This window comes from Micromonospora sp. LOL_021 (genome assembly GCF_048060215.1).
In the GTDB taxonomy this organism is placed as follows: Bacteria; Actinomycetota; Actinomycetes; order Mycobacteriales; family Micromonosporaceae; genus Micromonospora_E.
Genome location: NZ_JBHMIN010000042.1, coordinates 1 through 55,769, shown reverse-complemented (window position 1 = coordinate 55,769; position 55,769 = coordinate 1). Strand labels below are relative to the sequence as shown.

The 55,769-nt window shown below is 70.6% G+C and carries 56 protein-coding genes and 1 pseudogene; 19 read left to right on the top strand and 38 right to left on the bottom strand.

Going from position 1 to position 55,769, the window contains the following annotated elements; translation table 11 throughout:
* A pseudogene (locus ACFHWT_RS23420) lies at nucleotides 1-206 on the top strand (hypothetical protein); the annotation flags it as partial.
* Here the strand turns inward: ACFHWT_RS23420 and ACFHWT_RS23415 are convergent.
* From ACFHWT_RS23415 to ACFHWT_RS23405, 3 genes are read right to left on the bottom strand one after another with little or no spacing between them, the layout of a single operon-like run.
* Nucleotides 191-2,578: an ATP-binding cassette domain-containing protein gene (locus ACFHWT_RS23415; RefSeq protein ID WP_416596802.1), complete on the bottom strand. Its 2,388-nt coding sequence runs from the start codon at nucleotides 2,576-2,578 to the stop codon at nucleotides 191-193. The pseudogene ACFHWT_RS23420 and the gene ACFHWT_RS23415 overlap by 16 nt on opposite strands.
* A gap of 13 nt (nucleotides 2,579-2,591) precedes the next feature.
* Nucleotides 2,592-3,002: a VOC family protein gene (locus tag ACFHWT_RS23410; RefSeq protein WP_416596801.1), complete on the bottom strand. Its 411-nt coding sequence runs from the start codon at nucleotides 3,000-3,002 to the stop codon at nucleotides 2,592-2,594.
* A 5-nt stretch (nucleotides 3,003-3,007) separates the two neighbouring features.
* A complete protein-coding gene (locus ACFHWT_RS23405; RefSeq protein ID WP_416596800.1) occupies nucleotides 3,008-3,445 on the bottom strand; it encodes a helix-turn-helix transcriptional regulator in 438 nt (145 codons plus the stop codon).
* A gap of 129 nt (nucleotides 3,446-3,574) precedes the next feature.
* Here ACFHWT_RS23405 and ACFHWT_RS23400 point away from each other — a divergent pair, with 129 nt between their 5' ends.
* Complete coding sequence (locus ACFHWT_RS23400; RefSeq protein ID WP_416596799.1) at nucleotides 3,575-4,615, top strand: phosphotransferase family protein; 1,041 nt, start codon at nucleotides 3,575-3,577, stop codon at nucleotides 4,613-4,615.
* A 5-nt stretch (nucleotides 4,616-4,620) separates the two neighbouring features.
* Here the strand turns inward: ACFHWT_RS23400 and ACFHWT_RS23395 are convergent, their stop codons facing one another.
* Complete coding sequence (locus ACFHWT_RS23395) at nucleotides 4,621-5,502, bottom strand: oxidoreductase (RefSeq protein WP_416596798.1); 882 nt, start codon at nucleotides 5,500-5,502, stop codon at nucleotides 4,621-4,623.
* A 96-nt stretch (nucleotides 5,503-5,598) separates the two neighbouring features.
* Here ACFHWT_RS23395 and ACFHWT_RS23390 point away from each other — a divergent pair, with 96 nt between their 5' ends.
* The 5 genes from ACFHWT_RS23390 to ACFHWT_RS23370 all read left to right on the top strand — a co-directional run bounded on the left by ACFHWT_RS23390 (nucleotide 5,599) and on the right by ACFHWT_RS23370 (nucleotide 11,645).
* Nucleotides 5,599-6,153 (top strand): TetR/AcrR family transcriptional regulator, encoded by a 555-nt coding sequence (locus tag ACFHWT_RS23390; RefSeq protein WP_416596796.1) that lies wholly within the window; start codon nucleotides 5,599-5,601, stop codon nucleotides 6,151-6,153.
* A gap of 169 nt (nucleotides 6,154-6,322) precedes the next feature.
* On the top strand, nucleotides 6,323-7,879 hold the full coding sequence (locus tag ACFHWT_RS23385; protein ID WP_416596795.1) for an ABC transporter substrate-binding protein: 1,557 nt from the start codon (nucleotides 6,323-6,325) through the stop codon (nucleotides 7,877-7,879).
* 2 nt (nucleotides 7,880-7,881) lie between these two features.
* The gene (locus ACFHWT_RS23380) at nucleotides 7,882-8,841 is read left to right on the top strand and encodes an ABC transporter permease (protein ID WP_416596794.1); all 960 of its coding nucleotides are present in this window, start codon (nucleotides 7,882-7,884) and stop codon (nucleotides 8,839-8,841) included.
* Nucleotides 8,838-10,823 (top strand): dipeptide/oligopeptide/nickel ABC transporter permease/ATP-binding protein, encoded by a 1,986-nt coding sequence (locus ACFHWT_RS23375; protein WP_416596792.1) that lies wholly within the window; start codon nucleotides 8,838-8,840, stop codon nucleotides 10,821-10,823. Before ACFHWT_RS23380 ends, ACFHWT_RS23375 begins: the two co-directional genes overlap by 4 nt.
* A gap of 3 nt (nucleotides 10,824-10,826) precedes the next feature.
* A complete protein-coding gene (locus ACFHWT_RS23370; RefSeq protein WP_416596791.1) occupies nucleotides 10,827-11,645 on the top strand; it encodes an ABC transporter ATP-binding protein in 819 nt (272 codons plus the stop codon).
* Here the strand turns inward: ACFHWT_RS23370 and ACFHWT_RS23365 are convergent.
* From ACFHWT_RS23365 to ACFHWT_RS23355, 3 genes are read right to left on the bottom strand one after another with little or no spacing between them, the layout of a single operon-like run.
* On the bottom strand, nucleotides 11,615-12,373 hold the full coding sequence (locus ACFHWT_RS23365; RefSeq protein WP_416596790.1) for a class I SAM-dependent DNA methyltransferase: 759 nt from the start codon (nucleotides 12,371-12,373) through the stop codon (nucleotides 11,615-11,617). The genes ACFHWT_RS23370 and ACFHWT_RS23365 overlap by 31 nt on opposite strands.
* Before the next feature lie 19 nt (nucleotides 12,374-12,392).
* Entirely contained in the window at nucleotides 12,393-13,616 is a 1,224-nt protein-coding gene (locus ACFHWT_RS23360) for an ATP-grasp domain-containing protein (protein ID WP_289212714.1), read from the bottom strand.
* Nucleotides 13,613-14,392: a class I SAM-dependent methyltransferase gene (locus tag ACFHWT_RS23355; protein ID WP_416596789.1), complete on the bottom strand. Its 780-nt coding sequence runs from the start codon at nucleotides 14,390-14,392 to the stop codon at nucleotides 13,613-13,615. Before ACFHWT_RS23355 ends, ACFHWT_RS23360 begins: the two co-directional genes overlap by 4 nt.
* A gap of 297 nt (nucleotides 14,393-14,689) precedes the next feature.
* Between ACFHWT_RS23355 and ACFHWT_RS23350 the strand changes: the two genes are divergently transcribed.
* Complete coding sequence (locus tag ACFHWT_RS23350; RefSeq protein ID WP_416596788.1) at nucleotides 14,690-15,811, top strand: pyridoxal-phosphate dependent enzyme; 1,122 nt, start codon at nucleotides 14,690-14,692, stop codon at nucleotides 15,809-15,811.
* Nucleotides 15,812-15,817: 6 nt separating this feature from the next.
* On the opposite strand, the gene ACFHWT_RS23345 is transcribed toward ACFHWT_RS23350, so the two are convergent.
* The 4 genes from ACFHWT_RS23345 to ACFHWT_RS23330 form a co-directional block, all read right to left on the bottom strand.
* Nucleotides 15,818-17,047 (bottom strand): MFS transporter, encoded by a 1,230-nt coding sequence (locus tag ACFHWT_RS23345; protein WP_416596787.1) that lies wholly within the window; start codon nucleotides 17,045-17,047, stop codon nucleotides 15,818-15,820.
* A complete protein-coding gene (locus ACFHWT_RS23340) occupies nucleotides 17,047-18,153 on the bottom strand; it encodes a mandelate racemase/muconate lactonizing enzyme family protein (protein ID WP_416596786.1) in 1,107 nt (368 codons plus the stop codon). The genes ACFHWT_RS23345 and ACFHWT_RS23340 overlap by 1 nt, the downstream gene beginning before the upstream one ends.
* Before the next feature lie 38 nt (nucleotides 18,154-18,191).
* Nucleotides 18,192-18,992 (bottom strand): class I SAM-dependent methyltransferase, encoded by an 801-nt coding sequence (locus ACFHWT_RS23335; RefSeq protein ID WP_416596785.1) that lies wholly within the window; start codon nucleotides 18,990-18,992, stop codon nucleotides 18,192-18,194.
* An 83-nt stretch (nucleotides 18,993-19,075) separates the two neighbouring features.
* Complete coding sequence (locus ACFHWT_RS23330; protein WP_416596784.1) at nucleotides 19,076-19,273, bottom strand: hypothetical protein; 198 nt, start codon at nucleotides 19,271-19,273, stop codon at nucleotides 19,076-19,078.
* A 275-nt stretch (nucleotides 19,274-19,548) separates the two neighbouring features.
* Between ACFHWT_RS23330 and ACFHWT_RS23325 the strand changes: the two genes are divergently transcribed.
* From ACFHWT_RS23325 to ACFHWT_RS23300, 6 genes are all read left to right on the top strand, one after another.
* Entirely contained in the window at nucleotides 19,549-20,496 is a 948-nt protein-coding gene (locus tag ACFHWT_RS23325; RefSeq protein WP_416596783.1) for a helix-turn-helix domain-containing protein, read from the top strand.
* A 229-nt stretch (nucleotides 20,497-20,725) separates the two neighbouring features.
* Nucleotides 20,726-21,904, top strand: coding sequence for an agmatinase family protein (locus tag ACFHWT_RS23320; protein WP_416596782.1), 1,179 nt, complete (start codon nucleotides 20,726-20,728; stop codon nucleotides 21,902-21,904).
* Between the two features lie 51 nt (nucleotides 21,905-21,955).
* Nucleotides 21,956-22,993: an aliphatic sulfonate ABC transporter substrate-binding protein gene (locus ACFHWT_RS23315; protein ID WP_416596781.1), complete on the top strand. Its 1,038-nt coding sequence runs from the start codon at nucleotides 21,956-21,958 to the stop codon at nucleotides 22,991-22,993.
* On the top strand, nucleotides 22,990-23,862 hold the full coding sequence (locus tag ACFHWT_RS23310; RefSeq protein WP_416596780.1) for an ABC transporter permease: 873 nt from the start codon (nucleotides 22,990-22,992) through the stop codon (nucleotides 23,860-23,862). The genes ACFHWT_RS23315 and ACFHWT_RS23310 overlap by 4 nt, the downstream gene beginning before the upstream one ends.
* Entirely contained in the window at nucleotides 23,859-24,707 is an 849-nt protein-coding gene (locus tag ACFHWT_RS23305; protein ID WP_416596779.1) for an ABC transporter ATP-binding protein, read from the top strand. The genes ACFHWT_RS23310 and ACFHWT_RS23305 overlap by 4 nt, the downstream gene beginning before the upstream one ends.
* 453 nt (nucleotides 24,708-25,160) lie before the next feature.
* Nucleotides 25,161-25,628 carry a hypothetical protein gene (locus ACFHWT_RS23300; RefSeq protein ID WP_416596778.1) on the top strand — a complete coding sequence of 156 codons (468 nt, stop codon included), beginning with the start codon at nucleotides 25,161-25,163 and terminating at the stop codon, nucleotides 25,626-25,628.
* A 261-nt stretch (nucleotides 25,629-25,889) separates the two neighbouring features.
* Here ACFHWT_RS23300 and ACFHWT_RS23295 read toward each other — a convergent pair whose 3' ends face one another.
* Nucleotides 25,890-26,372 (bottom strand): winged helix-turn-helix transcriptional regulator, encoded by a 483-nt coding sequence (locus ACFHWT_RS23295; RefSeq protein ID WP_282230394.1) that lies wholly within the window; start codon nucleotides 26,370-26,372, stop codon nucleotides 25,890-25,892.
* Nucleotides 26,373-26,428: 56 nt separating this feature from the next.
* Here ACFHWT_RS23295 and ACFHWT_RS23290 point away from each other — a divergent pair, with 56 nt between their 5' ends.
* Nucleotides 26,429-26,962 (top strand): PaaI family thioesterase, encoded by a 534-nt coding sequence (locus tag ACFHWT_RS23290; protein WP_416596777.1) that lies wholly within the window; start codon nucleotides 26,429-26,431, stop codon nucleotides 26,960-26,962.
* A 31-nt stretch (nucleotides 26,963-26,993) separates the two neighbouring features.
* On the opposite strand, the gene urtE is transcribed toward ACFHWT_RS23290, so the two are convergent.
* From urtE to ACFHWT_RS23250, 8 genes are all read right to left on the bottom strand, one after another.
* Nucleotides 26,994-27,686, bottom strand: coding sequence for an urea ABC transporter ATP-binding subunit UrtE (gene urtE, locus ACFHWT_RS23285; RefSeq protein WP_416596807.1), 693 nt, complete (start codon nucleotides 27,684-27,686; stop codon nucleotides 26,994-26,996).
* Between the two features lie 5 nt (nucleotides 27,687-27,691).
* Nucleotides 27,692-28,513 (bottom strand): urea ABC transporter ATP-binding protein UrtD, encoded by an 822-nt coding sequence (gene urtD, locus ACFHWT_RS23280; RefSeq protein WP_416596776.1) that lies wholly within the window; start codon nucleotides 28,511-28,513, stop codon nucleotides 27,692-27,694.
* Entirely contained in the window at nucleotides 28,510-29,709 is a 1,200-nt protein-coding gene (gene urtC / locus ACFHWT_RS23275; RefSeq protein WP_416596775.1) for an urea ABC transporter permease subunit UrtC, read from the bottom strand. The genes urtD and urtC overlap by 4 nt, the downstream gene beginning before the upstream one ends.
* On the bottom strand, nucleotides 29,706-30,581 hold the full coding sequence (urtB, locus tag ACFHWT_RS23270; protein ID WP_416567708.1) for an urea ABC transporter permease subunit UrtB: 876 nt from the start codon (nucleotides 30,579-30,581) through the stop codon (nucleotides 29,706-29,708). Before urtB ends, urtC begins: the two co-directional genes overlap by 4 nt.
* A 33-nt stretch (nucleotides 30,582-30,614) precedes the next feature.
* Nucleotides 30,615-31,841 carry an urea ABC transporter substrate-binding protein gene (gene urtA / locus ACFHWT_RS23265; RefSeq protein ID WP_416596774.1) on the bottom strand — a complete coding sequence of 409 codons (1,227 nt, stop codon included), beginning with the start codon at nucleotides 31,839-31,841 and terminating at the stop codon, nucleotides 30,615-30,617.
* Nucleotides 31,842-32,072: 231 nt separating this feature from the next.
* Nucleotides 32,073-32,990, bottom strand: coding sequence for an acyl-ACP desaturase (locus ACFHWT_RS23260; protein ID WP_416596805.1), 918 nt, complete (start codon nucleotides 32,988-32,990; stop codon nucleotides 32,073-32,075).
* 141 nt (nucleotides 32,991-33,131) lie between these two features.
* Nucleotides 33,132-34,472: a histidine--tRNA ligase gene (hisS, locus tag ACFHWT_RS23255; RefSeq protein ID WP_416596773.1), complete on the bottom strand. Its 1,341-nt coding sequence runs from the start codon at nucleotides 34,470-34,472 to the stop codon at nucleotides 33,132-33,134.
* Nucleotides 34,473-34,484: 12 nt separating this feature from the next.
* A complete protein-coding gene (locus ACFHWT_RS23250) occupies nucleotides 34,485-35,201 on the bottom strand; it encodes an MBL fold metallo-hydrolase (RefSeq protein ID WP_416596772.1) in 717 nt (238 codons plus the stop codon).
* Between the two features lie 304 nt (nucleotides 35,202-35,505).
* Between ACFHWT_RS23250 and ACFHWT_RS23245 the strand changes: the two genes are divergently transcribed.
* Nucleotides 35,506-36,456: a peptidylprolyl isomerase gene (locus tag ACFHWT_RS23245; RefSeq protein ID WP_416596771.1), complete on the top strand. Its 951-nt coding sequence runs from the start codon at nucleotides 35,506-35,508 to the stop codon at nucleotides 36,454-36,456.
* 35 nt (nucleotides 36,457-36,491) lie between these two features.
* Nucleotides 36,492-37,322 (top strand): peptidylprolyl isomerase, encoded by an 831-nt coding sequence (locus ACFHWT_RS23240; protein ID WP_416596770.1) that lies wholly within the window; start codon nucleotides 36,492-36,494, stop codon nucleotides 37,320-37,322.
* 93 nt (nucleotides 37,323-37,415) lie between these two features.
* On the opposite strand, the gene ACFHWT_RS23235 is transcribed toward ACFHWT_RS23240, so the two are convergent.
* The 12 genes from ACFHWT_RS23235 to ACFHWT_RS23180 form a co-directional block, all read right to left on the bottom strand.
* Nucleotides 37,416-39,899: a RelA/SpoT family protein gene (locus ACFHWT_RS23235; protein ID WP_416596804.1), complete on the bottom strand. Its 2,484-nt coding sequence runs from the start codon at nucleotides 39,897-39,899 to the stop codon at nucleotides 37,416-37,418.
* A gap of 180 nt (nucleotides 39,900-40,079) precedes the next feature.
* Entirely contained in the window at nucleotides 40,080-40,643 is a 564-nt protein-coding gene (locus ACFHWT_RS23230; protein ID WP_416596769.1) for an adenine phosphoribosyltransferase, read from the bottom strand.
* A 79-nt stretch (nucleotides 40,644-40,722) separates the two neighbouring features.
* Entirely contained in the window at nucleotides 40,723-41,928 is a 1,206-nt protein-coding gene (gene secF / locus ACFHWT_RS23225; RefSeq protein ID WP_416596768.1) for a protein translocase subunit SecF, read from the bottom strand.
* 1 nt (nucleotide 41,929) lies between these two features.
* Nucleotides 41,930-43,861 carry a protein translocase subunit SecD gene (gene secD, locus ACFHWT_RS23220; protein WP_416596767.1) on the bottom strand — a complete coding sequence of 644 codons (1,932 nt, stop codon included), beginning with the start codon at nucleotides 43,859-43,861 and terminating at the stop codon, nucleotides 41,930-41,932.
* A gap of 185 nt (nucleotides 43,862-44,046) precedes the next feature.
* Nucleotides 44,047-44,391, bottom strand: coding sequence for a preprotein translocase subunit YajC (yajC, locus tag ACFHWT_RS23215; protein WP_416596766.1), 345 nt, complete (start codon nucleotides 44,389-44,391; stop codon nucleotides 44,047-44,049).
* A gap of 144 nt (nucleotides 44,392-44,535) precedes the next feature.
* Nucleotides 44,536-45,642 carry a Holliday junction branch migration DNA helicase RuvB gene (ruvB, locus tag ACFHWT_RS23210; protein WP_416596765.1) on the bottom strand — a complete coding sequence of 369 codons (1,107 nt, stop codon included), beginning with the start codon at nucleotides 45,640-45,642 and terminating at the stop codon, nucleotides 44,536-44,538.
* Nucleotides 45,639-46,241 (bottom strand): Holliday junction branch migration protein RuvA, encoded by a 603-nt coding sequence (gene ruvA, locus ACFHWT_RS23205; protein WP_416596764.1) that lies wholly within the window; start codon nucleotides 46,239-46,241, stop codon nucleotides 45,639-45,641. Before ruvA ends, ruvB begins: the two co-directional genes overlap by 4 nt.
* Entirely contained in the window at nucleotides 46,238-46,765 is a 528-nt protein-coding gene (gene ruvC / locus ACFHWT_RS23200) for a crossover junction endodeoxyribonuclease RuvC (protein ID WP_416596763.1), read from the bottom strand. Before ruvC ends, ruvA begins: the two co-directional genes overlap by 4 nt.
* Before the next feature lie 115 nt (nucleotides 46,766-46,880).
* Nucleotides 46,881-47,453 (bottom strand): DUF4352 domain-containing protein, encoded by a 573-nt coding sequence (locus ACFHWT_RS23195; protein ID WP_416596762.1) that lies wholly within the window; start codon nucleotides 47,451-47,453, stop codon nucleotides 46,881-46,883.
* Nucleotides 47,454-47,667: 214 nt separating this feature from the next.
* The gene (locus tag ACFHWT_RS23190; RefSeq protein ID WP_416596761.1) at nucleotides 47,668-47,880 is read right to left on the bottom strand and encodes a type II toxin-antitoxin system VapB family antitoxin; all 213 of its coding nucleotides are present in this window, start codon (nucleotides 47,878-47,880) and stop codon (nucleotides 47,668-47,670) included.
* A 333-nt stretch (nucleotides 47,881-48,213) separates the two neighbouring features.
* A complete protein-coding gene (locus ACFHWT_RS23185) occupies nucleotides 48,214-48,558 on the bottom strand; it encodes a hypothetical protein (RefSeq protein ID WP_416596760.1) in 345 nt (114 codons plus the stop codon).
* Complete coding sequence (locus ACFHWT_RS23180; protein ID WP_416596808.1) at nucleotides 48,551-48,835, bottom strand: hypothetical protein; 285 nt, start codon at nucleotides 48,833-48,835, stop codon at nucleotides 48,551-48,553. The genes ACFHWT_RS23185 and ACFHWT_RS23180 overlap by 8 nt, the downstream gene beginning before the upstream one ends.
* Here ACFHWT_RS23180 and ACFHWT_RS23175 point away from each other — a divergent pair.
* On the top strand, nucleotides 48,740-49,900 hold the full coding sequence (locus ACFHWT_RS23175) for a helix-turn-helix domain-containing protein (RefSeq protein ID WP_416596759.1): 1,161 nt from the start codon (nucleotides 48,740-48,742) through the stop codon (nucleotides 49,898-49,900). The genes ACFHWT_RS23180 and ACFHWT_RS23175 overlap by 96 nt on opposite strands.
* The gene (locus ACFHWT_RS23170; RefSeq protein ID WP_416596758.1) at nucleotides 49,887-50,075 is read left to right on the top strand and encodes a DUF397 domain-containing protein; all 189 of its coding nucleotides are present in this window, start codon (nucleotides 49,887-49,889) and stop codon (nucleotides 50,073-50,075) included. The genes ACFHWT_RS23175 and ACFHWT_RS23170 overlap by 14 nt, the downstream gene beginning before the upstream one ends.
* A 640-nt stretch (nucleotides 50,076-50,715) precedes the next feature.
* Here the strand turns inward: ACFHWT_RS23170 and ACFHWT_RS23165 are convergent.
* From ACFHWT_RS23165 to ACFHWT_RS23140, 6 genes are all read right to left on the bottom strand, one after another.
* Complete coding sequence (locus tag ACFHWT_RS23165) at nucleotides 50,716-51,465, bottom strand: YebC/PmpR family DNA-binding transcriptional regulator (RefSeq protein ID WP_416596757.1); 750 nt, start codon at nucleotides 51,463-51,465, stop codon at nucleotides 50,716-50,718.
* Between the two features lie 30 nt (nucleotides 51,466-51,495).
* Complete coding sequence (gene pdxT, locus ACFHWT_RS23160) at nucleotides 51,496-52,092, bottom strand: pyridoxal 5'-phosphate synthase glutaminase subunit PdxT (protein WP_416596803.1); 597 nt, start codon at nucleotides 52,090-52,092, stop codon at nucleotides 51,496-51,498.
* A gap of 32 nt (nucleotides 52,093-52,124) precedes the next feature.
* Nucleotides 52,125-53,060 carry a pyridoxal 5'-phosphate synthase lyase subunit PdxS gene (gene pdxS / locus ACFHWT_RS23155; RefSeq protein WP_416596756.1) on the bottom strand — a complete coding sequence of 312 codons (936 nt, stop codon included), beginning with the start codon at nucleotides 53,058-53,060 and terminating at the stop codon, nucleotides 52,125-52,127.
* Nucleotides 53,061-53,175: 115 nt separating this feature from the next.
* On the bottom strand, nucleotides 53,176-53,679 hold the full coding sequence (locus tag ACFHWT_RS23150) for a hypothetical protein (protein WP_123601101.1): 504 nt from the start codon (nucleotides 53,677-53,679) through the stop codon (nucleotides 53,176-53,178).
* 34 nt (nucleotides 53,680-53,713) lie between these two features.
* On the bottom strand, nucleotides 53,714-54,874 hold the full coding sequence (locus ACFHWT_RS23145) for a glycosyltransferase family 4 protein (protein WP_416596755.1): 1,161 nt from the start codon (nucleotides 54,872-54,874) through the stop codon (nucleotides 53,714-53,716).
* A 12-nt stretch (nucleotides 54,875-54,886) separates the two neighbouring features.
* Nucleotides 54,887-55,769, bottom strand: an 883-nt coding sequence (locus ACFHWT_RS23140) for a phosphatidylinositol mannoside acyltransferase (protein WP_416596754.1), incomplete at its 5' end; no start/stop codon positions are given.

The following is a 55,769-nucleotide window of genomic DNA, read 5'->3' as shown; positions in this document are numbered from 1 at the left end:
AGTGGGCGGCCGGCGGACCGGCGTCGGCCGCCCCGCTCGGCCCCGGCGCGGCCCGGCTGCCGCTGGCCGGCGGGCCGGCGGTGCTGGTCACCGCGACCGGCCCGACCGCCCGCGGCGTCCGTGCCGAACTCGACCGTGCCGAAGCGGACCGGGTTGAACCGGACCGGGTTGAACCGGACCACGCCGGGGTTCAGCCGCCGACGTAGGCCGCGAGGTGCTCGCCGGTCAGCGTAGAGCGGGCCGCGACCAGGTCGGCCGGGGTGCCTTCGAAGACGATCCGGCCACCGTCGTGGCCGGCGCCCGGCCCCAGGTCGATGATCCAGTCGGCGTGTGCCATGACCGCCTGGTGGTGCTCGATGACGATCACCGACTTGCCGGCGTCGACCAGCCGGTCGAGCAGGCCAAGCAGCTGCTCGACGTCGGCCAGGTGCAGGCCGGTGGTCGGCTCGTCGAGGACGTAGACGCCGCCCTTTTCCGCCATGTGGGTAGCCAGCTTGAGCCGCTGCCGCTCGCCGCCGGACAGGGTGGTGAGCGGCTGGCCGAGGGTGAGATAGCCGAGCCCGACGTCGGCGAGCCGACGCAGGATGGCGTGCGCGGCCGGGGTACGGGCCTCACCGGCCGCGAAGAACTCCTCAGCCTCGGCCACCGACATCGCCAGCACCTCGCTGATGTCCCGGCCGCCGAGGTGGTACTCCAGCACCGCCGACTGGAACCGCCGGCCCTCGCAGTCCTCGCACACGGTGGCGACGCCGGCCATCATCGCCAGGTCGGTGTAGATGACCCCGGCACCGTTGCAGGTCGGGCAGGCACCCTCGGAGTTGGCGCTGAACAGCGCCGGCTTGACCCCGTTGGCCTTCGCGAACGCCTTACGGATCGGGTCGAGCAGCCCGGTGTACGTCGCCGGGTTGCTGCGCCGAGAGCCACGGATGCCGGTCTGGTCGATCGACACCACCCCCGCGTCAGCCGGGATCGACCCGTGCAGCAGCGAACTCTTGCCGGAGCCGGCGACCCCGGTCACCACGACCAGCACACCGAGCGGGATGTCGACGTCGACGTCGCGCAGGTTGTTGGCGTTCGCGCCACGGATCTCCAGCGTGCCGGTGGGCTCGCGGACCGTCTTCTTCAGGCTGGCCCGGTCGTCGAGGTGCCGGCCGGTGACGGTGACGCTGGCCCGCAGCCCGTCCACGGTGCCCTCGAACATCACCTCGCCGCCGGCGGTGCCGGCACCGGGGCCCAGGTCGACGACGTGGTCGGCGATCGCGATCGTCTCCGGCTTGTGCTCGACCACCAGCACCGTGTTGCCCTTGTCCCGCAGCCGCAGCAACAGGTCGTTCATCCGGGCGATGTCGTGCGGGTGCAGCCCGATGGTCGGCTCGTCGAAGACGTAGGTGACGTCGGTCAGTGACGACCCGAGGTGCCGGATCATCTTGGTGCGCTGCGCCTCGCCGCCGGACAGGGTGCCCGCCGGGCGGTCCAGGGAGAGGTAGCCGAGGCCGATCTCGACGAACGAGTCGAGGGTGTGCCGCAGCGCGGTCAGCAGCGGGGCGACCGACGGCTCGGCCAGATCCTGGACCCACTCGGCGAGGTCGCTGATCTGCATCGCGCACGCGTCGGCGATGTTGGTCCCGTTGATCTTCGACGACCGGGCCGCCTCGTTCAGCCGGGTGCCGGCGCAGTCTGGGCAGGTGGTGAAGGTGATCGCCCGTTGTACGAACGCCCGGATGTGCGGCTGCATCGCGTCGACGTCCTTGGCCAGGAACGACTTCTGGATTCGCGGGATCAGGCCCTCGTACGTCACGTTGACGTTGTCGACCTTGATCCGGGTCGGCTCCTTGTAGAGCAGGTCGTGCAGCTGCGACTTGGTGAACTTGCGGATTGGTTTGTCCGGGTCGAAGAAGCCGCAGCCGCTGAAGATGCGCCCGTACCAGCCGTCGACACTGTAGCCGGGGATGGTCAGCGCCCCCTCGTTGAGCGACTTGCTGTCGTCGTACAGTGCGGTCAGGTCGAAGTCGGTGACCGACCCTCGGCCCTCGCAGCGCGGGCACATGCCGCCCAGCCGGGTGAAGGTCTGCTTCGTGGTCTTGCTGGCGCCGCGTTCGACGGTGATCGCCCCGCTGGCCCGCACCGAGGCGAGGTTGAAGGAGAACGCGTTGGGCGGGCCGACGTACGGCTGTCCGAGCCGGCTGAACAGGATCCGCAGCATCGCGTTGGCGTCGGTGGCGGTGCCGACCGTGGACCGCGGATCACCGCCCATCCGCTCCTGGTCGACGATGATCGCCGTGGTCAGCCCGTCGAGCACGTCGACCTCAGGCCGGGCCAGCGTCGGCATGAACCCCTGCACGAATGCGCTGTACGTCTCGTTGATCAGACGCTGCGACTCGGCGGCGACCGTGCCGAACACCAGCGAGCTCTTGCCCGAGCCGGAGACCCCGGTGAACACCGTCAACCGGCGTTTCGGGATCTCGACGCTGACGTCCTTGAGGTTGTTCACCCGCGCGCCGTGCACCCGGATCAGGTCGTGACTGTCGGCGGGGTGCGGGGTGGACGGCCGCTCCCCCGACGCGGTGGCCCTGCTCATCGAATATCCCTACCTATCGAGTCTGCTGGATGCGAATCAGGTTGCCGGCGGGGTCCCGCACGGCGCAGTCGCGGACCCCGTACGGCTGCTCGGTCGGCTCCTGGACGATGTCCGCGTCGCCGGCCTGCAGCCGCTCGAAGACCCCGTCGAGGTCGCTGGTGGCCAACAGGATGCCGGCGTAGGTGCCCTTGGCCATCATCTCGGTGATGGTACGGCGCTCGTCGTCGGTGATGCCCGGGTCGACACCCGGCGGGTGCAGCACGATCGCGGTATTGGGCTGGTCGACCGGGCCGACGGTGAGCCAGCGCATCCCGTCGTAGCCGACGTCCAGACGCAGCTCGAAGCCGAGCAGGTCGCGCCAGAAGGCCAACGCGGCGTCGGCGGCGTCGTGCGGCAGGAAGCTGGAGTGAATCGTGATGTCCATGGCGGTCACGCTAGTTGCGCCGCCGGGACCCGTGCTTCTCGATTCCTGATCGGTCTGGTGACCTGTTTTGCCAGGCAGGCGGGCATCTCCGGGCGCGCGAAGCCGGCCCGGCGCCGGTAGACGCTGGGCGGGACGCCGACCAGCTCGGTGAACCGGGTGCTGAACGTGCCCAACGACGAGCAGCCGACCGCGAAACAGACGTCGGTGACGCTCAGGTCGCCTCGGCGCAGCAGCGCCATCGCGCGTTCGATGCGCCGGGTCATCAGGTACGCGTACGGCGACTCGCCGTACGCGCGCCGGAACTCGCGACTGAGGTGCCCGGCCGACATGTGCACGCCACGGGCCAGGGCCTCGACGTCGAGTGGCCGGGCGTACTCCCGGTCGATCCGGTCGCGCACCCGGCGCAGCCGCGCCAGGTCGCCCAGGTGCTGCTCCTGCCTCACACTTCCTGCCTCACACTTCCTGCCTCACACTTCCTGCCTCACACTTCCTGCCTCACACTGAGGGTCACCCGCGCGATGCTGCCACAGCCCACCGACATCGCCCAGCCCACCGACATTGAGAATTGGTTCATGGCCAACGGAGCGAGCCCGACGCGCCGGGCGTTGACCGTCGACGACGTCGAGCGCTACCTCGCGGCGTCGTTCGACCCGCCGCCACGGGTGGTCGACTGCGCGCCGCTGGACGGCGGCTGGTTCGCCGCCGTCTGGTCTGCTGAGCTGGCCGACGGGCGCAGCGTCGTGTTGAAGGTCGGACCACCCCCGCAGGTGCCGGTGCTGCGCTACGAACGCGGCATGATCGCCGCCGAGGCGCGGTACCTGCGGCTGGTGGCGGCACACGCGCCGCAGGTGCCGGTGCCGGTCGTACTGCACCACGGGGTCGACCCGTACGCCGGTGACTGGCTGGTCACCGTCCGACTACCGGGCCGCAACCTGCCGGCTCTCGCCGAAAGCGCGGACCCGCCCGAGGACAGTGCGGTGCGGCACGACCTCGGGGTGGCGTACGCGGCGTTGCACCGGATCACCGGCGGGCGGTTCGGCTACGACGGCGGCCGGGCCGGAGCGGCGACCTGGGCGGCGGCGTTCACGGCGATGGTCGAGGAGCTGCTCGCCGACGCCGCCGACTGGTCCGTGCGGCTGCCGGCGTCACCCGACCGGTTCCGGTCGCTGCTCGCCCGGCAGGCCGGACTGCTCGACACGGTACGCCGGCCGGCCCTGCTGCACTGGGACGGCTGGGACGGCAACGTCCTGGCCGCGTCGGACCCCGACGGCGTACTGCGGATGACCGGCCTGGTCGACGGCGAACGCTACCTCTTCGGCGATCCGCTGATGGATCTGGTCGCCCCGCTGCTGTTCCGTCGGGCCGAGCAGGAACCGGAGCATCCGTTCCTGCGCGGCTACCGGGCCGCCGCCGGCGAGACGGCGGTCGACCTCGACGACGATCGAGTACGCCACCGGCTGGCTCTCTACCGGATGCACCTGTATCTGGTGATGCTGGTAGAGATGCCGAGCCGGCACCTGACCGGCCCGGAGCATCAGGGGCAGGTCGAGCTGTTGACCGGGCTGCTGAACGAGCAGCTCGCCGCACTGTCCTCGACCGAAACCACGCCCTGACCGGTTCAGGCGCCGTCGCGGGCAAGCTGGGGCTGGCGGGCGTCGTACCTGTTGGCGACGCGGACGAGGGTGCGCAGCATGATGCGGACGAACCGGTCGAAGCCTCGGTCGGGCAGCAGCCGCCGGGCAGCCAGGATCGCCTTCGCGCCGCGGCCTACGAGGTAGCGGGTCCGTGGCCGGCGGGCCCGCACCGCTCCGGCGACGGCGTCGGCGACCACCGAGGGCGGCGACGCCGGGCCGCCGTCCTCGACGGCGAAGATGGCCGCGCTGCGGGCCGCCTGGTCGGCGTACGGGCCGTGCCCCGAGGTGGCGAGGAGATGCTGGCCGGCGATGGCGGGCCATTCGGTGGCGATCGCACCGGGCTGGATGACGACCACGTCGATGCCGAGCGGAGCGAGCTCCATCCGCATCGAGTCGCTGAGCCCTTCGACCGCGAACTTGGTGGCGTGGTACCAGCCGCCGAGCGGTTCGTGGATCTTCCCACCGATTGACGAGATGTTGACGATGCGTCCACTGCCCTGCCGGCGCATCTGCGGCAGCACCAGTTGCGCCAGCCGGGCCAGGCCGAACACATTGACGTCGAACTGGCGGCGGGCCTCGTCCAAGGGCACGTCCTCGACGGCGCCGAACGAACCGTACCCGGCGTTGTTGACCAGCACGTCGACCCGCCCGGATTCGGCCAGTACCTGTTTGACGAGGTCGACCAGCGCGGCGTCGTCGGTGATGTCGGCCCGGACGGGCCGGATGCCGACGTCGGCCAGCGGGGTGATCCGGTCGAGCCGGCGGGCGACGGCGTAGACCCGGTAGCCCATGGCGTTCAGTTTGCGGGCGGTGGCCTCGCCGATGCCGGAGGAGGCGCCGGTGACGATGGCGACCTTGTCGCTCATGATCTCTCCCTGCAAGTAACCAACTAGATGGTTACATCATCCGCGCCATACCTCACATCTGTCAACCAACTAGTTGGTCTTCGATAGGCTGGCAGCATGGTCCGCGACTCCACCGCCACCAAGCAGCGGATCCTCGACGCCGCCACCATCGAGTTCGCCGCCCACGGCCTGGCCGGCGCTAGGGTCGACCGGGTGGCCGAGCGCGCCGGCGCCAACAAGCAGCTGATCTACGCGTACTTCGGCAGCAAGGAACAGCTCTTCGACACCACACTCGCCACCCACCTGGAGCGGTTCATCGAGGCGGTGCCGTTCGACGCAGACGACCTACCCGGCTACGCCACCGCGATGTTCGACTTCGGCGTCACGCACCCGGACCTGCTCCGACTGCTGCAGTGGCACACCCTCGAACGTCCCGGCGAGCTCGCCCGGATGGAGCAGAACCACCACTCGACCCGACGCAAACTGGCCGCCCTGGCCGAGGCCCAGGCCGCCGGCCTGGTCGACGACACGCTCCCGCCCGCCGAACTGCTCGCCGTCATTCTCGCCGTCGCCCGAGCCTACGACGATCCGGCACCGACGTCGGTGGCCGCGCGCCGGGCCAGCGTAACCACCGCCGTACGGAGGCTCGTCACCCCCGGCCCGCGCCCGTAGAGCCAGCTCGTCACTCCGCCCGCGACCGTAGAACCCGGCGACCCGGGTCCGGCGCGCCGCCGATCCGCGACATCGAACGGTTGTGCCGGGAACCAGCGATGCCGTTGCACCGACTACTCCTATCGGACCCCGGGACATATTATTGACTGACGTCTATCTGGAGTGCTCCGTGCCACGACCCCGCATGCTAGCCGCCGTCCTCGCCGCGTCGATCGGACTCACCACAGCCTGCAGCGCTGACTCCGGTGGTGGCGCCACCTCGACGACGTTGCGGATCGGGTTGGGCACCGAGTCGGGCGCACTGGACCCGCACGCGTTCACCGGCAACTTCCTGCTCCTCGACGCCATCTACGAGCCGCTGGTCAGCTACGGCGAGGACGGGCAGCTGGAGCCGGGCCTGGCCGAGTCCTGGACGGTGGCACCGGACGGACGGCAGGTGAGTTTCGACCTACGCGACAACGTGCACTTCACCGACGGAACGCCGGTCGACGCCATGGCCGTCAAGTGGAACTTCGACCGGTGGGTGGGCAACGAACGCTTCTCGTTCTTCCGGGCCTCGCAGGTCGTCTCTGCTGTGGACGCCCCGGATCCGGACACGGTCGTGCTCACCCTGTCCGAACCGTACGAGCCGCTGCTGCAGGAGTTGTCGATCGTCCGTCCTGTCCGGCTGCTCAGCCCGGAGTCCGCCAGCGCCGACGGCACCTTCCAGGACCCGGTGGGCACCGGGGCGTGGAAGCTGGTGTCCAACGGCGCCACCGGCACCGTGCTGGAGCGCAACGACGACTACTGGGGGCCGAAGCCCAGTCTGGAACGGCTCGAGTTCAAGGTGATCCCGGATTCGCAGGCCCGCGTCGACGCGCTCACCAACGGCGAGATCGATCTGATCGGCGGCGCCTACCTGGCCCCGATCACGCCGGTGGAGGCGCAGTCCTTGCGCGAGCGCACCGGCGTACGGCTGATCACCGGCGCGGCGGACGTCTCGATCCTGCTCGGGTTCAACCCCGACGGCCCCGCCGGCGACCGGGCGGTCCGAGAGGCCGTCGGCCGGGCGATCGACACCGAGGCGCTAGCGACGGCGTTGTTCCTGGGCCAAGCGGAACCGGCCCGTCGGGTGTTCCCGCCGAGCGTGCCGGACTCCGGTACCGATCTGCCGGTCGGCTTCGACCGGGCCGCCGCAGAGCGGGTGCTAGACACCGCAGGCTACCTCCGCGAAGGGGAGATCCGGACCCGCGACGGCGAGCCGCTGTCGTTGCGGCTGCTCATCCCGGCCGCACCGGCCGAGGGGCAGCTCGATCCGCGCACCATGGCCGCCGCGATCGCCGCCGCTCTGCAGGAGGTGGGGATCGGCGTGGAACTGGTCCCGGTCGACGCCGCCGCCTACTACGACGAACGGGCCGAGGGCAGGTACGACCTGACCTTCTTCGAAACCCTCGGCGCCCCGTACGACCCGTCCAGCTCGATCGTGTCCCTGTTCACCGACGGGGCCCGGGCGCCGCTGTGGGTGACCCCGACCACCGAGGACCTGGTCGACAAGGCGTTGTTCGCCACCGACCCCGCCGACCGCGACAAGGCCTATCAGGACCTCTACGAGGCGGTGGCCGCCGACGACGGGTTCGTCCCGTTGGTGTACCGGCCCCGACTGTGGGCGGTGCGCGACGGGGTGAACGGCTTCGCCGTGCCGCCCACCGACGTGGATCTGGAACTGACCGGGGTCACCGTCGGGTGAGCGTGTCCGGGCGGCCACGGACCGTCGGCGGCCACCTCGTACGGTGGACCGTCGACACCGTCGGCGTGCTGCTCGCGCTGTCGGCCGGAACGTTCGCGCTGGTGCTGCTGGCCCGCGGCGATCCCGCCACGGTGCTGGCGGCTACCCGGGCCGGCCGGCCGGCGACGCCGGAACAGGTCGAGGCCGTCCGCTCCGAACTGGGGCTGGACGCTCCCGCCCCGGTGCGGTACCTACGGTGGCTGGCCGACGCGAGCACCGGCGACTTCGGACTGTCACTGCGGACGAACCTGCCGATCGGCCCCGAGATCGCCGACCGGCTGGCCGTGACGGCGGGGCTGGTGGCGGGCTCGGTCGTGGTGGCCGTGGTGGTGGGGATGACCGCCGGCGTCGCCGGGGCGGTGGCCGGGCGGGGACCACTGCGTGGGATCCTGCGGATCGGGGCGCTGCTGGCGACGTCGGTGCCGGCGTTCTGGCTGAGCTACCTCATGGTTCTGCTGCTGGCTCTACGGTGGCAACTGGTGCCGACGTCAGGCATGGCCGGTCCCGCCACCTGGGTGATGCCGATGGCGGTGCTCGGGCTGCCGGCGGCAGGAGTACTCAGCCGGGTGGTGGCTGTCACGCTACGGGAAGCGATCGATCGGTCCTACGTCCTGGCGGCGCTGGCCCGGGGCAGCGGGCCGATGTCGGTCGTGCTCCGCGACGGTCTGCCGAACGCGGCCGGGCCGATCCTGTCCGTAACCGGAGTGATCATCGGCGGTCTGCTGGTTGGCACGGTCGTGGTGGAACAGATCTTCGGCTGGCCCGGTCTCGGGGCGTACTTCGTCCACGCCGCCGCCGCCCGTGACGTGCCGGCCCTGCAGGCCAGCGCGCTCGTGCTCGGCGGAGGCTTCATCCTGGCCAACCGGCTCGCCGACGTCGTGCAGGTCCTCGTCGATCCCCGGGCCCGGTCGGGGGTCGGATGACGGCCGGACGTGGAAAGTGGACGATGCCCGCCCCGGTACGGACGGCGCTGGTCGGCCTGCCGTTGGCCGGGTTCGCGATCGTGGGGCTGCTCGCACCGGTGCTGGCGCCGGCCGACCCGGCGGCCAACGATCTGTCGGCCAGTCTGCTGCCGCCGTCGGCGGACCATCCGCTCGGCACCGACCAGCTGGGCCGTGACCAGCTCAGCCGGCTCCTGCACGGTGCGCGAATCTCACTCGCCGTCACGGCGGCGGTCCTGCTGGTCTCGGTGACCATCGGGGTGCTCGCCGGCGCTGTCGCCGGATACCTGGGTGGCTGGGTCGACCGAATCGTCGCCCGGGTCATCGACATGGCGGTCTCGCTACCGGGAATGCTAGTGGCGCTGGCGGTCATCGGCATACGTGGCCCCGGTGTGGAGAATCTCGTCGTCGCGATGTCGCTGTGGACGTGGGCCCCGTACGCGCGGATCGCCCGCGCCCGCGTCGCGGGTCTGCGGGCCAGTCCGCACCTGGACGCGCTGCGGCTGCTCGGCGCCGGCCCGGTGCGCGTCATCGGCCGTCATCTGCTGCCGCGCGCCCTCGCCCCGTGCCTGGTCTATGCCAGCACCGACGTCGGCTCCATCGTGCTCGGCGTCGCCACGCTGAGCTTTCTCGGCCTCGGCATCCCACCACCGCAGGCGGAGTGGGGACAGATGCTCATCGAAGGGCGCCCCTACCTTGCCTCCGCCTGGTGGCTGGCCTACCCGCCCGGCATCGCGATCACCGCCGTCGTGTTCTCGAGCAACCTGCTCGGCGAACGGCTGGCGGTCGGCGACGAGCGCCCGTCGGTGCTGCGTTGGATACTTCCGGCCCGGCTGCGGGTGCCGCGACCCAGGCGGCCGGGGCCCGGGGTGCCCGCAACCGGCAGCACGGAGGCCACGGCCACCGTCACGTCGAGGGCCGATGCCGACGACGACGTACTGCTGCGGGTGCGGAACCTGTCCGTAGCCTATCCACGTGCCGGCGGCTTCCGGCGCGCCGTCGCCGACGTCTCCTACGCGGTACGCCGTGGCGAGACGCTGGCGATCGTCGGCGAGTCCGGCAGCGGCAAGACCACCTCCGCGTTGGCGCCCTTCGGGCTGCTGGACCCGAGCGCGCTAGTCTCCGGTTCTGCGCAGCTGCGGACCGGGCCAACGGCACGTGAGCTCGTCGGACTCGCCCTCCTGCAACGCCGCCAGGTCAACGGCCGCCGGGTCGGGGTGGTCTTCCAGGACAGTCTCGCCGTGTTCGATCCGCTGCGCAGCATCGGCGCGCACGTCGACGAGGCGGTCCGCAACGCGGGCGGCCGGGGCCGGCGGGCGGCGGTCCGCCGGACCAGCGAGGACCTGCTGCGCCTGGCCGGTCTGCCCGACCCGACGGCGGTCGCCGGCCAGTATCCCCACCAGCTCTCCGGCGGGATGCGGCAACGGGTCCAGATCGCCGTCGCGATCGCAGGTGAGCCGGAGCTGCTCGTCGCCGACGAACCGACCTCCGCGCTCGACGTCACCGTCCAGGCGCGGCTGCTCGACCTGCTCGGGCAGCTCCGCGACGAGCTGCGTATGGCCATGGTCGTCGTCAGCCACGACCTGGCGGTGGTCACCCGGCTGGCCGACGCCGTGGCCGTGATGTACGCCGGCCGAATCGTGGAGTACGGGCCGCTCGACTCCGTGGTCCGTCACCCCGACCACCCGTACACCCGGGGTCTGCTCGACGCCGTGCCGCGTCCCGGTGCGGCACCGGGCACCCGGTTCCGCACCATGGCGGGACGCTCCGGTGCCGGGCCGGACGACACGTCAGGTTGCGCGTTCGCTCCCCGGTGCCCGATCGCCGTAGCCGGATGCGGGCATGAGCAGCCGACTCTGCTGCCGGTGGGAGCGGACCCGGCGCACCGGTCGGCGTGCCCGCCGACCCGGACGGCCGACGCGTCGCTGCGGCGCGTGGCAATCGGTGACCTGGACGGAGACTGACCGATGTTGGAGATCGAACAGCTCACCGCCGACCACCCCCGGCGGCACGGCCGGGGCCGGCTCAGTGTAGTCGAGGACGTCACGCTCCAGGTCGCCGCCGGCGAGATCGTCGGGCTCGTCGGCGAATCGGGCTGCGGCAAGACGACTCTCGCCCGCGTGGTCACCGGACTGCACCGGCCCCGGGCCGGCTCGGTGCGGTTCGACGGTGCCGACATCCACGCCCTGCGCGGTCGTGCGCTGCGGGCACACCGACGACAGGTCCAGATGGTGTTCCAGGACCCGTACCTCACCCTCAGCCCCGTTCAGACGGTGCGCCAGGCCCTCGCCGAGCCGCTGCGCATCCACCGGATCGGCGACGGCCGGTCCCGCGCCGCGCGGGTGGAGGAGGTGCTCGACCTCGTCGGGCTCGGCCCCGGGGTCGGCGGACGCCGACCCCGGCAGCTGTCCGGCGGCCAGCAGCAGCGGGTGGCGATCGCCCGCGCGCTGGCGCTGGGACCACGCCTGCTGGTGTGCGACGAACCCGTCACCGCACTCGACGTCTCGGTGCAGGCGAAGATCCTCAACCTGCTGTGCGATCTGCGCGACCGGCTCGGCCTGGCCTGCCTGTTCATCTCCCACGACCTCGCCGTCGTTCGGCAACTCGCCAACCGCGTCGCGGTCATGCGGCACGGCCGCATCGTCGAGCAGGGACCGACCGGGCAGGTCACCGGCGGCCCGCGCCATCCGTACACCCGGGCGCTGCTCGCGGCGACCCCCACCATCGACCTCGGCGCCACCGACCGGCCACGACGTCACGCGTCCGAGCCGGCCGGGTTGTCGTAGACGGTGACGTGGGTGCCGGTGCCGAGGTAGGGCTCCCGGCGCCAGCCACCCCAGCGGTGCCGACGGCGCAGACCGGCGAGGCGGGCCATCAGGTCGAGCTCGGACGGCCAGGCGTAGCGCATCGACACCGGGGCCAGCCGCATCCCGTCGTTGCCGATCAGGATGTGCTGGCCGTCGAAACGCTGGTCTACGGGGTCGTGGCGGACCGCGACCAGGCGGACGTGGTCGTGGTCGACGCGGTGGGCGTCGACGCTCTGCTGCCGCTGGTAGCGGGCGAGGTCGGGCACCAGGCACTCCAGCACGAACAGCCCGCCCGGCAGCAGCCGTCGGGCGACGTTCGCGAAGCACCGCACCTGCTCCTCCTGGGTCATCAGGAAGAAGAAGGTGGTGAAGACGACGAAGACCATGGCGAACCGGTCGTCGGTGCCGGGATCGACGTCGGCCATGTCGCCGATGGTGACGGGAATCCGGTCGCCGCCTGGCTTGGCCCGCATCCGGGCCACCATCGCCTCGGAGGCGTCGATGCCCCGCAGATCGATCCCGCGAGCCGCCAACGGAATGGTGACCCGGCCGGTGCCGACCGCCAGTTCGAGGACCGGCCCGGCCGGCCCGTGCCCGATCAGGTCGGCCAGGCAGTCGACGGCATCGGTCGGGTCGAGGTCGGCGTGCCACTCGTCGTAGACGTCGGCGTTGCGCTCACCGTAGGTCTCCGGTCCGTACGTAGTCATGAGGCTCCTGTCCGAGGCTTCAGTGCAGCGGTCGCATGTCGTGGGTGACGGTGCCGGCGGCGGCCAGCGAGTGGTAGAGCCCGATCTCGGCGGTGGGCCCTTCGGCCATCACCAGGGCGGTGCAGCCGCGTTGGTCGGCGAGGTGGACGATCCGGTCACCGGGCTGGGCGGTCGGGAAGAACTCCGGGCCGCCGGGGAACATCGGTAGCCGTTCGGGTCCGCGCCAGCCGGCGAGTCGGCCGGCCGCCGGTGGATGCAGGAACGTCATGCCGTAGCCACGGTCGGCACTCAGTGGTGCGTCGAGCAGCCGGGGCCGTCGGCCGAGCGCGGTGTCGGTTACCGCCGCGTACACGTTCACCCCGAGCGACCGGCACATCATCTCCCCGATGACCGCCCCGGCGATCCGGCCGTTGATCTCCACGACCTCTGGGCCGGCCGGGGTGTGGGCGAACTCGGTGTGTGCCACGCCGTCGGTGAACCCGACGGCGGCGAGGACCTCCCCGATCCAGGTCGCCAGTCGCTCCGACTCGGCTGGCGGGAGCGCGACTGGAAAAGCGACGGCCTCCTCCCGACGGACCGGCTCGGGGGTGTGAATGTGCACGGCGATCCCGAGCAGTCTGGTGTGCCCACGCCAGCTGACGGTCTCGGCGCTGTACACCGGGCCCGGGAAGTACGGTTCGACCACCAGGTGTCGACCCAGCAGGGTGGCTTCGGCGACCTCGCGGGCGGTCCGGTCGCGTTCGGCGTCGTCGCGGATCAGCCACACCGACCGGGACGATGTGCCCGCCGAGTCCTTCACTATCACCGGGTAGCCGATCGCCGCGACCGCTCCGGCAACCGCCTCGCCGGTGGGCTCCACGCGGAGCGCGTCGGCGCGGCTGAGTCCGGCCCGGTGCAGCAGGGTACGGACCTGTGCCTTGTCCCGCAGAGTGTGGGCTACCTGCGGGCCGAGCGTGGCCAGGCCGTACCGGGCCGCCAGCGTCGCACCGGGCAGCATCCACGTGTCGGTGGAGTTGACCAGCCCGGCGAGGTCGGGCAGCCGGTCGAGCACGGCGGCGCAGGCGGCCACGTCGGTGGTGTCGACGTCGATCACCGTCACGTCGTCGGGTCCGAGCCGGTCGAGTTCGTACGCGTAGATCGACCGGTCCCCGGTGAGCAGGCACAGCCGGTGCCCGGACTCGGCGGCGGCGTCGCGCAGCCGGGCGAGGCCGAACGTCAACGCCTCCAGCGACACGATGGTCACGCCCCCGCCTCCTCGGCCTGCCGGGGACGGCTCGCCTGCGCAGGACGGCTCGCCTGCACGATCAGCCGCTGCGCGTGATTGTCGTACGGTTCACCGGCGAAGCCGCCGAAGCAGGTGATCCCGGTGAATCCGGCGGTGTCCAGCATTGTGCGGATCTCGGCGGCGCTGTACACGAACTGTTCGAAGTACGCGTGCCGGGCGGTGTCGCCCCGGATCAGGGTCCAGTCGCTACGAAACCGGGTCCAGTCGTCCAGGATGGTGTCCCGCATGACCAGATGTCCGCCGCTCACCTCGACGACCTTCGGAGTGCCCGCCCACCGGGCGAAGATCTCCTTGCTGAACAGATCCAGCAACAGTCGCCCGCCTGGCACCAGGCTCTGCCAGGCGTTGCGCAGCACGAGCTGGTTCTGGGCCGGGTCGCTGAAATACCCGAACGAGGTGTACATGCTGATGATCAGGTCGTAGCTGTCCCGCTCGACGAACTCCCGCATGTCGGCGCGGACCAGACGTAGCGTCACTCCGGCCTGCTCGCCGGCGAGGTCGGCTCGGTCCAGCATGGTCGCGCTCAGGTCCACCCCGGTGACCCGGGCACCGCGTGCGGCGAGCGGCACGGCGTAGGTACCTGGACCGCAGCCGAGGTCCAGCACTCTGGTCCCGGCTGCGACCTCCAGCAGCGGCGAGGCCGCCACCCAGCTCCGGGCCTCCTGCTGACGGTGCGGGGCGAACAACGCGCCGGCGAAGTCCACCCAGAACCCGTCGTCTGCAAACCACTCCATCGGCAGCTCCGAACTCATGCGACGACTGACGCCTTACAGGTCGCTCAACGACGTGCGGAAGTTCCCCGCCGACCGAAGAATACTGATCACCTCCACATTAGGGTAAAGCAAGTGAATCCCGGATCATTATATCGATGTCGGACATTGTACAGCACTCGACTACCAGCGTCCTGATTCGCGCGACAACAGGAACCAATCCACCACTCGGAGCGACCAACATGTCAACGGAACGCCTCGACACCGAGAAGATGCATTCTCCGACGACAATGTGATGAACATCAGAGGAGCGATCAGCCCATGCCGTCCACGGGCCCGTCGACGCCCCCGCCGCCGGTACACCTGCACGTCACAGACGCCATCAAGACACCGAGCCTCATCCGCCTGTCGGACACCATGATCCTGGCCCGGTTCGAGACCCTGAAGGTCTACGCCGCCCTCGGCGCGGTACGGGCCCTGCTGGCGGCGGGGACCGTCCGCCCCGGCGACACCCTCGTCGACAGCTCCAGCGGAATTTACGCCCTCGCGCTGGCCATGGCCTGTCACCGGTACGGACTGCGCTGCCACATCGTCGCCTCAACCACGGTGACCCCGACCATCCGGTCGCAGCTGGAGATCCTCGGCGCCACCGTGCACCAGATGCCCATCGAGAGCGATCTGCGACTGGACCAGCACCGACGCGTGGCGCGGGTACAGGAGCTCCTGCGCGCCAACCCCGGCATGCACTGGATGCGCCAGTACCACGACCCGGTGCACCGACTCGGCTACGCCGAACTGGCGACACTCGTCCGGGCCGCCGTACCGCAGGTCCCGCTGACCGTCGTCGCCAGCGTCGGCACCGGTGCGTCCAGCGCCGGACTGATTCTGCCGATCCGCGCCCACGACCCGTCGACCCGGCTCGTAGGTGTCCAACCGTTCGGCAGCGTCAGCTTCGGCAGTGAACGGTTTCCGGATCCGGACGCGATCATCGCCGGGATCGGCAGCGCCATCCCTTTCGACAACGTCCACCACGAACTGTACGACCAGGTGCACTGGATCGGCTTCCGGCATGCCATGGCCGGCACCATCGCGCTGATGCGGTCTCATGCGGTCTTCGCCGGTCTCTCCACCGGTGCGGCGTACCTCGCAGCGCGGTGGGAGGCCCGCCGCCACCCGGAACGGGTGCATCTGCTGATCGGAGCCGACACCGGCCATCGGTACGTCGACAAGGTCTTCGCCCGCCACCGCGAAGCCCTCGACATGGAGACGTTGGAGCCGGTGGAGATTGCCTCTCTCGACGAGTTGGCCCCGCCCTGGTCGACCTTGCCGTGGGCGCGACGCGCCCATCCGCCGTCAGCCGGCCAGGACCTGCACCCCGCCGCCGTCACCGGCGGCCCAGGAACAGACCGGCCCGCAACAGACCGGCCCGCGACGGCCGGATGAGCGCGGCTAGGAACCCTGCTGCGGTACGCGGCGTCCCAGCCATCGCCCGACAGTGAGCACCAGCACCGGAAGGACGACACACTGGGCGGCGACGACCAGCCAGAAGCCGGGTAGGAACCCGACTTGTTCGAACGCCCCGTACACGCTGCCCCCGGCGACGCCACTGAGGAACGAACCGACCCCCACCGCGAGCCGTTGCTGGCCGAAGGCCACCGTCGCCGACCTTCTCGACCCCGCCAACGCTTCGAGGTCGTTCTTGAGGAACAACACGGCGCTGCCGGCGCTGATCGCGGCGACCCCGCAGACCACCGCCGGACCGTTGCCAACCGCGAACGCGGCCATCCCGGTCGCCAGGGCACCGAATCCGATGGCCATCGCCGCCGGGTAGCTCATCCTCCCCACCCGCTCGGCGACCAGGGGCTGCACCACCACCAGGCCGAGCGAATAGCCCATCATCGCCGCCCCGAACAACAGGGTCGCCATCCGGCCCTGGGCGTAACTGGAGAGGTACTGGTAGAACTGCATGTGCGCGTAGAACGACACGGCGGTGACGACGAACGGCAGCACCGCCACCCCGTGCAGCATCCGCCGGAACGGCTCCACCGGTGGCGCGTCGGCGACCTGCCGCTCCCGGCGGAGAAAGACGTGACCGAGCGCCACACCGGCGTACACCGTCGTCACGGCCGCGAACATCACGGTCGGCCGGTGCACGAACAACGCCCCCACCACCGGCCCCACCGCTATACCGAGGTTGCCTGCGGCGTTGCCTGCCGACACCAGCCGGGGCCGCTGCTCGTCGCCCACCTCGTGCACCAGATAGCTGCGGTACGCCGGCGAGTACAGTGATCCGCCGCCGGAGATGAGCAACAGGCCGGCGACGGTCAGCACCGGGACCCGCTGTCCCGCGAGGAACGCCGCCCCGCCGAAGCTGTACAGCGTGAGGGCCGCCACCAGGGCCCGCTTGAGACCGACCCGCTCGGCCACCGCAGCGGTCGCCGGGGCGCTGGCGAACTGCACCAGGGTCGCCGCCCCGAGCACCACCCCGACCTGCGCCATGCCCACGCCCATGCGTTCCCGCAGCAGCACGGCCAGGTACGGATAGATCGAGAACGAGCCGACGTTGACCAGGAATCCGCCGATCAGCACGGCCCACTGGGCGCGGGTGAAGGAACCCCTGCGCAACGCCGACCAGGGGCGGTTGCCCGCAGCCGCGCGGGGGGTGGCCGGTGCGGCCATCAGTCGGCCGGCCCGCCGTCGGATCGGACACCGACCCCGGTCGACGGGTCGACGCCGCCGAAGGCATGCTGGTCGGACGGCAGCACGCCCAGCCCTGGGGCGTCGCCGAGAACGATCCGCCCCTGGTCGAGGCCCAGCCCCCGGAACGGGGGGTCGCGCAGGAGGAACTGGCTGTCGATGTCGATGCGCTCGGCCAGCGGGGCCAGTAGGGCGGCCTGGCTCAGCGCTAGCTCCGACTCGCAGTTGCAGCTGAGCATCACCGACAGGCCCGCCTGGCGGGCGGCCTCCATCACCCGTCGGGTGGCCCGGACCCCGCCGGACTTGGCCAACTTGACCACCACCCCGTCGGCCAGGCCGGCGGCCGCCCGGACACTGTCCACGTCGGTGCAGCCCTCGTCCAGGAAGACCGGCAGCCGGTCGGGCAGCTCACGGTAGCGGCGGTACACCTCGACCGCGTCTCTCGGGAACGGCTGCTCGACGAGCTGGATGTCGAGGGCACGCAGGGCCGGGGTCAGTTCCTGCGCGGTCCGCAGGTCCCACGCCTCGTTGGGGTCGATCCGCACCGGCAGGTCGGTGACCGCGCGGACGGCGGCCAGCCGGTCGAGGTCCTCGGCGCCGCGCACCTTGATCTTGAACGCGCCGACCGCAGGGGCGTTCGCGACCAGCTCCAGGGTCTGCGCGACGCTGCCGAGCCCGATCGTGTACCCGGTCGGCTCGGGCATGGTGCGCGGTACGCCGTACAACTGCCATGTCGGCACGCCGGCGGACCGGCCCACCCAGTCGTGCACCGCGCCGTCGAGTGCCATCCGCGCGCCGACCGGTCCGTCCCAGTCGGCCACCCGGTCCAGGACCCGGTCCGGATCGGACAGGTCCGGGCCGAGGACGTCTCTGCCGTGTTCGGCGACCGCCGCGACGACCTGCTCGACGGTTTCGCCGTGCGCCCAGGCCGGTGTGCCCTCACCCAGGCCGGTGACGCCGTCGTGGACGACGGCGACGAGGCAGGTGTCCGTCGAGTCGTAGGAGTGCTGTGAACTCCGGAACACCGTCAACAGGCGCAGGGTCATCCGACCGACGTCGAGCTCCATGCGGATCAGCTTGTCACGCACCACGCCGATAATCCACGGTGATCGATCTTGCGTCCGGGTCAGGGACGGCAGAGGATCTCGCCGTGCAGGATGGCGAACCAGCCGTCGGGCGCGTCGGCCCAGCGGAGCCAGCCGGTGGAGAGCCGTCGCAGGTCGGCGGGGGTGGCGGTGCCGGCGGCGAGGATCTGCCGGGCCATCTCGGAGGCGACGATGCGCTCCGACCACATGGTCCCCCACCAGCGGCGGTCCTCGTCGGTGGCGTAGCACCAGGCGGAGGCGCCGGGCGTGACGTCACCGAACCCGGCGGCCCGCGCCCAGGAGAGCAGGCGGCGACCGGCGTCCGGTTCGCCGCCGTTGGCGCGGGCGGTCGCCTGGTAGAGCGCGAGCCATTCGTCGAGCTCGGGTACGGCGGGGTGCCAGGCGAAGCGGTCGTAGTCACTGTCGCGGGCCGCTACCACTCCCCCGGGCCGGCAGACGCGGCGCATCTCGGCGAGCGCGCGGACCGGGTCGCCGACGTGCTGGAGGACCTGGTGGGCGTGGACCACGTCGAACGCGTCGTCGGGGAAGGGCAGATCGTGTACGTCGGCCGTGGTGAAGTCGACAGTCGTGACGCCCCGGGCCCGCGCCTCGGCGCGGGACAGCGACAGCGCTCCGTCGGTGACCTCGGTGGCGGTGACCCGGCCGGGGGCGACGAGCGCGGCGAGGTCCATGGTGATGGTGCCGGGACCGGCGCCGATGTCGAGCAACGCCTGGCCGGGCCGCAGGTGCGGCAGCAGGTACGCGGCCGAGTTCTCGGCGGTACGCCAGCGGTGGGAGCGCAGCACCGACTCGTGATGACCGTGCGTGTATACAGCTGACATGCTCCGACGATAGACCGGCCGTCTCGCAATTCGGGAGCAGCTTCCCACATTATGGCCACTGCGGGATCGCAGCAGGACGCGGCTCAGCTGGCCCGGGGCGGCCGGTTCTCCTGGATCCACCGCTCGACGTCGGCCTTCAACCACACCGGGCCTTGCGCCAGCCGCGCTACCGGATCGGGGAATCCCTTGGACCGGCTGACCACGTACGCCCGCTGCTTGCTCACCGGCTTCTCCGGCGTACCCAGCAACGCGCGCAGCTCCGATGTACCGACCAGGCCCAACGGTTAGCTCACCCGGGGAGGTCGGTTCTCCCGGATCCACCGCTCGACGTCGACTCGAAGCCAGACCTCACCCTGTTTGAGCTTCGCAACCGGCAGCGGGAAGGTTCGAGACCTGGTGATGGTGTACGTGCGCTGACGGGACAGCGGACTGCCTGGTTGACCCAGCATCTCGGCTATCTCAGCGCTGCCGACCAGGTCGATGTCCACACTCTCGCAAGATAGGTCGCAGGCAACCGAACTTGACGGTTGCCCGTATATGTTTCACCCTGCTGGGTATGACTGGCAGGGGTGACGGCCGACGGGCGAGGACGTACAACGGGAGAGCTGCCCGGACGGCGGGCATCAACGCGCAGGCCGGCGGGACGGCCCTGCTGCGGCGGCAGGTGGGACGGTGCCTGGCGGCGTTGCGGTACGAGGCCGGGCTGTCCCAGGACGTCGCCGCCGACAAGCTGCGACGCGGCAACAGCACGCTCTGGCGAATCGAGGCCGGCGACCCGCGGGTCCGCTGGACCGAAGCGGACATGTCAGCGATGTGCCGGCTGTACCGGGCCGACGACGAGACCCGGGAACGGCTGCTCGCCCTCGCAGCGGAGATCGACCGCCCCAGCGGCGGGCGCTGGTGGCACGACGGGCTGGCCGGACTGCCGATCGACGCCGACCCGTACCCGGTGTTCGAACAGTCCGCGACGCTCATCCGCTGCTACGGCCAGGCGACGCTGCCGGACCTGCTGCAGACCCCGGGGTACGCCGAGGCGCTGCTGCGCTGCCCGGCCGGTCCGCGCAGCGACGACGACATCGCCGCCCGCCTCGACCAGCTGGCGGCGCGGCAGCGGCACCTGCTGACCCACCCGCATCCGCCGGCGGTGCAGATGATCGTCGGCGAGGGGGCGCTGCGGCGTACCGTCGGCAACGACGCGACCGCGCGGGCGCAACTCGACCACCTGCGGGCACTCGCGATCAGGCCGGGGATCTCGGTACGGGTGCTGCCGCTGGCCGGCGGCGCGCACGCCGGCATGACCAACCCGTTCACCCTGCTGCGCTTCGCCGCCGCCACGACGGTCCCCGGACGGCGGCCGGCCGGGTCGGGGCTGGTCCGGCTCGACACCCTGACCGGGACGATGTACCTCGACCAGCCGGCGCACGTCGCCGCTTACGAGCGGGTCTGGTCCGACCTGGCCGCCCGCGCGCAGCCGATACCCGACGGCAACGGGTCGGCAAAGTGACCGAAACCACAGCGGCGTCTACTCCGGGGTGACTCACCAACGGTGAGGCGCACCTAGGGTTCCGCCGCCGCCGGGCAGCCAGGCACGGGCAGCCGGGGACGGGACAGGTCCGAGAGGTGCAGGCGTCGGGCCGCCAGCGTGGCGGGTGGCGTTCCACGGCGGGACAAAAGCCCGGGAGGCAGCCGGATGTCTGGCTGTGCCTCAGCCAGGCCCTCATTCGGAGGTGCCCGTGGGCTTCCACCACCATCACCACAATCACCAGCACCGCGACCAGCAGCCCGCCGACCAACCCGAGCTGCACGGCAACTACGGCCCGGAGGCGGCGTACGCGGTCGCCCGCGAGGCCCAACTGCCCACCACCAAGTGGGAAGAGGAGATCGCCCGGGGCCTGGAGTACGGCCTGCCCGGTGCCGATTCGATCGTCGACAAGCGGATCCCGACGTTCTCCCGTGGCGAGCTGCCGCACTTCGCCGGGATCAACACCTTCCTGAAGGCACCGTACGTCGAGGACGTGCGCCGCTGCGGCGAGTACGACGTGGCGGTGCTCGGCGCACCGTTCGACGGTGGCACGACGTACCGCTCGGGAACCCGGTTCGGGCCGCAGGGCATCCGCAAGATCTCCGCGCTGTACGGGCCGTACTCGTTCGAACTCGGCGTCGACCTGCGCGAGTCGATCACGATCGCCGACCTCGGTGACGTCTTCACCATCCCGGCGAACATCGAGAAGACCTTCGACCAGATCTCCAAGGCGGTCAGCCACGTCTACTCCTCCGGGGCCTTCCCGGTGGTGCTCGGCGGGGACCACTCGATCGGCTACCCGACGGTGCGCGGGGTCGCCGAACACCTCGACGGCAACCTGGGCATCATCCACTTCGACCGGCACGTCGACACCCAGGAGACCGACCTCGACGAGCGGATGCACACCACCCCGTGGTTCCACGCCACCGACATCCCGAACGTGCCGCCGAAGAACCTGGTGCAGATCGGCATCGGCGGCTGGCAGGCGCCCCGCCCCGGGGTCAAGGTCGGCCGGGAACGCGGCACCACGATCATGACGGTCACCGACTGCGTCGAGATGGGCATCGAGGCCGCCGCCGAGAAGGCCCTCGAAGTCGCCTGGGACGGCGCCGAGGCGGTCTGGCTGTCGTTCGACGTGGACTGCCTGGACGCCGCGTTCGTGCCCGGCACCGGCTGGCCCGAACCGGGCGGCTTCCTGCCCCGCGAAGTCCTCAAGTTCATCCAGCTGATCGCCGAACGGCCGTTGGCGGGCATCGAGGTGGTGGAGTGCTCGCCGCCGTACGACAACGCCGAGATCACCTCGCTGATCGCCACCCGGGTCATCTGCGACACCCTCGGCTGTCTGGTCCGCGCCGGGCACCTGCCGCGCCATCGAGCCACTGAGCGCTGAGCCGACGCGGCGCCGATCCCCCGTAATTCCCTTCCACAGGAGGACATAGAGATGCGACGTACCCCCAGGTTTTCCCGCCGTTCCACCACCCGGAGGCTGATCGCCGCCGTCTGTGCGACGACACTGCTGGTCACCGCCGCCGGCTGCGGCGACGACGACGGTTCCACCACCGGCGGCGACGGCTCGACCACCGTACGGCTGGGGTTCAGTGCCTGGCCGGGCTGGTTCCCCTGGCAGGTCGCGCAGGAGCAGGGGCTGTTCGAAGCCAACGGCGTCGACGTCGAGCTGACCTACTTCGACAGCTACACCGACAGCCTGACCGCGCTGGCCACCGGCAACCTGGACGCCAACAGCCAGACCCTCAACGACACCCTGTCGTCGGTCAGCGGCGGCGCGACGCAGACCGTGGTGCTGGTCAACGACAACTCGACCGGCAACGACCAGATCATCGCCGCGCCGGGGATCGACTCGGTGGCCGACCTGGCCGGTAAGCGGGTGGCGATCGAGGAGGGCACGGTCGACCACTACCTGCTGCTGTTGGCGCTGGCCGAGGCCGGGCTGAGCGCCGACGACGTCGAGATCAGCCCGCTGCTGACCGACGCGGCCGCCGCCGCGTTCCTGGCCGGGCAGGTCGACGCGGTCGGCGCGTTCGCCCCGTTCACCACCACCGCTCTGGGCCGCGAGGGCAGCAAGGCGATCGCCACCTCGGCCGAGCACCCCGGCGCGATCCCGGACCACCTGGTGTTCGACTCGGCGTTCGTGGCCGCGCATCCGGAGCAGGTCCAGGCGGTGGTGGACACCTGGTTCGACACCCTGGACTGGATCGCCGCCAACCCGGACGAGGCGGTCGAGATCATGGCGGCGCAGGCCGGGGTCAGCGTCGAGGACTACCGCACGTACGACGCCGGGACGACGATCTTCGACCTGGCCGACAACCAGGCGGCGTTCGAGCCGGGCGACACCCCGGCCAACCTGGACTTCCAGGCCCGCTCGATCGCCGAGTTCCTGGTGGCGACCGGTCTGGTCGACGAGGCACCGCCGCTGGACGGGTTGCTCGACGGGCAGTTCGTGGCGACGGTCTCGCCGTGACCGTCACCCGGGAACCGGCGGCGACCGCTGACAGTGTGGACCGGGCGTCGTGGGGGCCGCTGCCCCGGCGGCGTCCGGCCCGCCGGGTGCCGGCGCTGCTGGCCATCCGGACGCCGATCCCGGCGGCCGGTCGCTGGACGCTGACGGTCGCCTCGATCGTGGTGCCACTGGCCGCCTGGCAGATCGGCAGCATGCTGGTCGACGGGCAGCCGGACTTCCTGCCGTCGCCGCTGGAGTCGGTGGCGGCCGGGGTGGAGATGGCCCGGACGGGTCAGCTGTGGACCGACACCGCCGCGACCGTCGGCCGGGTGCTGCGCGGCTTCGGCCTGGCGGTGGCGGTGTCGGTGCCGCTCGGCCTGCTGATGGGCAGTTTCCAGGCCGGTCGGGCGGCGCTGGAGCCGATGATCGGTCTGCTGCGGTACCTGCCGGCCAGCGCGTTCATCCCGCTGCTGATCATCTGGCTGGGGCTCGGCGAGCCGTCCAAGGTGGCGTTGATCTTCATCGCGACGGTCTTCTTCAACACCCTGATGACCGCAAACGTGGTCCGCACCGTGCCGGCCGGACTGATCGACGTGTCGTACACCCTCGGTGCCCGTCGGTTCGAGGTGCTGCGCAAGGTGATCGTGCCGCACTCGCTGCCCGGCATGATCGACGCGATCCGGGTCAACGCGGCGGCGGCGTGGAACTTCGTGGTGGTCGCCGAGCTGATCAACGCCCAGTCCGGGCTGGGCTACCGGATCGTCCGGTCGCAGCGGTTCAACCAGCTCGACAACATCTTCGCCGTACTGATCGTGATCGCCCTGATCGGGGTGGCGATCGACCTGGCGCTGCGGACGACCCGCGACCGGGTCGGGAGGTGGGCAGCGTGAAAGCAGCGGAAGCCGGGTCAGTAGCCCCGACCACCGACGCGCCGCTGGTGCGCCTCGACGGCGTCGGCAAGGACTTCCGGACCATCGCCGGCGGTTCGCTGCACGCGCTCGACGGCGTGGATCTGGCGGTACGCCGGGGCGAGTTCGTCTGCCTGGTCGGCGCATCCGGGTCGGGCAAGTCCACCCTGCTGTCGCTGATCGCCGGGCTGTCCACGCCGAGCCGGGGCACCGTGCTGCTCGACGGTGCGCCGGTCACCGGGCCGGGTCCGGACCGGGGGCTGGTGCTGCAGAGCGGTGCCGTGTATCCGTGGCGGACGGTGGAACGCAACGTCGCGTTCGGGCTGGAGCTGCTGCCGGTCAGTCGGGCCGAACGGGCCCGGCGGGTCGCCTGGTACCTGACTGAGACCGGGTTGACCGGGCTGCGACACGCGCTGCCGAAGCAGCTCTCCGGCGGGCAGCGCCAGCGGGTGGCGATCGCCCGGGCGCTGGCCTGCGAACCGCGAGTGCTGCTGCTCGACGAGCCGTTCGGTGCCCTCGATGTGCAGACCAAGGAGGACATGCAGTTGTTCGTCCGCCGGGTGTGGGCCGACACCGGCACCACCGTGGTGATGGTGACCCACGACGTCGAGGAGGCGGTCTTCCTCGGCCAGCGGGTGGTGGTGCTGGCCGGCGACCCGGGCCGGGTCGCCGCCGACCTGCCGGTGCAGCTGCCGCCGGACCGCGATGGCACACCCCGGGATCTGGCCGTCAAACGGCTGCCGGAGTTCCTGACGCTACGCGCCGAGGTGGAGGACCGGGTCCGCGCCTACCACCAGCGGCACGCCGCCGCCGGATCCGGGGCCTAGGGCTGTGTCTCATAAGGATCGCCGTGCGAGCCGAGGCCAAGGTGGCGGTCCGGGCAAGGCCCACGTCACATGATCTTCGAGGCCGGTGACAGAGTTGCAGTTGCGGCGGACCCGTTGGCTTGTACATGATGGAGCTTTACCGAGTCGGCGATCTCGTTGGCAGCCAACCTGATGATCTCCATCAGAGGTCTTTCGTGGATACTCCGGCCGTTCAGCCCGGGGAGGAACAGGACATCCGGCATGCGAACAGGTGTGCTAGCGTGGCGTTGCCCTTCCGGTGATGACCAAGCCGGTCGGGTCTACCGCCGGGCTGGTGGGAAGTGACGTCTGCGGAGACTGCGTAGGACCGATGGGCGGTATCCCGTCCCTTGCCGTTGATTCGGGTCGGCTGTGGTCGGCGAAGCAGGAACCTCAACCCGTGAGGGTCGAATCTCCCTGCTTCAGCAGGGGGCGATGTCAATCTATGGCTTGACGGCGCGAAAACCGCACCGCGAAAGCTATGGACATGATGCCGACGTTGGAACCGACCGACAGACAGAGAGGGCCAAAAAGGTGCGAGAAAGAGAAAACGGGGCGGGGCACAGGCTCAGCACCGCGAAACGGGTAGCGGTCTCCCTGACCCTTGCGCTCATTTCGACCTTCGGTGTTGTCACGGTCACCGCCGCGCCGGCGCTCGCGCTGCCGACGAACTGCAACGCTACCCCCGGGACCGCCACCTACGGGGTCATGTGTCGGGGTGGCACAGGCTTCTACCGTGCCTGGACCAAGTGCATCCACGTGAACTCGGGCACGACGAAGACCGCCTACGGCAACGGCGTGGGCATCGGCGGGTACTCCAAGGCGAACTGCGGGTCCAACTACCGCATCAGCAAAACCAACCGCGGGGTGACCAAGACCAACTACCTCCCCCCGAACTGGTAGTCACGACCGTACACATGCGCCCCGACCGACAGTCTCCAGCGAGATGCTGGTCGTAACCCTGGATGCCGCCAGTGGCTCTGCCCGAGGAAGTCGGGCAGAGCCACTGGCAGGCCCGGGTGGATCAACCCTCGACGAGAAGCTGCGCGACGCCCGCCGCAGCTGGCTGGCGCTGCCGTACCACTGCCGGACGCGGTGGTGTGCCGCGCGGCCGGCGTCCAGGACCGAGCAGGCGCGTTATGTGCACGCCCGCAGCGTAGGGCTTCAGCCGGTCGGTTCGCGGCGGCGGGCACCGGGGCCGGGGCGGGGAAGTACGTCGCGGGGGTCGGCGACGTCGTGGCCGGCGGCGCAGCGCATCGTGACGCCGACCTCGGCCCCGCAGTCGCGGTGCGCGACGGCGAGCGGGGAGCCGTCCGGGTCGACGCAGTACCGGTCGCCCCACTGCAGCAGGGCGACCAGCACCGGCCACAGGTCGAGGCCCTTGCCGGTGAGCCGGTACTCGTAGCGTTGCCGCTCCCCCGGTTCCTGGTACGGGTGCCGGCGCAGCAGGCCCTGGTCGACCAGCATGGTGAGCCGGTTGGTCAGCACCTGGCGGGGCACGCCGGTGCGCTCGCGCATCTGGTCGAACCGGCGTACGCCGTTGAAGACCTCGCGGAGCACGACGACGGTCCACCGCTCGCCGATGATCTCCATGGTGCGGGCGATGGTGCAGTTGTCGATGGACCAGTCGAGTGCGGTAGGTCTCACCCCGACCAGGCTAGGTCTTGTTGACAGACCTAGCAACCGGCTGCCAGGCTGCGTCTATGACACAGACTCAGCAGCCGGCGCCGGACGCGGCGCAGCGCAGCCGCACCTTCTCGTGGACCGACCCCGCCACGGTGCGGCTGGCGGCGTTGAACGGCCTCGACGGGCTGGGCCAGTTGCAGGCGATGGCGTCCGGTGAGATCCCCGCCCCACCGGTGATGGTGATGCTGGGCCTCGAAGGGTTGGAGCCCGAGCATGGCCGGGTGGTCACCGTGCTGACCCCGCAGGAGTTCCACTACAACGCCCTGGGCACGGTGCACGGCGGTATCATCTCGACCCTGCTGGACACCGCGGCCGGCTGCGCGGTGCACTCGGTGCTGCCGGCCGGGACGAGCTACACCTCGATCGACCTGAACGTGAAGTTCCTGCGCCCGGTGACGCTCGCCTCGGGGACGCTGCGCTGCGAGGGCACCATCGTGCAGCGCGGGCGGCGCACCGCGTACGCCGAGGCGAAGCTGACCGACGCCGCCGGCCGGCTCGCCGCCCACGCCACCTCGTCCTGCCTGCTGTTCGAGCTGCCACCGACCGAGTGACGACCGCCGACAGGGAGTCAGGCCGGCTGGGTCACACCGACAGCAGTTGGCGGACCGACTCGTCGCGCAGGTCCTCCTTGTCGCCGGCCCGGACCACCTCACCGGCGTCGAGGATGACGAACCGGTCGGCCAGCCGCAGCGCCAGTTCGAGATACTGCTCGACCAGCAGGATCGCCAGCCCGGCCTCGGTGTGCAGTCGTTCGATCGCCTCCTCGATCTCGATGATGATCGACGGCTGGATGCCTTCGGTCGGCTCGTCGAGCAGCAGCATCTTCGGCCGGGTGACCAGGGCACGGGCGATCGCCAACTGCTGCTGCTGGCCGCCGGAGAGGAACCCGGCCCGGCGGCGCAGCAGCCCGCGCAGCGCCGGGAACAGGTCCAGCGCCTCGTCGACCGCCGCCTTGTCGGTCCGCGCCGCCTCGACCGCCACCTGCAGGTTCTCCGCGACGGTCAGCTGCGGGAACGTCTCGTGGCCCTGCGGGACGTAGCCGAGACCGAGCCGGACCCGTTCGTGGGTGCGCAGCCTGGTGATGTCCCGACCGGCGAAGGTCACCCGGCCGGACCGCACCGGCAGCACCCCGGTGATCGCCTTCAGCAGGGTGGTCTTGCCGACTCCGTTGCGGCCCATCACGCAGACCAGCGACCCGGCCGGGGCCTGCAGGTCGACCCCGAACAGCACCTGGGCCCGACCGTACGCGACGTCGAGCGACTCGACGGTCAACATGGCACTCACGACGACGCCTCCTGAGCGGCTGACGGTCCGGCAGCGGTCGACGGTGCGGAACCAGCCGACGGTACGGCGGGTTCGGCACCGTCCTCACCGGAGCGCCCCAGGTAGACCTGCTGCACGCGCGGGTCGGCCTGCACCTGAGCGACGGTGCCCTCGCAGAGCAGTCGGCCCTCGTGCAGCACGGTGACGGTGCTGGCGAACCGGCGCAGGAACTCCATGTCGTGCTCGATCACCATCACCGTGTGGTCCTTGGCGACCTCACGCAGCAGCTCACCGGTGCGGTCCCGCTCGCTGCGGCTCATCCCGGCCACCGGCTCGTCGAGCAGCAGCAGACTGGGCTGCTGCACGATCAGCATGCCGATCTCCAGCCACTGCCGCTGCCCGTGGGAGAGCACCCCGGCCGGCCGGTACGCCAGGTCGGCAAGACCGGTGGTGTCCAGCGCCCGGGACACCTGGTCGGAGACACCGCGCCGGCGGCGCAGCAGGCCGACCATCCGCCGGCGGAAGCTGGCCGCCAGGTCGAGGTTCTCCAGCACGGTGAGCTGCTCGAAGACCACCGACGTCTGGAAGGTCCGGCCGATGCCGAGCCGGACGATCCGGTGTTCGCGTCGGCCGACCAGCTCCTGGCCGTTGAACCGCACCGAGCCGGACGCCGGCCGGGTCCGGCCGGTGACCACGTCGATCAGGGTGGTCTTGCCGGCACCGTTGGGGCCGATCAGGAAGCGCAGCTCCCCCGGCTCGACGGTCAGGTCGAGGTCGCTGATCGCCCGGAAGCCGTCGAAGACGACGTCGAGGCCGCGTACCTCCAGTTTGCCGCTCACGGTTTCGCACCTCCGACCCCGACAGTGGTCTCCGCCGGTTGCCCGGCGGCGTCGGTGGCCGCGCCGTCCGTGGCGGCCGCCGGGGAGACCGGTGCGGCTGGTCCGGCACGGCCGGGCCAGCGGTGCCGGACCGCCGCCCAGCCGTCGGCGAGCAGCCCGGCGAGACCACGCGGCGCCCACATCATCACCGCGATGAACAGGCCACCGAGCAGATAGAGCCAGCCGGACGGCCACTGCTCGCTGAGCACCGTACTGCCGTAGTTGAACAGGATCGCCCCGCCGACCGCACCGACCAGCGAGAACCGCCCGCCGATGGCGACCGCGACCAGCATCTCGATCGACGGTACGACGCCGAGGTCGGCCGGGCCGAGGATGCCGACCACCGGCACGAACAGCGCGCCGGCGACGCCGGCCATGGCCGCCGACAGCGCGTACACGATGGTCTTCACCACGGCCGGGTCGTAGCCGAGGAAGCGGACGCGGTCCTCACCGTCGCGGATGGCGACCAGGAGCTTGCCGAACCGGGAGTGGGTGAGCTGCCAGGCGGCGAGGAACACCAGGCCGAGCGCACCGACGGCGATGTAGTAGACGATCCGTTTCTGCGTCGGGTCGTACAGGTCGAGGCCGAAGAAGAACTGCACGTTGGTCAGCCCGTTGGTGCCGCCGGTCAGGCCCTGCTGGCCGACCAGCAGGATCACGAACGCGGCGGCCAGGGCCTGGGACAGTACGGCGAAGTAGGCGCCGCGCACCCGCTGGCGGAACACCAGGGTGCCCAGGATCAGCGCCACCACGGTGGGCAGCACCACCACCATGGCCAGGGCGAACGCCGGGCTGCGGAACGGACCCCAGATGGCCGGTAGGGTCTCCACGCCGCTCCACACCATGAAGTCGGGCAGGTTGCCCTCGCCGGCGTCAGCGAGTTTGAGGTGCATGCCCATCGCGTAGCCGCCGAGGCCGAAGAACACGCCCTGGCCGAGGGTCAGCATGCCGCCGCGCCCCCAGGCCAGGTAGATGCCGACCGCGACGATCGCGTAGCAGAGGTACTTGGCGAGCAGGTCGAGCCGGAACGGGCTGAGCACCAGCGGTGCCACGACCAGCAGCAGCACGCCGCCGGCGACGAAGCCGACCGGTCCGGGCCAGCGGGTGGCCGGCCGGGCCGGCCCGGTGGCGGGGGTGGTCGTCCGGGCCGCGCTCATGTCAGCGCCCGGGAACGGAGGACGAACATGCCCTGCGGACGGAACTGGAGGAAGGCCACGATCACCGCGAAGACCACCACCTTGGCCAGGCTCGCATCGGTCCAGAATTCGACGAAGCTGTTGATCGCGCCGAGGGCGACCGCCGCGATCACCGCCCCGCGCAGCTGTCCGAGTCCCCCGGCGACGACGACGAGGAACGCGTCCACGATGTAGTAGGTGCCCAGCGACGGCCCGACCGGGCCGATCAGGGTCAGCGCCACCCCGGCGACGCCGGCCAGGCCGGAGCCGATGAAGAAGGTGAGCTGGTCGACCCGCTGGGTGGCCACCCCGGTCACCGCGGCCAGCTCGCGGTTCTGCATCACCGCCCGCATCCGTCGGCCGTAGGACAGTTTGCTCAGGTAGAGCGAGATCGCCACCACGCAGCCGACAGCGAGGGCCATGATGAAGATCCGGTTGTACGGCAGCTGTACGCCGGCCACGTCGATCCCGCCGGTGAGCCAGCCGGGTGCGGTGACCTGCACGTTGGGCGCGCCGAAGATGTCCCGGGCGAGTTGCTGCAGGATCAGGCTGACGCCGAAGGTGAGCAGCAGCGTGTCCAGCGGCCGACCGTAGAACCGCCGGATCACCAGCCGTTCCAGGATCAGGCCCATGGTGCCGGCGATGAGGAACGCGACCGGCAGGGCGGCCGGGACGGCCTGCGCCCCGACCAGCCCTTGCATCATGTACGCGGTGTAGGCGCCCGCCAGGATGAACTCCCCGTGGGCCATGTTGATGACGCCCATCTGTCCGAAGGTGAACGTCAGTCCCAGCGCGATCAGGAGCAGCACCGCTCCGATGCTCGCGCCGATGACCAGTTGGTTGAGTACCGCCATGGCGGGCGCCTCCCTCCGCTTGCTACCGACCGGTCAGGACAGGCCTTCGGCCCAGTCGTAGCCGGTCAGGTACGGGTCCGGCTTGATCGGTTCACCGGAGTTCCACACCTCCTGGATCTGGCCGTCGGGCTGCACCACGCCGATCCTGGCCGTCTTGTAGACGTGCTGGTTGTCGCCGTCGATGGTGACCGTGCCTTCCGGGGCCTCGATGCTGATCCCGCCGGCGGCCTCCTTGACCGCCTCGACGTCGGTGCTGCCGGCCGCCTCGACCGCCGCCGCCCACAGGTAGACCGCGTTGTATCCGGCCTCCATCGGGTCGGAGGTGACCTTCTCCGCGCCGTACTTGGCCTTGAAGGCCTCGACGAAGGCGGTGTTCCGTCCGCCTTCGGTGGTCTGGTAGTAGTTCCAGGCCACCAGGTGGCCGGCGACGTTGTCCGGGCCGATGCCGACGACCTCTTCCTCGGCGACGCTGACCGACACGGTCGGCATCGTCTCGGCGGTGACGCCGACGCTGGTCAACTGCTTGAAGAAGGCGACGTTGCTGTCGCCGTTGAGGGTGTTGAACACCGCGTCGGGCTGGGCCTGCTGCAGCTTGTTGACCACGGTGCTGTACTCGGTGTGGCCCAGCGGGGTGTACTCCTCGCCGACGATCTGCATGCCGTTGGCCTCGGCGTACGCGGTAATGATCTTGTTGGCGGTACGCGGGAAGACGTAGTCGCTGCCGACCAGGAAGATCGTCCGGTGGCCCTGCTCGGCGAGGTAGTCCAGGGCCGGGACGATCTGCTGGTTGGTGGTGGCACCGGTGTAGAAGATGTACTCGGAGCTCTCCAGCCCTTCGTACTGCACCGGATACCACAGCAGCGCCTTGTTGCGTTCGAAGACCGGCAGCATCGCCTTGCGGCTGGCCGACGTCCAGCCACCGAAGACGGTGGCGACCTTGTCCTGGGATATGAGCTTCTGCGCCTTCTCGGCGAAGGTGGGCCAGTCCGACGCACCGTCCTCGACGACGGGTTCGATCTGCTTGCCCAGCACGCCACCGGCGGCGTTGATCTCCTCGATCGCGAGCAACTCTGCGTCGCGTACGGTGACCTCGCTGATCGCCATGGTGCCGCTCAGCGAGTGCAGGATACCGACCTTGATGGTGTCGGAGTCACCGCCGCCCCCGGCCGAGGACGTGGGGTCCTCCGCACAGGCGGTCGCGGCAACCAATGTCGACAATATACAGAGTGCGGCGAGGCCGCCCCGGAAGCGTCGTGGCATCCAACTCCCCTTCAGCCGAAGTCGTGGTGCCACGAAACGTAGGGACGCCGGGTTTCATGAATCTCGACCCATCGATTTCCAACGCGTTAAGCCCGTCTCACAACGAACCTGAACGACTGTGCGGTCGACAGACCGGACGGACACGGTGGACGAAACACACACGACGAAGGTCCCGTGGCCGACCAGCCACGGGACCCGTACACCGTCTCCTGCTTCAGGTGTCGGCGGCACTCACCGGCCGCGGGCGCGCCGTTCCTCCCGCCGGGTCTCGAACCGGGACGCGGCGGTGTCCAGTTGGGTCATCTGCGCGGCGATCTGGTCCCGGGCCGCCTCGCCGTCGGCGTCCAGCCCGGTGACGTTCCAGATGTCCCACTGGCGCAGCACCGGCGCGAGCACCTCGTCGCGGTGCTGCCGCAGGTCGTAGATGCCGGCCATGGCGATCGCCACCGACTTTCGGGCGAAGCCCTCGATGCCCACGCCCGGCATCTGGAAGTCGGCGACCACGTCGGCCACCGCCCGCATCGCCTGGCTCGGCGCCAGCTCGAACGCCGCACCGAGCAGGTTGCGGTAGAACATCATGTGCAGGTTCTCGTCGGCGGCGACCCGGGCCAGCAGCCGCTCGCAGAGCGGGTCACCGGTCGCCCGGCCGGTGTTGCGGTGCGAGATCCGGGTGGCCAGCTCCTGAAACGACACGTACGCCAGCGAGTGCAGCACCTCGTCGTCGTGCTGGTTGGCGTACCCGTTGGACATGTGCACCATCCGGGCCCGCTCCAGCGCGACCGGATCCACCGCCCGGGTGACGGTGAGGTAGTCCCGGATGGCGATGCCGTGCCGACCCTCCTCGGCGGTCCACCGGTGCACCCAGGTACCCCAGGCGCCGTCGCGACCGAACAGGGTGGCGATCTCGCGGTGGTACGAGGGCAGGTTGTCCTCGGTGAGCAGGTTGACGATCAGCGCGGTACGGGCGACGTCCGGAATCTGCGTGTCCTCCGGCGACCACGGTTCACCGCCGAGCAGGCCGTCGAAGGTCCGCCCGTCGCTCCACGGCACGTACTCGTGCGGGAACCACTCCTTGGCCAGGCCGAGGTGTCGGTCGAGGTTCTCGGCGACCACCGGTTCGAGCTCGACGAGCAGCGCGGTCTGGGACATCGGGGTGGTGGTGGCGACGGTCAACGACGTTCTCCCTACCGGAGGTAACCTACGACTGCGTAACTTACGCAACCGTAGGTTATGTCGCGCCGCACCGCCACTTTCCCCGATGATCTTGCGGCTATCACCGCCGTATGTCCGCTATGTCGACTGGCCGGTCACCACCGGTCGGAGGTCCGCTGACGGCGGTGACCAGGCGTCCGCAGCCGCCGACACCTGATCCCCCGAACGGATGTCCTTGACGCTGTCCGACTCGCCGTCGACCCCGAGGAACCAGACGTACGGGATGTCACGGCGCTGCGCGTACCGGATCTGCTTGCCGAACTTGGCCGCCGACGGCGACACCTCCGCGGCGATCCCCCGCCGACGCAGCGCGTCGGCCACCCGGTTGCCGGCCGGCCGGTCGGACTCGGCCGGCAGCGCCACCAGTACGCAGGTCGGCACCGGCCGGGAGATGGCCAGCGCGTCGGCGCCGAACAGCAGCCCCAGCAGCCGGGACACCCCGATCGAGATGCCGACGCCGGGGAAGCGGTCCGCCCCGGCCGAGGCGAGATCGTCGTAGCGGCCACCCGAGCAGATCGAGCCGAACCGCTCGTACCCCTGCAGTTGGGTCTCGTAGACGGTGCCAGTGTAGTAGTCGAGCCCTCGGGCGATGCGCAGGTCGGCCACGCACAGGCCGGGCGAGTGCGCGGCCGCCGTCTCCAGCACCGTCACCAGCTCGGCCAGCCCTTCGTCGAGCAGCGGGTGCTCGACGCCCAGGCCGCCTACCGCGTCGGCGACCGAGGCGTCCGGCGCGGAGATCTCCGCCAGCGACAGGCAGGCCTTGGCCTGGCTGTCGCTCGCACCGGCCGTCTCGGCCAGCAGCTCGGCCACCTGCTGGGGGCCGACCTTGTCCAGGCGGTCGATCGCCCGCAGCGCCGCATCCGGGTCGGTCAACCCGATCCCCCGGTAGAAACCTTCGCAGACCTTGCGGTTGTTGACCTGGATCCGCACCGGCGGAATCGGCAGACTCGCCAGCGCGTCACCGATGATCAACGGGAGCTCGGCCTCGTGGTGCGGGGCCAGCTCGTCGCGGTCGACGATATCGATGTCGGCCTGCAGGAACTCCCGGTAGCGGCCCTCCTGCGGCCGCTCGCCGCGCCACACCTTCTGGATCTGGTAGCGGCGGAACGGGAACTGCAGCTTGCCGGCGTTCTCCAGCACGTAGCGGGCGAACGGCACGGTCAGGTCGAAGTGCAGCCCGAGAGCGTCGTCGCCGGTCTGCGCGTCTGGATCGGCCTGCAGTCGACGCAGCAGGTAGACCTCCTTCGAGGTCTCCCCCTTACGCAGCAGCTGGTCCAGCGGCTCGACCGCGCGGGTCTCCAGCGGGGCGAACCCGTACAGCTCGAAGGTGCGGCGCAGCCGGTCGATCACGTACTGCTCGATCATCCGCTGCGGGGGCAGCCACTCCGGAAAGCCGGAGATCGGCCTGGGCTTGCTCATTCAAAGTCCTCGTCACAGTCCGGTACGTCGGGCCGGCGCGGCGGCGGAGCTACCGGCGGCCTCCTGGAGGTAAGGGTTGCTGGCGCGCTCCCGGCCGACGGTGGTGGCCGGGCCGTGGCCGGGCAGCACCACGGTGTCGTCGGCCAGCGGCAGGACCTTGTCCCGCAGGCTGGTCATCATCGTCGGCAAGCTGCCGCCGGGCAGGTCGGTACGGCCGATCGAGCCGGCGAACAGCACGTCGCCGGAGAGGCAGACCTGCTCGGCGTCCCAGGGCGAGCCGGCTCCGGGCAGCCGGAACAGCACCGAGCCACCGGTATGGCCGGGGGCGTGGTCGACCGTGATCTCCAACCCGGCGAGTACCAGCGTGGCACCATCGGCCAGCTCGGCCACGTCGTCCGGTTCGCTGTACGGCAGCCGACCGCCGAACATCGCCGCCAGGTCCGTCGACAGACCCTTCGCCGGGTCGGCCAGCATCTCCCGGTCGCCCGGATGCACGTACGCGGTGATGCCGCGCGCCCCGCAGACCGGCGCGACCGAGAAGGTGTGGTCGAGATGGCCGTGGGTGAGCAGCACCGCCGCCGGATGCAGCCGGTGCTCGGCCAGCACCTGGTCCAGCTGGTCGAGCACCCCGATACCGGGGTCGACGACGACACACTGCTCGCCCGGCCCGGCGGCCACCACGTAGCAGTTGGTGCCGAACGCCTGCGCCGGGAAGCCGGTGATGAGCACACCTCTCCTCTCCGTCGGCCGGCCCGCGCGGGCCGCCGGAATCGTCTCCACGTCGAGCCTAGCCGCCGCGACACGCGCGGCCGCCAGGGCACACCCGCCGGCCCCGCCGAGGCCGTGACGGCAGCGATGATCTCCGATTGGATACGGAGCGGACCTCGTACAACAATTTCCCAGCCGATACCCGTACACTCTTGCGGGCGTGTGGCGTGGCGCACCGCAATGGCGCCCGGGTCCGGCACGCCCTCCGCAGGACACGTACCAACCCGCCGCACGGCGCAGGGATGATCAGGAAAGGGGAGCGCGGGTGGCCTCCAGCAGGGACCGGCAGCGCAAATTGGCGCGGGCGAAGCTCGACCGGCAGATGGCCCGGCGTGCCGCCGCGGCCCGGCGCAAGCGGCGGATCCGCGCCGGCGTGGGCGCCGGCCTCGCGCTGCTGCTCATCGCCGGCGGCTCGGCCTGGGCGCTCGGCGCCTTCGAGGGCGAACCGGAGACCCCGGAGGCCGCCGGCATCTGCACCTGGACCCCGCAGGACACGGCCGCCAACAGCAACCTCACCGACGTCGGCACGCCGGAGACCACCGACCCGCCGCACCGGGGGGTCCAGCCGATGACGATCACCACCAACCAGGGTGAGCCGATCACCGTCGAGCTCGACCTGGCGGCCGCGCCCTGCGCCGCCGCCAACTTCGCCCACCTGGCCAGCCGCAACTTCTTCGACGACACGACCTGCCACGAGATCACCGACGAGGGCGCGATCCTGTGCGGCGACCCGACCGGCACCGGACAGGGCGGGCCGACGTACTCGTACTTCAGCGAGAACGTGCCGGTCTCGCCGCAGCTGGACCCGTCGGCCGACCCGACGCAGGCGCTGGCCGACCATCCGCCGCTCTACCCGGCCGGTACGGTCGCCGCGGTCGGCGTGCCGCAGGGCACCAACGGCAGCCAGTTCAAGATCTTCTTCGAGGACTACACCACCGAGTTCCCCTCGTACCCGATCATCGGGAAGGTGACCTCGGGGATGGACACGGTCGAGGCGATCGGCGCTCTCCCACTGGTGAACAACGCCGCCGGCGCCCAGGTGAAGCCGGAGACCGACGTGGTCATCCAGAGCCTGACCGTCGGCGAGCCGATCGGGGCCGACGAGACCGAGGCGACCCCGTCGACCGACCCGAGCACCTCGGCACCGGCCACCAACGACCCGTCGGCCACCGAGCCGGACGCGGAGGGCACCGACGGCACCGCCGGCCAGTCCTGACCAGACCAGACAACCCGAATCCAGGAGGATCCACCGTGACGTCGACCAGGGAGCGGCAGCGTGCCGCGGCTCGGGCCCGCCTCGAAAAGGAGATGGCCCAGCGCGCCGAGGCGGCCCGCAAGCGCCGCCAGTTGCAGGCCAGCATCGGTGCCGGCGTCGCCCTGCTGCTCGTGGCCGCGGGCACGGTGTGGCTGGTCGCCAGCCTCGGGGACGACGAGAGCGAGACCACGCCCCAGGCCGACGGTGCCGACGCCGGCGTGACCTGCGTGTGGAACGAGATCCCCGCCGAGCAGCGCACCGAGACGGTCAAGGACGTCGGCGTGCCGCCGACCACCACTCCGCCGGACAGCGGCACCCGGGTGATGACCCTGGACACCAACTTCGGTGAGATCCAGGTGGAGATGGACCTGTCCGAGGTGCCCTGCACGGCGGCCAGCTTCAGCCACCTGGCCAGCCAGCAGTTCTGGGACAACACCAAGTGCCACCGGATGTTCCCCGGCATGCTGCAGTGCGGTGACCCGAGCGCCAGCGGCGAAGGCTACCGGGACACCGACGGCACCGGCGGGCCCGGCTACCAGTTCGCCAACGAGAACCTGCCGGTCGACGACCGACCCGCCTACCCGGCCGGGGTGGTGGCGATGGCCAACAGCGGCCCGGACACCAACGGCAGCCAGTTCTTCTTCATCTACCAGGACGTCGAGCTCAGCCCGGACTACACCGTGCTCGGCCGGGTCACCGAGGGCCTCGACGTCATCCAGGAGGCCACCGAGGCCGGTCACGACGGCGCGTTCGAGCCGTCCCCCGGCGGCGGCCACCCCAACAACGACATTTTGATCAACTCGCTGACCGTGAGCGAGCCGCAGTAGTCCGCTTGGGCTCGGCGGGGCGATTGCCGCCGAGCCCGCTGAGCCGCTACCAGCGCGCCAGGGGCATCACCCGATGCCCCTGGCGCTTTCCGGTCAGGTGCCGGAGGTGACCCGGTAGGCGTCGAAGACGCCGTCGACCTTGCGAACCGCGTTGAGCAGATGGCCGAGGTGCTTCGGGTCGGCCATCTCGAACGAGAAACGGCTGACCGCCACCCGGTCCCGGGTGGTGGTCACGGTCGCCGAGAGGATATTCACCCGCTCCTCGGAAAGCACCCTGGTCACGTCGGCCAGCAGCTTGTGCCGGTCGAGCGCCTCGACCTGGATGGCGACGAGGAACGTCGATGCGGAGGTCAACTTCCAGCTGACCTCGACCAGCCGTTCCTGCTGCACCTTGAGCTCGGCCGCGTTGAAGCAGTCGTCGCGGTGCACGCTGACACCGCCGGACCGGGTGACGAAGCCGAACACCGTGTCCGGCGGGACCGGGGTGCAGCAACGGGCCAGTTTGATCCAGACGTCGGTGACACCGCGTACCACCACGCCGGGGTCGGCGCCGTTGTGCCGGGCCCGGGGCGGACGGGTCGCGACGGCCGACTCGGCCAGGTCCTCGGCGGCCCCCTCCTCGCCACCGAGGCTGACCATCAGCCGCTGCACCACCGACTGCGCGGAGACCTGACTGTCGCCGACCGCCGCGTACAGTGCGGCGACGTCGGCCAGGTGCAGGTCGCGGGCGATCGCCATCAACGAGTCGGTGGTGAGCATCCGCTGCAACGGCATGCCCTGCTTGCGCATCGCCTTGGCGATCGCGTCCTTGCCGGTCTCGATCGCCTCCTCGCGGCGTTCCTTGTTGAAGTACTGCCTGATCTTGGTGCGGGCCCGTGGGCTCTTGACGAAGCCCAGCCAGTCCTGGGTCGGGCCGGCGGTCGCCGACTTGGAGGTGAAGATCTCGATGACGTCGCCGTTGGACAGCGTCGACTCCAACGGCACCAGCTTGCCGTTGACCCGCGCCCCGATGCACTTGTGCCCCACCTCGGTGTGCACGGCGTAGGCGAAGTCGACCGGCGTGGAGCTGGTGGGCAGCGGGATCACGTCGCCCTTGGGGGTGAAGACGTAGACCTCCTGGCTGGACAGGTCGAAGCGCAGCGCGTCGAGGAACTCGCTCGGATCGCTCGCCTCCCGCTGCCAGTCGAGCAGTTGCCGCAGCCAGGTCATCTCGTCGATGTGCGCCGGCGGGCCGACGACCGTGGCGCCCTTCTGCTCCTTGTACTTCCAGTGCGCGGCGATGCCGAACTCGGCGGTGCGGTGCATCGCGTACGTGCGGATCTGCATCTCCACCGGCTTGCCGGTGGGCCCGATCACCGTGGTGTGCAGCGACTGGTACATGTTGAACTTCGGCATCGCGATGTAGTCCTTGAACCGGCCGGGGACCGGCTGCCAGTTCGCGTGGATCACGCCGAGCGCCGCGTAGCAGTCGCGGACCGTGTCCACCAGGATGCGTACGCCGACCAGGTCGTAGATGTCGTTGAAGTCCCGCCCCCGGACGATCATCTTCTGGTAGATCGAGTAGAGGTGCTTCGGCCGGCCGGTGACCTCCGCCCTGATCTTCGCGGCGCGCAGGTCGACCTGCACCTTCTGGGTCACCTTGCGCAGCTGGGTGTCGCGCTGCGGCTGGTGTTCCCCGATCAGCCGGTTGATCTCCTCGTACCGTTTCGGGAACAGCGTGCCGAAGGCCAGATCCTCCAGCTCCCACTTGACGGTGTTCATACCCAGCCGGTGGGCCAGCGGCGCCAGGATCTCCAGGGTCTCCTTGGCCTTCTGCTCCTGCTTCGCCTTGGGCAGGAAGGTCAGCGTCCGCATGTTGTGCAGCCGGTCGGCGAGCTTGATCACCAGGACCCGGGGGTCCTTCGCCATCGCCACCACCATCTTGCGGATGGTCTCGGCCTTGGCCGCGTCGCCCAGCTTGACCCGGTCGAGCTTGGTGACCCCGTCGACCAGCAGCGCCACCTCACCGCCGAAGTCGGCGCGCATCTCGTCCAGGGTGTAGTCGGTGTCCTCGATCGTGTCATGCAGCAGCGCGGCGACCAACGTCGTGGTGTCCATGCCGAGATTGGCGAGGATGGTGGCAACCGCCAACGGATGCGTAATGTACGGATCGCCGGATTTGCGGTACTGCCCGGAGTGCCATTTGGAGGCCATCTCGAAGGCGCGCTGCAGCACCCGTGGGTCGGCCTTCGGATGGCTCTGCTGGTGGGTGGCGATCAGCGGTTCCAGCACCTCGGGGATGTGCGGCGCCTGCCAGGGGGCGTTGAACCGGGCCAGCCGGGCCCGTACCCGACGCCCGGTCGGCGCACCGTTGAACCCGAAACCGTTGCCGGCCGCCGCCGCGCCGGGGTGGTCGAGCGCGCCGTTCGCCGCCGGAGCTGCCGCGCCGTTCGCCGCGCCGTTGGCCGCCGCAGGTGCCGCGCCGCGCTCACCGGCGATGTCGGGGCCGCCCGAATTGACGGCAGAGCCGGGTGCCTCGTCGTTGGTCGCGCCCGCAGTGGGGTTGACCTCGCCAGTCGGATGCACAGTGCCCTCCATGGAAGGAGCGACGACGTCGGGGGACACCGGCCTCCCTCACCTCTGCCGGAACTCAGCCGACCGTATCGGGCTGAGCTGCTACCGCGCTAGCCAGGAGACAGCGCCCCTGACTGACAGGGACCGCAATATTACCCGTCCGGATGGTGCTGTGCCCGTCGGCCGAGCTGCCCGTCGGCCGGCTCACACCCGCCACATCGCGTGCACCGACCGTGGTGCGAGCCGGTCCCGCCCGGCGAGAAAACCCAGCTCCAGCAGGACGGTGAAACCCACCACCGTTCCCCCGGCCCGGTCGACCAGGTCCAGGGTAGCGGCAGCGGTACCGCCGGTGGCCAGCACGTCGTCGACCACCAAGACCCGCTGACCGGCGGTGAAGGCATCCTGATGGACCTCCAGGACCGCCTCGCCGTACTCCAACGCGTACGAGGCGGAGAACGATGCCCGGGGCAGCTTGCCGGCCTTGCGGACCGGAACCACCCCGGTGCCGGTGGCGTACGCAATCGCCGCCGCCAGCACGAACCCCCGCGCCTCGATGCCGGCGACCACGTCGAAGGAGTCCGCTCCGTGGTGGGCGATGATCCGGTCGATGATCTCGCGGAACGCCGGCCCGTCGGCGAACAGCGGCATCAGGTCCTTGAAGACGATGCCGGGTTTAGGGAAGTCCGGTACGTCGATCACCCGGCTCGCCACCAACGCGGCCGTCTCGGCCCCACTGTCCCCGACGAGCACTGCCTCGGTCTCCGTCACCTTGCGCCCTTTCCGTGCCGGATGGGACCGGTGGTGTTCCGGCGGCGACAGTGCCTCCGGAACACCACCGAGGGAATCGTCAGCGACGCTTCGCGCCGCTGGGGCGCTTACGGCCCCCGCCGCCGGGTCGGCCGCCGCGACCGCCGCCGGACTGACGCTTGCCGGCCGGCCGGGCACTGGCCTTCGGGGCGGTGCCGGCCAGGGCGGCGTCCGCCGCAGGCTCGTCGTCGGCCGGCTCGGCGTCCGCCGTGGTCGTGGCACCGGCGCTGGTACGCGACCGCTTCGGCGCCTTGTCCCGCTCCGCCAGAGAGGACCGCTTGGCCTGCACCCGCTGGGTGTGCAGCTTGTACTTCGGCTCCTGCTCCTTGAGCACCGTCACCAGCGGCGAGGAAACGAAGATCGATACGAAGAAGGCCGCGCCCATGCCGACGAACAGCACCAGGCCGAGATCCTTGAGCGTGCCGGCGCCGAGCAGACCGGCGCCGATGAACAGCAGCCCGCCGACCGGCAGCAACGCGACGATCGACGTGTTGATCGACCGCATCAGGGTCTGGTTGACCGCGAGGTTGGCGGCCTCACCGTACGTTTGGCTGCTGCCGCCGGTGACGCCCCGGGTGTTCTCCTGGATCTTGTCGAAGACCACTACGACGTCGTAGAGGGCGAAGCCGAGGATGGTCAGGAAGCCGATGATCGTCGACGGGGTGACCTCGAAACCGGAGGCCGAGTAGATGCCGGCGGTCAGCAGCAGGTCGAGCACCAGGCCGGCGACCGCCGCGATCGCCATCCGGTACTCGAACCGCAGCACCAGGTAGATGGTGACCAGCACCATGAAGACCAGCAGACCGAGCAGCGCCCGCTGGGTGACCTGGCTACCCCAGGCACCGCTGACCCGGCTGTCGCTGATCGCCGACTGCTCGATGCCGAGCCGCTCGGCGAGACCCTGCTTGAACGCCTCGGTCTGCTCCGAGGTGAGCTCTGCGGTCCGGAACAGGTAGGTGGTGCCGCCGACCTCCTGGCCGGAAACCACCTCGAGCGGCTCGGCGGTGTCCAGCTCGGCGAGCTCGGCGTCGAGGGCGTCCTCGGCCTCCAGCAGGGTGCCGACGCTCGCCGGCACCTGGAACTCGTTGCCGCCGCGGAAGTCGATGCCGAGGTTGAAGCCCCGGATCGCGACGCTTGCGATCGCGAGGACGACGACCACCGCGGCGATCACGAACCAGGTGTTGCGCCGTCTGACGATCGGAAGGTTGGCCTCACCCCGGTAGAGGCGTCCAGCGAAACCGCTCATGTCAGGCCTCCTTGACGCGCGGGTTGCGGATCGGGGTCTCGTCCTCGGTCTTCACCGCGCGGCCGAGGCCGCTCACCCGGGGAGACAGGAACGCCTTGGTCCGGGCCAGCATCGACATGATCGGGTGCCGGAACAGGAACACCACGACCAGGTCGAGCACGGTCGCCAGGCCGAGGGCGAAGGCGAAGCCCTTTACCGTGCCTACCGAGACGATGTAGAGCACGACCGCCGCCATCAGGGTGATGGCGTTCGCCGAGATGATCGTCCGCCGGGCGCGCAGCCAGGCCCGGGGTACGGCGCTGCGCGGACTTCGACCCTCACGTATCTCGTCCTTGAGGCGTTCGAAGTACAGCACGAACGAGTCGGCCGCCACACCCAGCGAGACGATCAGACCAGCGATCCCGGCGAGGGTGAGGGTGAAGCCGATCTGCCGGCCGAGCACCACCATCGCACCGAAGACCAGCAGCGCCGACAGAATCAGGCTGAGGAAGATCACGATGCCGAGCAGCCGGTAGTAGAAGAACGAGTAGATTGCGACCAGCAGCATTCCGATCCCGGCGGCGAGCAGCCCGGCGCGCAGGTGCTCGGTGCCAAGGGTGGCGGAGATGCTCTGCGCCTCCTGCGGCTCGAAGGTCAGCGGCAGCGCACCGTAGCGCAGGTTGCCGGCCAGCTCGTTGGCGGTGGCGAGGGTGAAGTCGCCGGTGATCTGCGAGTCGCCGGTGAGCACGCCCTGGATCTCCGGTGAGGAGATCACCTCGTTGTCGAGGACCACCGCGACCCGGCACTTGCCGTCCTGGCCGAGCGCGCTGGCCTCGCACTCCTGGTCGGTGTTGTTGAACGCCTCGCGGGTCAGCTCGGTCCAAGCCCGCTGGCCGGATCCGGTGAAGTTCAGGCTGACCACCGGCTGGCCGGTGGTCTGGTCCAGCACACCGCTGGCGTCGCTGACGTCGGTGCCGACCACCTTTGCCTCGTCCAGCAGGTACTTGACCAGGCCCTCGCAGGCGACGACCTGCTGGGACTCGTCGCGGATCGAGCCGGCCTGGCGCAGCAGGAGCTTGTCGCAGGTCACGTACGGCACGTTGAACTGCACGCCGGCCGGCAGCACCCGGATCTCCGCCGGGGTCAGCTCGCCGAACGGGGCCAGGGTCTCGGCCAGCGTCGGGTCGGCGCTGAAGTCGGCCGGCGCCTGCAGGCCGGTCGCCGCCGCCCAGGCCGCCTCGCCGACCTTCGCCTGGACCTCGGCGAGGTCGGCCGGCCCGTCGGCGTCGGCGTCCGCGGCGGGCGTCGGGGACGCGCTGGGGCTTGCCTCCGGGCTGGGGCTGGCCTCGGGGGTGGGGCTGGCGGAGCCGGTCGGGTCCGGCTGGGCCATGCCGCCCTCGCCACCGGCGGGCGGGCTCTGCTCGGCCTCCGCCTCCGGCGACGCATCCGCACCCGGCGAAGCCTCAGCATCGGGCGAGGCACCGGGCGACGCCTCGGCCCCCTCCTCGCCGGTGCCCTCGCTCGGCGTCGGGGACGCCTGCGGCTGGATCGGCTCACCGCCGTCGGTGGCCTTGAGCACCTTGCGGAACCGCAGCTCGGCCGCGTTACCGATCTCGGTGAGGTCGCGGTTCTGGCCGGGCAGCGAGACGACGATGTTGCGGTCGCCCTCGGTGACCACCTCGGCCTCGGAGACGCCGAGGCTGTTCACCCGGTTCTCGATGATGTCGCGGGCCCGCTCCAGCGAAGCGGCCGGCGGCGCACTGCCGTCCTCGGTGGTCGCCTCCAGGGTGACCCGGGTGCCACCGATCAGGTCCAGGCCGAGTTTGGGCTCCAGCCGGTCCTGCCAGCTACCGCTGGCTCCGGCGAAGAACACCATGAGGTAGAGGACGGCGAAGATGAGCCCGAGTGCGGCGAGTTGCCGCCCGGGGCGCATCTGTCCCTGAGGTGGTGCCACGGCGGTCCTGTCTCCCTGCGCGGTTCGGCCGCTGGTGCCCCGGGCGGCAGCGGTTTGGTGCCACTGGTGCGAGCGGCGGTGGGGTGGTCGTCGTACCAGCCGCGACCGTCTGGTCGAGCGGTCGTGACCGGCAACACAACGATCAGTATCGTCGATGTAACTCGGGTCTGACGACCCGGGGTGGCTCAGTCCTTGGTCGGCACCTCGTCCGCCGGGGCGGACTCGGTCGTCGCGCTGGCGTCGGTCTTCGGCACCACCCGGGCGATCGCCGGTCGGGCGTAACGCTCGTGCACGCCGGGCGAGACCTCGAGCATCACCGTCTCCTCATCCATGCTGGACACGGTGCCGTACAGGCCGCCGATGGTGACGACCTCGTCGCCGGCACTGATCGACGACTGCATCTGCTCGGCTTCGCGGCGCCGCTTCTGCTGCGGCCGGATCATCATGAAGTACATGACGACGAAGAGCAGGCCGATCATCAGGATGGGCATGAAGCTGGCGCCGCCCGCGCCCTCTTGCGCCAAGAACACAACAACAACCTTTCGTCAGCCACTCGCGACGCCGTTACGCTCTGCGGAGGCGGGATCTCAGTGCCGTACAGACCGCGGCGAGTCTAGTCGCTGTGACTGTGAACTCTGTGATCGGCACGGATCACGTTCAGATCACGGGATAATCTAAGCCTCATCCGAGAATAAATCCGGCATATTGGACACCGTGCCGCCTGCCGTACCGGCCCGGGACTGAACACCCGGCACGGCCGGGCCGCCGAGCGTGCCCGGCGGCGGCACCCGGCCGAAGTGCCGCCAGGTCGCCTCGGTCGCCACCCGCCCCCGGGGGGTACGGGCCAGCAGCCCCGCCCGCACCAGGAACGGCTCGCACACCTCCTCGACCGTGTCCGGCTGCTCCCCCACCGCCACCGCCAGGGTGGACAACCCGACCGGGCCGCCGCCGAACGAGCCGATCAACGCGGTCAGCACCGCCCGGTCCAGCCGGTCCAGACCCAGCTCGTCGACGTCGTACACGGCCAGCGCAGCCCGGGCGGTCTCCCGGTCGACCACCCCGGCCGCCCGCACCTCGGCGTAGTCGCGGACCCGGCGCAGCAGCCGGTTGGCGATCCGCGGAGTCCCCCGGGACCGGCCGGCGATCTCCGCCGCCCCGTCCGGCGTGATCGGCACCGCGAGAATCCCCGCTGACCGGGTCAGCAGCACCTCCAGCTCGGTCGACTCGTAGAAGTCCAGATGCGCGACGAAGCCGAACCGGTCCCGCATCGGCCCGGTCAGCAGACCGGCCCGGGTGGTAGCACCGACCAGGGTGAACGGCTCCACATCCAGCGGGATCGCCGTCGCACCCGGCCCCTTGCCGACCACCACGTCGACCCGGAAGTCCTCCATCGCGCTGTAGAGCAGTTCCTCGGCCGGCCGGGCGATCCGGTGGATCTCGTCGATGAACAGCACGTCGCCCTCGGCCAGGCTGGTCAGGATCGCCGCCAGGTCACCGGAGCGCTCGATCGCCGGCCCGCTGGTCACCCGGATACCCGAACCCAGCTCGGCGGCGACGATGTTGGCCAGCGTCGTCTTGCCCAGCCCCGGCGGGCCGCTGAGCAGGATGTGGTCCGGCGGCGCACCCCGGCCCATCGCCCCCCGCAGCAGCAGGTCCAGCTGGTCGCGGACCCGGTGCTGGGCGATGAACTCGGCCAGCCGGCGCGGCCGGACGCTGACCTCCGCGTCGCGTTCGGCGTCGCTGGCGTACGCCGACACCAGGCCCTCGACGTCGCCACTCACCGGCTCTTACCCAACAGCCTGATCGCCTGCTTGAGCAGCACCGGGACCGGCGGCGGCGGGCCGTCCAGGCGCTCCGCCACGGCGACCACCGCCTGGTCGGCCTGCCCGGCGGTCCAGCCCAGCCCGACCAGCGCCTGCCGGACCTGCTCCGGCCACGCCCCGGCGGTCACCCCGGCCGCGCCGTCGGCACCCACCGCCACCGGCCCGATCCGGTCCCGCAGCTCCAGCACCAGCCGCTCGGCGCCCTTCTTGCCGATCCCCGGCACCCGGGTGAGCGCCGCAGTGTCGGCGTTCGCGATCGCCTTGCGCACCGCGTCCGGGGTGAGCACCGACAGCACCGCCTGCGCCAGCCGGGGCCCGACCCCGCTGGCCGTCTGCAGCAGCTCGAACAGCTGCTTCTCGTCGTCGTCGGCGAAGCCGTACAGGGTGAGCGAGTCCTCGCGGACCACCAGGCTGGTGGCCAGCCGGGTGGGGCCGCCGGGCCGCAGGTTGGCCAGGGTGCCCGGGGCGCAGTGCACCGCCAGACCGACCCCGCCGACCTCGATCACCGCGCTGTCCGGCGCGACCGCCAGCACCACCCCGCGCAGACTTGCGATCATCGGGCACCTCCGCTCCGCGCCGCCCGCTGAGCGGCGGCCAACCGGTCATGCGTACCACCTCGCCAGATGTGGCAGATCGCCAGGGCGAGCGCGTCGGCGGCGTCCGCCGGGCGCGGCGGGCGGTCCAGCCGCAGCAGCCGGGTGACCATCGCGGTCACCTGGGCCTTGTCGGCCTGGCCGGAGCCGGTCACCGCCGCCTTCACCTCGCTCGGGGTGTAGGTCCGCACCGGCAGCCCGGCCCGCGCGCCGGCCAGCACGGCCACCGCGCTGGCCTGCGCGGTGCCCATCACGGTACGCACGTTGTGCTGGCTGAACACCCGCTCGACCGCCACGCTGCGCGGCTGGTGTTCGGCGACCAATGCGGTCAACCGCTCGTCGAGGTGCAGCAGTCGGTCCGGCAGGTCGTCGCCCGGGTCGGTCTGCACCACGTGGTACGCGACCAGCCGGCACGGCCGGCCCGGCACGCCCTCCACCACGCCGATCCCGCACCTCGTCAGGCCGGGGTCGACCCCGAGCACCCGCACCGCCGATCCTCCCCCAGCCGACACCACCGCCACACGTACGTGTGTTCGACACCCTAGCCAACCAGCGGCGGGCCGGGACAGCCGACACGCGCACCGGAACCACCCGGCCGGTACGTCAGTTCAGCTGTACGTCGATGACCGCGTTCTGGCTCAGGTCGACCGCGTACTCCAGGCGCAGGCCGGTGGTGCCGGCGGGGACCTCGAACGGGACGTACCCCTCGACCGAATCACCGGGGGCGAGGGTGACCGCGTCCGGAGCTTCCCCGACCTCGGCGTCGTAGAAGGACGGTGCGTAGGTTTCGTCCGACTCGTCGAGGAGGAAGAACTGCACGACGTTCGACTCCCAGGGTTCGGCGTCGACGTTCTCGATCTTCACCTGGAGGTACAGCACCTCGTTGCCCTCGCCGACCTCCCACAGTGGGGAGCCGGCGGCGGAGGTGCCGAACGATTCGACGGTGAGCCTGCGCCCGTTGAGTTCCTCGGTGTACGGGAGTGGCTCCGCCGCGGTGCTGGTGTCACCGCCGGCATCGGCGCCGTCGGCCGGTTCGTCGGCCTGCGACGGCGCCGCTGTCTGCTCGACGTTCGTCGACGGCGTCTCCTCCGTCGACGAACAGCCCGCGGCGATGAGCCCGAGTACGCCGAGCACGGCGATCTGGGCAACTGCGGCAGCGAGTTTCCTGTTGGCCATCGTGTCCTCGTTTCCGGCTCTGTTTGCGACTGGGTCTGCGCACCCGAACCACGACAGCGGAGAAGCCGCCGGCTCAGGTGATCTTTGACGTCCCCGTGACGCTAGGAGACGTTGTCAAACCGCGCGGCACCGAGCAGCAGGCAGTCGTGGCCACGTCCGCGTATCCCGGCAGCGAGGGCGCGCGGCGCAAGACTCCGGTGTCGACCAGTTGGTCTCACCGGTCGAGTCCATCGAGGCGGTCGAGGTGGAAGCCACCGGAGGCGGCGATCTCCTGCAGATCAGTCAGTGCCTGTCGCCGCCGTTCACGGCTTGCTTTCACCACCTGTCGGAGAGCATCGGTCACCGTCTCCTGCTCCGTGGTCGTGCCCAACGCGGCAGCGGCTTCCGCCAACAGTTCCTCATCAAGATGCAGTTGCGTCTCAACCATGGCATCTCCCAGGGAAAGGTTTTCCGCTCGGCCGGCAGGTGCACGTTGTGCCCGTGCCGGCTCTCGGGACCCCATAGTGCCTCCGACGGTTTGATGCCACAGGTGCATCAAGATGCACCTGTGGCATCAAGCTCAATGAGTGCTAGGCCCCGGGGCGTCCGCCCGGATCTCCCATCCGTTCCTCCGAGTGGAGGGCGGTCCAGCGGGACCGCGCGAGCTCGACCGTGCCGGGTCGGCCCTCCGGGACAACGGGGACTTGACCCGAGAGGGCTGCCGGGTACCCGGCGACCGGTGAGCCGTGGGGAAGCGGTCGGGCGCGACGCCCCGGGGCGTTCAGGAGGGGCCCGGAAGCGTCGGGTCCCGAGGAGGGGCCGGGGAAACGATGGGGATGCCCGTCGCGAGCCGCTCGCGGCAGTAGGCGCACACCGGGGCCGGCGTCGTGGTGACCGCCCCGGGCTGACGCAGCGCGTCACGGTACGCCCGCACGCTGGTAATGCTGCCGTGCCGCCGCGGGTCGTCGCTGACCTCCCGACCGTAGAGCGTCACCCACGAGAACCACTCCGGGGACGGCCATACCTCCTCAACCCGGAGCCGGACCGGGCGATCGGCGTCCACGTGGTCACACTGCCGCAGCGCCACCAGATCACCGGGGCACACCAGAGCTTCATCGTCAGGCATCGTCCGACGCCCCGTACGACTCGGCGGACTCGTCCCGGCCGTCGTGCGGGTAGCCGGCGGGCATCAACCCAGAAAGATGCAGTACGGCGCGAATCCGCCGGGCACTACTCGGGTCCCACCGGTCCAGGATGGCGATCGCCCGCCGAAACGGCCGGCAGGGTCCGGGTACGCCGCCGCACCGGTGGCATTCCCCGGTGGTCCGGTTCGGGATGTGGGTGCGGGCGGTCGAGTTCGCGTCGTGGACCGCCCGGGACAGCTCCGGGGACCGGGCGGCCACCGAGGACTCTGCCGACCTGGGCGGAGCAGGCGGGCAAGCATCCGCGCGCTCCGCGCTCGACGTGTCGTTCGGGTCGTGTTGGAAAGATCGATATCGCGCGAGGCGTGGTTCACCACCGATTCCGTCGTTCCTGATCATCCGTACCCCCTCGGGTGGAGTCGACCGGGTTGCACCTCCGTCGATTTCCACCCTGGACTGTTCCCGGCAGTGAGCGGAAGATGGTTTCGGCCACTGCCCGACGATGGCACACCTGTCGACCGACCATTCGGGGTGATAATCGTGAATGACCTACCTTCCCTGCCAGCCCGCCTGCGCGAGTTACGGACCAGCCGGAAGATGGCTCAGGACCGGCTCGCGGCGGCGATCGGCGTATCGAAGTCCCTGGTGCAGTCCTTCGAGTCGGGAAAGCTGGTGCCGCAGGAGGGCACAGCGGAGCGCATGGACGAGTTCTTCGGCACCGGAAACGAGATCCAACGAGCGGCCAAGGACGCGCGGGAGGACCGGCAGCCGTGGCTGCGCTCCTGGTTCGACCAGGAGCGCCGGGCGACCTTGCTGCGCAGCTGGGCACCGATGCTGGTGCCGGGGCTGTTGCAGTGCGAGTCGTACATGCGCGAGGTCTTCTCGGCCGTGCCGTCGAACGCCGGCAAGGTCGACGCGCTGGTCGCCAAGCGGCGGGAACGCCAGGCGGCGACGATCGACCGGGACGACCCGGTGGGGCTGTCGGCGATCATCGGCGAGGTGGTGCTGCGGCGTGGGCCGAGCGAGGTGCTGAAGGACCAGCTCGGGCACCTGGTAGAGGTGGGTCACCGACCACACGTGCGGATCCGGGTGATCCCGGCCGAGTCGGAGGGCATCCACGTCGGGCTCTCCGGAGCGTTCGTGATCGCCCACCTGTCGGACGGCCGGCGATCGGGCCATCTCGATGACCAACTGACCGGCCACGCGCCGACCACCCGTGGCGACCTCGGACACCTGGAGCTAGCCTGGGAGGAGATTGACGCGCTGGCCCTGCCCGTGGTCCAGTCCCGAGACCTGATCCTGAGGACGCTGAATGAACACAGATGAGCCACGCTGGCGCAAGAGCACCCGCAGCAACGGCACCGGCGACTGCGTCGAGGTCGCAGACAACCTTCCCGGCCGCGTCCACGTCCGGGACACCAAGAACCGCGACGGCGGCACCCTGACCTTCCACCCGACCGCCTGGTCGCGTTTCGTCGAGGTGGCGAAGACGCACAACTGAATCCGCGTACGGACGGACGACAAGAGCCCCGGACCCACCTGGATGGGTCCGGGGCTCTTGACGCGCCGCTCTAGTGATCCGCTCAGGGTGCGGATTACTAGCAGCCGATGATTACTACGAGGCGAGCTGGCCCGTCAGCTCCACTGCGACACTACCCCCCAGTGCGGCGTCCTCGTCATCGATCGCCAGAGTCTTGGATAGGGTGCTGGGAAAGATTGCGAATGAATCCACACGCACGACGTAAGTTCCAGGCTTTTGGAGCCAGAAACGTGCAACTCCCGAGCCATCGGTTTGACCCGACATAGATATTTCCGGACCGGAGACCATTACATCGGATTCTGGCAGCGGCAGCAAGTAGCACCTACTGGCATTACTCGGACAGTGTTCAGCCTGAACTCTCAGAACGAGCTCGACACCAGCGGACCCACCTGACGTGCACGCATAGGTCACTGAACCGCATACTAGAACCGCGAGAACCGAAGCCAGGGCGAACAGTCTATGCCTTGCTCGGAGAAGCACATTAACGGCAACCCCACTCTCTCGAATCCCTTGCTGTCGAGTAGCCGGAGAGTTTCACTCTCCGGCTACTCGCTGGGCTCCTGGCAGTCCGAGGGATGCTAGGGCGGTGAACGACGCCCGGTCAGCCGACGGCAGCCATGATCTCGTCGGAGACGTCGAAGTTCGCGTAGACGTTCTGCACGTCGTCGCAGTCCTCCAGGACGTCGATCAGCTTGAAGATCCGCCGGGCGCCGTCCTCGTCCAGCGGCACGTTCATGCTCGGCACCAGGGAGGACTCGGCGGACTCGTAGTCGATGCCGGCGTCGATTAACGCGGTGCGTACCGCGACCAGGTCGCCTGGCTCGCTGACCACCTCGAAGGCCTCGCCGAGGTCGTTGACCTCCTCGGCGCCGGCGTCGAGGACCGCGAGCATGACGTCGTCCTCGGAGTGCTCGCCCTTGGGCACGATCACCACGCCCTTGCGGGAGAACAGGTACGACACCGAGCCGGCGTCGGCCAGCGACCCGCCGTTACGGGTCAGCGCGGTACGCACCTCGGTGGCGGCCCGGTTGCGGTTGTCGGTCAGGCACTCGACGAGCAGGGCGACACCGTTCGGCCCGTACCCCTCGTACATGATCGTCTGCCAGTCGGCGCCGCCGGCCTCCAGGCCGGAGCCGCGCTTGACCGCGCGGTCGATGTTGTCGTTGGGTACGGAGCTCTTCTTCGCCTTCTGGATGGCGTCGTACAGGGTGGGGTTGCCGGCCGGGTCACCCCCGCCGGTCCGGGCGGCGACCTCGACGTTCTTGATCAGTTTGGCGAACATCTTGCCGCGTTTGGCGTCGATGACCGCCTTCTTGTGCTTGGTCGTCGCCCACTTGGAGTGGCCGGACATGTGCACCTCCGTCGCTTCCCACCTGCGGGGTCAGCCTGCCGCGACGGCCATCTCCACGAACAGTCGGTGCACCCGACGGTCGCCGGTCAGCTCTGGGTGGAAGGCCGTGGCGAGCAGATTGCCCTGCCGAACCGCGACAATCCTACCTGTGGCCGCACCGGCGGCTACCCGGCCCAGCACCTCGACGTCGTCGCCGACCCGTTCGACCCACGGCGCGCGGATGAAAACCGCGTGGAACGGCGGGCCGTCAACGCCGTCGATGGCCACCGGAGCCTCGAAGGAATCCACCTGCCGGCCGAACGCGTTGCGCCGCACCGCCATCGAGATGCCGGCGAAGGACCGCTGGTCAGGCCGGCCGTCGAGGATCTCGTCTGCCAGCATGATCATGCCGGCGCAGGACCCGTACACCGGCATCCCGGCGGCGATCCGCTTGCGGATCGGCTCCAGCAGGTCGAACTCGACCGCCAGTTTGCTGATCGTGGTCGACTCGCCGCCGGGCACCACCAGCGCGTCGACCTGCTCCAGCTCCTCGGGGCGACGGACCGGGCGGGCGGTGGCACCGCATTCGGTCAGCGCCCGCAGGTGCTCGCGGACGTCGCCCTGCAGCGCCAGCACGCCGACCCGCACCCGCGCTTCGGGAGCCGGCTGGGCCGCGCCGGTCACCAGCCGCGCTCGGCGAGGCGGTGCGGAACCGGGATGTCGTCGACGTTGATGCCGACCATCGCCTCGCCGAGCCCACGGGAGACCTTGGCGAGCACGTCCGGGTCGTCGTGGAAGGTGGTCGCCTTGACGATCGCCGCCGCCCGCTGGGCCGGGTTGCCGGACTTGAAGATGCCGGAGCCGACGAAGACCCCCTCGGCGCCGAGCTGCATCATCATCGCCGCGTCCGCCGGGGTGGCGATACCGCCGGCGGTGAACAGCACCACCGGCAGCTTCCCGGTCTCGGCGACCTCCCGGACCAGGTCGTACGGGGCCTGCAGCTCCTTCGCCGCGACGTACAGCTCGTCGGGTGACAGGGAGGTCAGCCGGCGGATCTCGGCGCCGATGCGCCGCATGTGGGTGGTGGCGTTGGAGACGTCGCCGGTGCCGGCCTCACCCTTGGAGCGGATCATCGCGGCGCCCTCGGTGATCCGGCGCAGCGCCTCGCCGAGGTTGGTGGCCCCGCAGACGAACGGCACGGTGAACGCCCACTTGTCGATGTGGTTGGCGAAGTCGGCCGGGGTGAGGACCTCGGACTCGTCGACGTAGTCCACGCCGAGCGCCTGCAGCACCTGGGCCTCGACGAAGTGTCCGATCCGGGCCTTGGCCATCACCGGGATGGAGACCGCTTCGATGATGCCGTCGATCATGTCTGGGTCGCTCATCCGGGACACGCCGCCCTGGGCGCGGATGTCGGCGGGCACCCGTTCCAGGGCCATCACCGCGACCGCCCCGGCGTCCTCGGCGATCTTCGCCTGCTCGGGCGTGACCACGTCCATGATCACGCCGCCTTTGAGCATCTCGGCCATGCCGCGCTTGACCCGGGCGGTACCGGTGACGGAGGCGGGCGCGACGGCACCCGGGGTGACGGCCTGAGCAGCGGGGGTCTCGGACACGGCGGATCGGCTCCTCGGCGAAGTGCGCGACAGGGGTACGCCTGGGATGCTACGCCCGTCGGCAGGGTCCACCGACAGCCAATCGACAACCCGGTGGCCTGCCCTGTGGCCCAGGTCACCGAGTCGGATCCACCACCCGCGCCAGCGTCGGATCGTCGATGTCGAAGTAGCGGGGTTCGTCGTGCCGGCGGCCGAAGCGCAGCAGCCGCACCAGCGGCCGCCGGCGGGCCAGCAACGCGTCGCGGACCAGGTCGGTGTGCAGTTGACGGGCCAGCACCAGCCGGCGGCTGGCCACCACCACCGCCTCGGTCGCCGGATCCGGGCTGGTCAGCGCCGTCGCCCGCAGTTGCCGGGTGAGGTCGTTCTCGGCGGCCTCACGTTCCTCCGGGGACGCGGCGTCCAACGCGATCCGGGCCGCCGCGTACAGCTCCACCGCGTACTGCTCCTCGGCGAGCACCGCGGCGGCCGCGGCCCGGCGCAGCAGGTGTGCGTCGAGCGCCCGGGCGGCCGCCGCCACCCGGACGTGCAGCCGGTCCACCCGGGCCGCGGTCCAGGTGAGGTACGCCGACAGCAGGACGACCGCGACACTCACACCGACCACCCACCGCATTCCCGGCATCGTAGTGCCGCCGGCATATGCGCCGTGGACCCGATCATGGTGGCTCCGCCCACTCCTGGTAGAGCACCCGCCCATCGGTGGCTTCGATCGCGGCGGCGTACACCTCCAGCACCCGGCGGGCCACCGCGGGCCAGTCGAAGGTCGCCACCACCTGCCGGGCGTGGCCGGCGAGCGCTTCCCGGCGCGGCGCGTCGTCCAGCAGCCGGGCGACGGCCCCGCGCAGCGCCACCGGGTCACCGGTGGGGAACAGTTCACCGGCCCGGCCGTCGTCGAGCACCCGACGGAACGCGTCCAGGTCGCTGGCGACCACCGCCGCGCCGGCCGCCATCGCCTCGGTGAGGATCATGCCGAACGACTCACCGCCGATGTTGGGCGCGACGTAGAGGTGCACGCTGCGCAGCATCCGGGCCTTGTCCGGCTCCGACACCAGGCCGAGGAAGGTCACCCGGTCGCGCAGCCCGGCCGGGACGGCGGCGTACAGGTCGTCGGGCCGGCCCGGGCCGGCGACCAGCAGCCGCAGCCCCGGGCGGTCCGGGGCCAGCGCGACGAACGCCTCGCGGAGCAGGCCGAAGCCCTTGCGCGGCTCGGTGAACCGGCCGAGGAAGCCGAGCGTGCCGCCGGTGCCCGGACCGCAGTCGCCCGGCCAGCCGGGCAGCGGCTCGGCGGTGGCGTACTTCGCCACCGCCACCCCGTTGGGGATCTCCACCGCGCCGCCGTCGAGGTGTTCGACCTGCACTCGGCGGGCCAGCGCCGACACCGCGATCCGGGCGGTGATCTTCTCCAGCACCAGCTGCAGCATGCCCTGCGCGGCGGCCAGTGCCCGGGACCTGGTCATCGCGGTGTGGAAGGTGGCCACCACCGGGCCCCGGGCGCAGAGCACCGCGAGCAGGCTGACGCTGAGCGCGAACGGCTCGTGCACGTGCAGCACGTCGAACTGGCCACGATTGAGCCAGCGCCGGACCCGGGCGGTGACCACCGGGCCGAAACTCACCCGGGCCACCGAGCCGTTGTACGGCACCGGCACCGAGCGGCCGGCGGCCACCACGTACGGCGGCAGCGCGGCGTCCTCGTCCGCCGGTGCCAGCACGCTCACCTCGTGGCCGAGATCGATCAGCGCCTCAGCGAGGTCGACGACGTGGTTCTGCACCCCTCCGGGGACGTCGAAGGAGTACGGGCACACGATGCCGATCCGCACGGTGGCCCCCGCTCATCCCGGCCCGGTGGCCGAGCTGCCCGACCGGTCCCGGTCGGGGTCGGGGTCGGGCCGCTCGTCCAGCCACAGCCGCTGCATCATGTGCCAGTCCTGCGGGTGGCGGGCGATGCCGACCGCCAGCCGGTCGGCTATCTGCTGGGTCAGCAGGCGGACCCGCACGTCCAGCGGACCGGCCGACGGGTCGGGCAGCGGCACCGGCCCGTCCAACGCGCCGTGCGCGCGGTCCGGTTCGAACCACATGGTGGTGACGTAGAGCGGGGCGCCGGTACGCAGCGCGAGCAGCGCCGGGCCGGCCGGCATCCGGGTCCGGCCGCCGAAGAAGCTGACCTCGACACCCCGGGCGGACAGGTCACGGTCGGCCAGCAGCGGCACGACATGGCCGGCGTCAAGCCGGTCGAGCAGGACGTCGAACGGTGGCCGGGGACCGCCGGTGGCCGGGATGATCTCCATGCCGAGACGTTGCCGGACGGCGACGAACCGGTTGTAGACGCCTTCGGGTCGCAGCCGTTCGGCGACCGTGGTCAGCGGCCAGTCGTTGGCCGCCACCCAGGCGCCCGCCGCGTCCCAGTTGCCGGCGTGCGGCAGCGCCACCACCGAGCCCCGCCCGGCGGCCACGTTGGCGGCGAGCATCTGCGCACCGGCCAGGTGGAAACCGGCGAGCCGCTGCTGCCGGCTGAGTGACGGCAGCCGGAACATCTCCATCCAGTACCGGGCGTACGAGCGCACTGCGTCCCGGGTGAGCTGGTCGAACTCGGCCGCCGGCAGATCCGGGCCGACCACCCGGCGCAGGTTGGCGGCGAGCCGGCGCACCGACGCCCCGCCGCGTCGGTGCGCCCGGTCGGCAACGGCGCGGAACAGTGCGGCCGCGGCCGGCCGG

Bases quoted from the DNA above. Each gene is read 5' to 3' on its own strand.
- ACFHWT_RS23415 (WP_416596802.1), bottom strand. From the start codon at position 2,578: ATGAGCAGGGCCACCGCGTCGGGGGAGCGGCCGTCCACCCCGCACCCC.
- ACFHWT_RS23410 (WP_416596801.1), bottom strand. From the start codon at position 3,002: ATGGACATCACGATTCACTCCAGCTTCCTGCCGCACGACGCCGCCGAC.
- ACFHWT_RS23400 (WP_416596799.1), top strand. From the start codon at position 3,575: ATGGCCAACGGAGCGAGCCCGACGCGCCGGGCGTTGACCGTCGACGAC.
- ACFHWT_RS23395 (WP_416596798.1), bottom strand. From the start codon at position 5,502: ATGAGCGACAAGGTCGCCATCGTCACCGGCGCCTCCTCCGGCATCGGC.
- ACFHWT_RS23390 (WP_416596796.1), top strand. From the start codon at position 5,599: ATGGTCCGCGACTCCACCGCCACCAAGCAGCGGATCCTCGACGCCGCC.
- ACFHWT_RS23375 (WP_416596792.1), top strand. From the start codon at position 8,838: ATGACGGCCGGACGTGGAAAGTGGACGATGCCCGCCCCGGTACGGACG.
- ACFHWT_RS23370 (WP_416596791.1), top strand. From the start codon at position 10,827: ATGTTGGAGATCGAACAGCTCACCGCCGACCACCCCCGGCGGCACGGC.
- ACFHWT_RS23365 (WP_416596790.1), bottom strand. From the start codon at position 12,373: ATGACTACGTACGGACCGGAGACCTACGGTGAGCGCAACGCCGACGTC.
- ACFHWT_RS23355 (WP_416596789.1), bottom strand. From the start codon at position 14,392: ATGGAGTGGTTTGCAGACGACGGGTTCTGGGTGGACTTCGCCGGCGCG.
- ACFHWT_RS23350 (WP_416596788.1), top strand. From the start codon at position 14,690: ATGCCGTCCACGGGCCCGTCGACGCCCCCGCCGCCGGTACACCTGCAC.
- ACFHWT_RS23345 (WP_416596787.1), bottom strand. From the start codon at position 17,047: ATGGCCGCACCGGCCACCCCCCGCGCGGCTGCGGGCAACCGCCCCTGG.
- ACFHWT_RS23335 (WP_416596785.1), bottom strand. From the start codon at position 18,992: ATGTCAGCTGTATACACGCACGGTCATCACGAGTCGGTGCTGCGCTCC.
- ACFHWT_RS23325 (WP_416596783.1), top strand. From the start codon at position 19,549: ATGACTGGCAGGGGTGACGGCCGACGGGCGAGGACGTACAACGGGAGA.
- ACFHWT_RS23315 (WP_416596781.1), top strand. From the start codon at position 21,956: ATGCGACGTACCCCCAGGTTTTCCCGCCGTTCCACCACCCGGAGGCTG.
- ACFHWT_RS23300 (WP_416596778.1), top strand. From the start codon at position 25,161: ATGTCAATCTATGGCTTGACGGCGCGAAAACCGCACCGCGAAAGCTAT.
- ACFHWT_RS23290 (WP_416596777.1), top strand. From the start codon at position 26,429: ATGACACAGACTCAGCAGCCGGCGCCGGACGCGGCGCAGCGCAGCCGC.
- urtE (WP_416596807.1), bottom strand. From the start codon at position 27,686: ATGTTGACCGTCGAGTCGCTCGACGTCGCGTACGGTCGGGCCCAGGTG.
- urtC (WP_416596775.1), bottom strand. From the start codon at position 29,709: ATGAGCGCGGCCCGGACGACCACCCCCGCCACCGGGCCGGCCCGGCCG.
- urtB (WP_416567708.1), bottom strand. From the start codon at position 30,581: ATGGCGGTACTCAACCAACTGGTCATCGGCGCGAGCATCGGAGCGGTG.
- urtA (WP_416596774.1), bottom strand. From the start codon at position 31,841: ATGCCACGACGCTTCCGGGGCGGCCTCGCCGCACTCTGTATATTGTCG.
- ACFHWT_RS23260 (WP_416596805.1), bottom strand. From the start codon at position 32,990: ATGTCCCAGACCGCGCTGCTCGTCGAGCTCGAACCGGTGGTCGCCGAG.
- hisS (WP_416596773.1), bottom strand. From the start codon at position 34,472: ATGAGCAAGCCCAGGCCGATCTCCGGCTTTCCGGAGTGGCTGCCCCCG.
- ACFHWT_RS23235 (WP_416596804.1), bottom strand. From the start codon at position 39,899: ATGGAGGGCACTGTGCATCCGACTGGCGAGGTCAACCCCACTGCGGGC.
- secF (WP_416596768.1), bottom strand. From the start codon at position 41,928: ATGAGCGGTTTCGCTGGACGCCTCTACCGGGGTGAGGCCAACCTTCCG.
- ruvA (WP_416596764.1), bottom strand. From the start codon at position 46,241: ATGATCGCAAGTCTGCGCGGGGTGGTGCTGGCGGTCGCGCCGGACAGC.
- ACFHWT_RS23195 (WP_416596762.1), bottom strand. From the start codon at position 47,453: ATGGCCAACAGGAAACTCGCTGCCGCAGTTGCCCAGATCGCCGTGCTC.
- ACFHWT_RS23190 (WP_416596761.1), bottom strand. From the start codon at position 47,880: ATGGTTGAGACGCAACTGCATCTTGATGAGGAACTGTTGGCGGAAGCC.
- ACFHWT_RS23185 (WP_416596760.1), bottom strand. From the start codon at position 48,558: ATGCCTGACGATGAAGCTCTGGTGTGCCCCGGTGATCTGGTGGCGCTG.
- ACFHWT_RS23170 (WP_416596758.1), top strand. From the start codon at position 49,887: ATGAACACAGATGAGCCACGCTGGCGCAAGAGCACCCGCAGCAACGGC.
- ACFHWT_RS23165 (WP_416596757.1), bottom strand. From the start codon at position 51,465: ATGTCCGGCCACTCCAAGTGGGCGACGACCAAGCACAAGAAGGCGGTC.
- ACFHWT_RS23150 (WP_123601101.1), bottom strand. From the start codon at position 53,679: ATGCCGGGAATGCGGTGGGTGGTCGGTGTGAGTGTCGCGGTCGTCCTG.